This is a genomic window from Trinickia dinghuensis, assembly GCF_003367175.1.
Taxonomy (GTDB): Bacteria; Pseudomonadota; Gammaproteobacteria; order Burkholderiales; family Burkholderiaceae; genus Trinickia; species Trinickia dinghuensis.
This window is the reverse complement of record NZ_QRGA01000006.1, coordinates 406,783-464,453: the sequence shown is the minus strand read 5'-3', so window position 1 is coordinate 464,453 and position 57,671 is coordinate 406,783. Positions and strand designations below refer to the sequence as shown.

The 57,671-nt window shown below is 57.6% G+C and carries 49 protein-coding genes, 1 tRNA gene and 2 pseudogenes; 25 read left to right on the top strand and 27 right to left on the bottom strand.

What is annotated here, in order from left to right; all coding sequences use genetic code 11:
* Positions 1 to 29 precede the first annotated feature (29 nt).
* The 4 genes from DWV00_RS11980 to DWV00_RS11965 all read left to right on the top strand — a co-directional run bounded on the left by DWV00_RS11980 (position 30) and on the right by DWV00_RS11965 (position 5,360).
* Entirely contained in the window at positions 30 to 476 is a 447-nt protein-coding gene (locus DWV00_RS11980; RefSeq protein WP_115533771.1) for a GatB/YqeY domain-containing protein, read from the top strand.
* A gap of 81 nt (positions 477 to 557) precedes the next feature.
* Entirely contained in the window at positions 558 to 2,444 is a 1,887-nt protein-coding gene (dnaG, locus tag DWV00_RS11975) for a DNA primase (RefSeq protein ID WP_115533770.1), read from the top strand.
* A gap of 347 nt (positions 2,445 to 2,791) precedes the next feature.
* Entirely contained in the window at positions 2,792 to 5,026 is a 2,235-nt protein-coding gene (gene rpoD / locus DWV00_RS11970; protein ID WP_425452757.1) for an RNA polymerase sigma factor RpoD, read from the top strand.
* 246 nt (positions 5,027 to 5,272) lie between these two features.
* Positions 5,273 to 5,360 (top strand) — tRNA-Ile (locus tag DWV00_RS11965).
* Between the two features lie 209 nt (positions 5,361 to 5,569).
* Here the strand turns inward: DWV00_RS11965 and DWV00_RS11960 are convergent.
* The 3 genes from DWV00_RS11960 to DWV00_RS11950 are packed head-to-tail and all read right to left on the bottom strand — an operon-like array spanning position 5,570 to position 10,625.
* On the bottom strand, positions 5,570 to 6,868 hold the full coding sequence (locus DWV00_RS11960) for a TniQ family protein (protein ID WP_115533768.1): 1,299 nt from the start codon (positions 6,866 to 6,868) through the stop codon (positions 5,570 to 5,572).
* Positions 6,865 to 7,905, bottom strand: coding sequence for an ATP-binding protein (locus DWV00_RS11955; RefSeq protein WP_115533767.1), 1,041 nt, complete (start codon positions 7,903 to 7,905; stop codon positions 6,865 to 6,867). Before DWV00_RS11955 ends, DWV00_RS11960 begins: the two co-directional genes overlap by 4 nt.
* 8 nt (positions 7,906 to 7,913) lie before the next feature.
* Entirely contained in the window at positions 7,914 to 10,625 is a 2,712-nt protein-coding gene (locus DWV00_RS11950; RefSeq protein WP_115533766.1) for a Mu transposase C-terminal domain-containing protein, read from the bottom strand.
* A 110-nt stretch (positions 10,626 to 10,735) separates the two neighbouring features.
* Between DWV00_RS11950 and DWV00_RS11945 the strand changes: the two genes are divergently transcribed.
* From DWV00_RS11945 to DWV00_RS11930, 4 genes are all read left to right on the top strand, one after another.
* A complete protein-coding gene (locus DWV00_RS11945; RefSeq protein ID WP_245964834.1) occupies positions 10,736 to 11,023 on the top strand; it encodes a DUF6471 domain-containing protein in 288 nt (95 codons plus the stop codon).
* 590 nt (positions 11,024 to 11,613) lie between these two features.
* The gene (locus DWV00_RS11940; RefSeq protein WP_115533905.1) at positions 11,614 to 11,796 is read left to right on the top strand and encodes a hypothetical protein; all 183 of its coding nucleotides are present in this window, start codon (positions 11,614 to 11,616) and stop codon (positions 11,794 to 11,796) included.
* A 12-nt stretch (positions 11,797 to 11,808) separates the two neighbouring features.
* Positions 11,809 to 12,627, top strand: coding sequence for a HipA family kinase (locus tag DWV00_RS11935; RefSeq protein WP_115533764.1), 819 nt, complete (start codon positions 11,809 to 11,811; stop codon positions 12,625 to 12,627).
* A gap of 6 nt (positions 12,628 to 12,633) precedes the next feature.
* Positions 12,634 to 13,503: a hypothetical protein gene (locus DWV00_RS11930; protein WP_115533763.1), complete on the top strand. Its 870-nt coding sequence runs from the start codon at positions 12,634 to 12,636 to the stop codon at positions 13,501 to 13,503.
* A gap of 385 nt (positions 13,504 to 13,888) precedes the next feature.
* Here the strand turns inward: DWV00_RS11930 and DWV00_RS11925 are convergent, their stop codons facing one another.
* Positions 13,889 to 14,602, bottom strand: a complete 714-nt coding sequence (locus DWV00_RS11925) for a caspase family protein (RefSeq protein WP_115533762.1) — start codon at positions 14,600 to 14,602, stop codon at positions 13,889 to 13,891.
* 7 nt (positions 14,603 to 14,609) lie between these two features.
* Positions 14,610 to 15,476 (bottom strand): hypothetical protein, encoded by an 867-nt coding sequence (locus tag DWV00_RS11920; protein ID WP_115533761.1) that lies wholly within the window; start codon positions 15,474 to 15,476, stop codon positions 14,610 to 14,612.
* Between the two features lie 189 nt (positions 15,477 to 15,665).
* Here DWV00_RS11920 and DWV00_RS11915 point away from each other — a divergent pair, with 189 nt between their 5' ends.
* Complete coding sequence (locus DWV00_RS11915) at positions 15,666 to 18,698, top strand: DEAD/DEAH box helicase (RefSeq protein WP_115533760.1); 3,033 nt, start codon at positions 15,666 to 15,668, stop codon at positions 18,696 to 18,698.
* A gap of 35 nt (positions 18,699 to 18,733) precedes the next feature.
* A pseudogene (locus DWV00_RS11910) lies at positions 18,734 to 19,024 on the top strand (OB-fold nucleic acid binding domain-containing protein); the annotation flags it as partial.
* Positions 19,025 to 19,270: 246 nt separating this feature from the next.
* On the opposite strand, the gene DWV00_RS11905 reads toward DWV00_RS11910, so the two are convergent.
* From DWV00_RS11905 to DWV00_RS11880, 5 genes are all read right to left on the bottom strand, one after another.
* Complete coding sequence (locus tag DWV00_RS11905; protein ID WP_115533759.1) at positions 19,271 to 21,280, bottom strand: hypothetical protein; 2,010 nt, start codon at positions 21,278 to 21,280, stop codon at positions 19,271 to 19,273.
* Between the two features lie 22 nt (positions 21,281 to 21,302).
* Positions 21,303 to 23,270, bottom strand: a complete 1,968-nt coding sequence (locus DWV00_RS11900; RefSeq protein ID WP_115533758.1) for a hypothetical protein — start codon at positions 23,268 to 23,270, stop codon at positions 21,303 to 21,305.
* A gap of 4 nt (positions 23,271 to 23,274) precedes the next feature.
* Positions 23,275 to 23,907: a hypothetical protein gene (locus DWV00_RS11895; protein ID WP_115533757.1), complete on the bottom strand. Its 633-nt coding sequence runs from the start codon at positions 23,905 to 23,907 to the stop codon at positions 23,275 to 23,277.
* Between the two features lie 28 nt (positions 23,908 to 23,935).
* Positions 23,936 to 24,571, bottom strand: coding sequence for a hypothetical protein (locus DWV00_RS11890; RefSeq protein WP_115533756.1), 636 nt, complete (start codon positions 24,569 to 24,571; stop codon positions 23,936 to 23,938).
* A 382-nt stretch (positions 24,572 to 24,953) separates the two neighbouring features.
* A complete protein-coding gene (locus DWV00_RS11880) occupies positions 24,954 to 26,111 on the bottom strand; it encodes a hypothetical protein (protein WP_115533754.1) in 1,158 nt (385 codons plus the stop codon).
* Positions 26,112 to 26,933: 822 nt separating this feature from the next.
* On the opposite strand from DWV00_RS11880, the gene DWV00_RS11875 reads away from it, so the two are divergent.
* The 6 genes and pseudogenes from DWV00_RS11875 to DWV00_RS11850 all read left to right on the top strand — a co-directional run bounded on the left by DWV00_RS11875 (position 26,934) and on the right by DWV00_RS11850 (position 30,750).
* Positions 26,934 to 28,034 carry a replication initiation protein gene (locus DWV00_RS11875; RefSeq protein WP_115533904.1) on the top strand — a complete coding sequence of 367 codons (1,101 nt, stop codon included), beginning with the start codon at positions 26,934 to 26,936 and terminating at the stop codon, positions 28,032 to 28,034.
* 425 nt (positions 28,035 to 28,459) lie between these two features.
* Positions 28,460 to 28,678: pseudogene (locus DWV00_RS35070) on the top strand (PAAR domain-containing protein); the annotation flags it as partial.
* A gap of 48 nt (positions 28,679 to 28,726) precedes the next feature.
* Complete coding sequence (locus DWV00_RS34550) at positions 28,727 to 29,041, top strand: hypothetical protein (protein ID WP_245964833.1); 315 nt, start codon at positions 28,727 to 28,729, stop codon at positions 29,039 to 29,041.
* 2 nt (positions 29,042 to 29,043) lie between these two features.
* Positions 29,044 to 29,841 (top strand): hypothetical protein, encoded by a 798-nt coding sequence (locus DWV00_RS11860; RefSeq protein ID WP_115533751.1) that lies wholly within the window; start codon positions 29,044 to 29,046, stop codon positions 29,839 to 29,841.
* 15 nt (positions 29,842 to 29,856) lie between these two features.
* Positions 29,857 to 30,081, top strand: coding sequence for a hypothetical protein (locus tag DWV00_RS11855; RefSeq protein ID WP_181885435.1), 225 nt, complete (start codon positions 29,857 to 29,859; stop codon positions 30,079 to 30,081).
* The gene (locus DWV00_RS11850; protein WP_115533750.1) at positions 30,082 to 30,750 is read left to right on the top strand and encodes a hypothetical protein; all 669 of its coding nucleotides are present in this window, start codon (positions 30,082 to 30,084) and stop codon (positions 30,748 to 30,750) included.
* 51 nt (positions 30,751 to 30,801) lie between these two features.
* Here DWV00_RS11850 and DWV00_RS11845 read toward each other — a convergent pair whose 3' ends face one another.
* Positions 30,802 to 31,143, bottom strand: a complete 342-nt coding sequence (locus tag DWV00_RS11845; protein WP_115533749.1) for a helix-turn-helix domain-containing protein — start codon at positions 31,141 to 31,143, stop codon at positions 30,802 to 30,804.
* A gap of 187 nt (positions 31,144 to 31,330) precedes the next feature.
* On the opposite strand from DWV00_RS11845, the gene DWV00_RS11840 reads away from it, so the two are divergent.
* Complete coding sequence (locus DWV00_RS11840; protein WP_115533748.1) at positions 31,331 to 31,681, top strand: hypothetical protein; 351 nt, start codon at positions 31,331 to 31,333, stop codon at positions 31,679 to 31,681.
* A gap of 36 nt (positions 31,682 to 31,717) precedes the next feature.
* Positions 31,718 to 32,380 carry a hypothetical protein gene (locus DWV00_RS11835; protein ID WP_181885434.1) on the top strand — a complete coding sequence of 221 codons (663 nt, stop codon included), beginning with the start codon at positions 31,718 to 31,720 and terminating at the stop codon, positions 32,378 to 32,380.
* Positions 32,381 to 32,415: 35 nt separating this feature from the next.
* Here DWV00_RS11835 and DWV00_RS11830 read toward each other — a convergent pair whose 3' ends face one another.
* On the bottom strand, positions 32,416 to 32,616 hold the full coding sequence (locus tag DWV00_RS11830; protein ID WP_115533747.1) for a hypothetical protein: 201 nt from the start codon (positions 32,614 to 32,616) through the stop codon (positions 32,416 to 32,418).
* Positions 32,617 to 33,696: 1,080 nt separating this feature from the next.
* Here DWV00_RS11830 and DWV00_RS11825 point away from each other — a divergent pair.
* Entirely contained in the window at positions 33,697 to 34,587 is an 891-nt protein-coding gene (locus tag DWV00_RS11825; protein WP_115533746.1) for a PIN domain-containing protein, read from the top strand.
* Positions 34,588 to 35,333: 746 nt separating this feature from the next.
* Positions 35,334 to 35,633 carry a hypothetical protein gene (locus DWV00_RS11820; RefSeq protein ID WP_115533745.1) on the top strand — a complete coding sequence of 100 codons (300 nt, stop codon included), beginning with the start codon at positions 35,334 to 35,336 and terminating at the stop codon, positions 35,631 to 35,633.
* Between the two features lie 55 nt (positions 35,634 to 35,688).
* Here DWV00_RS11820 and DWV00_RS11815 read toward each other — a convergent pair whose 3' ends face one another.
* The 4 genes from DWV00_RS11815 to DWV00_RS11800 form a co-directional block, all read right to left on the bottom strand.
* The gene (locus DWV00_RS11815; RefSeq protein ID WP_115533744.1) at positions 35,689 to 36,657 is read right to left on the bottom strand and encodes a DUF2726 domain-containing protein; all 969 of its coding nucleotides are present in this window, start codon (positions 36,655 to 36,657) and stop codon (positions 35,689 to 35,691) included.
* A complete protein-coding gene (locus DWV00_RS11810) occupies positions 36,654 to 38,345 on the bottom strand; it encodes a hypothetical protein (protein WP_147297882.1) in 1,692 nt (563 codons plus the stop codon). The genes DWV00_RS11815 and DWV00_RS11810 overlap by 4 nt, the downstream gene beginning before the upstream one ends.
* Positions 38,346 to 38,974: 629 nt before the next feature.
* The gene (locus tag DWV00_RS11805) at positions 38,975 to 41,695 is read right to left on the bottom strand and encodes a P-loop NTPase fold protein (protein WP_115533742.1); all 2,721 of its coding nucleotides are present in this window, start codon (positions 41,693 to 41,695) and stop codon (positions 38,975 to 38,977) included.
* A gap of 375 nt (positions 41,696 to 42,070) precedes the next feature.
* Positions 42,071 to 42,421, bottom strand: coding sequence for a hypothetical protein (locus tag DWV00_RS11800; protein ID WP_115533902.1), 351 nt, complete (start codon positions 42,419 to 42,421; stop codon positions 42,071 to 42,073).
* A gap of 209 nt (positions 42,422 to 42,630) precedes the next feature.
* Between DWV00_RS11800 and DWV00_RS11795 the strand changes: the two genes are divergently transcribed.
* From DWV00_RS11795 to DWV00_RS11785, 3 genes are all read left to right on the top strand, one after another.
* Positions 42,631 to 42,963 carry an excisionase family DNA-binding protein gene (locus DWV00_RS11795; protein ID WP_220274682.1) on the top strand — a complete coding sequence of 111 codons (333 nt, stop codon included), beginning with the start codon at positions 42,631 to 42,633 and terminating at the stop codon, positions 42,961 to 42,963.
* A 311-nt stretch (positions 42,964 to 43,274) separates the two neighbouring features.
* The gene (locus tag DWV00_RS11790; RefSeq protein WP_115533740.1) at positions 43,275 to 44,453 is read left to right on the top strand and encodes a hypothetical protein; all 1,179 of its coding nucleotides are present in this window, start codon (positions 43,275 to 43,277) and stop codon (positions 44,451 to 44,453) included.
* Positions 44,450 to 46,687 carry a hypothetical protein gene (locus tag DWV00_RS11785; protein WP_115533739.1) on the top strand — a complete coding sequence of 746 codons (2,238 nt, stop codon included), beginning with the start codon at positions 44,450 to 44,452 and terminating at the stop codon, positions 46,685 to 46,687. Before DWV00_RS11790 ends, DWV00_RS11785 begins: the two co-directional genes overlap by 4 nt.
* 1,210 nt (positions 46,688 to 47,897) lie before the next feature.
* On the opposite strand, the gene DWV00_RS35065 is transcribed toward DWV00_RS11785, so the two are convergent.
* The 9 genes from DWV00_RS35065 to DWV00_RS34960 form a co-directional block, all read right to left on the bottom strand.
* Positions 47,898 to 48,131, bottom strand: a complete 234-nt coding sequence (locus DWV00_RS35065; protein ID WP_425452756.1) for an ImmA/IrrE family metallo-endopeptidase — start codon at positions 48,129 to 48,131, stop codon at positions 47,898 to 47,900.
* A gap of 143 nt (positions 48,132 to 48,274) precedes the next feature.
* Positions 48,275 to 48,616 carry an H-NS family nucleoid-associated regulatory protein gene (locus DWV00_RS11775; RefSeq protein ID WP_115533901.1) on the bottom strand — a complete coding sequence of 114 codons (342 nt, stop codon included), beginning with the start codon at positions 48,614 to 48,616 and terminating at the stop codon, positions 48,275 to 48,277.
* A 207-nt stretch (positions 48,617 to 48,823) separates the two neighbouring features.
* Positions 48,824 to 49,168, bottom strand: coding sequence for a hypothetical protein (locus tag DWV00_RS11770; RefSeq protein WP_115533737.1), 345 nt, complete (start codon positions 49,166 to 49,168; stop codon positions 48,824 to 48,826).
* Positions 49,169 to 49,172: 4 nt separating this feature from the next.
* Positions 49,173 to 49,526 (bottom strand): hypothetical protein, encoded by a 354-nt coding sequence (locus DWV00_RS11765; protein WP_115533736.1) that lies wholly within the window; start codon positions 49,524 to 49,526, stop codon positions 49,173 to 49,175.
* Entirely contained in the window at positions 49,523 to 50,338 is an 816-nt protein-coding gene (locus tag DWV00_RS11760) for a hypothetical protein (protein WP_115533735.1), read from the bottom strand. Before DWV00_RS11760 ends, DWV00_RS11765 begins: the two co-directional genes overlap by 4 nt.
* Positions 50,338 to 50,877, bottom strand: coding sequence for a PAAR domain-containing protein (locus tag DWV00_RS11755; protein ID WP_115533734.1), 540 nt, complete (start codon positions 50,875 to 50,877; stop codon positions 50,338 to 50,340). Before DWV00_RS11755 ends, DWV00_RS11760 begins: the two co-directional genes overlap by 1 nt.
* A gap of 504 nt (positions 50,878 to 51,381) precedes the next feature.
* The gene (locus DWV00_RS34895; protein WP_484419727.1) at positions 51,382 to 51,855 is read right to left on the bottom strand and encodes a DUF1173 family protein; all 474 of its coding nucleotides are present in this window, start codon (positions 51,853 to 51,855) and stop codon (positions 51,382 to 51,384) included.
* 35 nt (positions 51,856 to 51,890) lie between these two features.
* Positions 51,891 to 52,631 (bottom strand): DUF1173 family protein, encoded by a 741-nt coding sequence (locus DWV00_RS34890; RefSeq protein WP_115533731.1) that lies wholly within the window; start codon positions 52,629 to 52,631, stop codon positions 51,891 to 51,893.
* Positions 52,632 to 53,165: 534 nt separating this feature from the next.
* Positions 53,166 to 54,401 (bottom strand): HAD domain-containing protein, encoded by a 1,236-nt coding sequence (locus DWV00_RS34960; RefSeq protein ID WP_342766973.1) that lies wholly within the window; start codon positions 54,399 to 54,401, stop codon positions 53,166 to 53,168.
* 427 nt (positions 54,402 to 54,828) lie between these two features.
* Here DWV00_RS34960 and DWV00_RS11725 point away from each other — a divergent pair, with 427 nt between their 5' ends.
* On the top strand, positions 54,829 to 55,782 hold the full coding sequence (locus DWV00_RS11725) for a site-specific integrase (protein ID WP_115533899.1): 954 nt from the start codon (positions 54,829 to 54,831) through the stop codon (positions 55,780 to 55,782).
* A 269-nt stretch (positions 55,783 to 56,051) separates the two neighbouring features.
* Here the strand turns inward: DWV00_RS11725 and DWV00_RS11720 are convergent, their stop codons facing one another.
* Entirely contained in the window at positions 56,052 to 56,351 is a 300-nt protein-coding gene (locus DWV00_RS11720) for an addiction module antidote protein (RefSeq protein ID WP_115533730.1), read from the bottom strand.
* Positions 56,348 to 56,893, bottom strand: coding sequence for a type II toxin-antitoxin system RelE/ParE family toxin (locus DWV00_RS34955; protein ID WP_342766972.1), 546 nt, complete (start codon positions 56,891 to 56,893; stop codon positions 56,348 to 56,350). The genes DWV00_RS11720 and DWV00_RS34955 overlap by 4 nt, the downstream gene beginning before the upstream one ends.
* A gap of 277 nt (positions 56,894 to 57,170) precedes the next feature.
* Here DWV00_RS34955 and DWV00_RS33995 point away from each other — a divergent pair.
* On the top strand, positions 57,171 to 57,671 hold a 501-nt coding region (locus DWV00_RS33995; RefSeq protein ID WP_425452750.1), incomplete at its 3' end, for a phage integrase central domain-containing protein.

Here is a 57,671-nt window from a genome sequence, read left to right as displayed (position 1 = left end):
TTCTTGTTTTTCTTGTATTCGGGTGAAAGATGAGTCTCAAAGATCGCATCAACGACGACATGAAAGCTGCAATGCGTGCGCGCGAAACGGGCCGTCTTGCCACGGTTCGTTTGCTGCTGGCCGCCATCAAGCAACGTGAAGTCGACGAACGCATCACGCTCGACGATGCCGCCATCACGGCCGTCATCGACAAAATGATCAAGCAGCGCAAGGACTCGATCAGCCAATTCGAAGCGGCCGGCCGTACCGATCTCGTCGATCAGGAACGTGCCGAACTTGAAGTGCTGACCGGTTATATGCCGGCGCAACTATCGGAAGCGGAGATCGCCGAGCAGGTGCAGGCCACCGTGGCCGAGATGGGCGCGACGGGCCCGCAGGACATGGGCAAGGTCATGGCGGCGCTCAAAAGCAAGCTGGCGGGCCGTGCCGACATGACGGCGGTGTCCGCGCTCGTGAAAGCAGCGTTGGCCAAGTAATCGCGTGCGTCACGCGGGGGTGTCGCCGGTGCATATGCCTGGCGCACGGGCTCGCGTGAGCGCGGTTTCCTCAAATCGCTCGTGATTCCAGCCGCTTTCCTTCAGGATCTGCTGAACCGCATCGACATCGTCGACGTGGTGGGCAAGTACGTCCAGCTCAAAAAGGGCGGTGCGAATTTCATGGGCTTGTGCCCGTTCCATAACGAGAAAAGCCCTTCGTTTACCGTTAGTCCTACTAAGCAGTTTTATCACTGCTTCGGTTGCGGCGCGCACGGTACCGCGATCGGTTTCTTGATGGAGCATGCAGGGCTCTCGTTCCCCGAAGCCGTGGGCGATCTGGCCCAATCGGCCGGCTTGACGGTGCCGCAGGAGCCGTCGCCCACGCGCGGCGGCTACGGCGGCGAGAAGGGGGGCTCGGGTTCGGAACGGTTTGCGCAGACCGATGGCCGGGCCGTCGCCGCGTTGTCCGATCTGATGCAGACGGCCTGCGATTACTACCGCAAAGCTTTGCGCGGGGCGCCGCAAGCGATCCAGTACCTGAAGAAGCGCGGGCTGACCGGCGAAATCGCCGCGCGTTTCGGGCTCGGCTACGCACCGGACGGCTGGCAGAACCTCGAAGCCGTTTTCCCCGATTACCGCAACGACGGGCTGGCCGAAGCGGGGCTCGTCATCGTCAGCGAGAAACTCGACGCGCAAGGCCAGCCGCGCCGCTACGACCGCTTCCGCGAGCGGATCATGTTCCCGATCCGCAACGTCAAGGGGCAGGTGATCGGCTTCGGCGGCCGTGTGCTCGACGGCGGCGAGCCGAAGTATTTGAATTCGCCGGAAACGCCTCTATTTAGCAAGGGTAGCGAACTGTACGGGCTGTTCGAGGCGCGCTTGGCGATCCGCGAGGCGCACTCGGTGCTCGTGGTGGAAGGGTATATGGACGTCGTCGCGCTGGCGCAGCTCGGCTTTCCGAATGCCGTTGCGACCCTTGGCACGGCGTGCACGCCGATTCACGTGCAAAAGCTGCTGCGGCAGACGGATACGGTCATTTTCAGCTTCGACGGCGATGCGGCCGGGCGGCGCGCCGCGCGCCGGGCGCTGGATGCCTGCTTGCCGCACGCGGCCGACAACCGCACCATCCGGTTCCTGTTCCTGCCGACGGAGCACGATCCCGACAGCTACGTCCGGGAATTCGGCAAGGACGCGTTTTCGGAGCAGATCGAGCATGCGCTGCCGCTTTCGCAATTCATGCTGAACGAAGTGTTGGCCGGCAAGGAACTCGATACGCCGGAAGGGCGGGCGCGGGCGCTGTTCGATGCGAAGCCGCTGCTGCAGGCATTGCCCGCCAATGCGCTGCGCGCGCAGATCATGCACATGTTCGCCGATCGGCTGGATGTGCCGTTCGAGGAAGTGGCCGCATTATGCGACGTCGATACGCGCATCGCGGCTCCGGTCCGGCAGGCGCCCGCGCGCAAGGATCGGCGCCGCGTCACGGGTATCGAGGAGCGGGCGTTGCGCAATTTGGTGATGTATCCGCGGATCGTGTCGGTGCTCGACGACGAGAGCGAGGAGAGCCTGTTCAATCAGAGCCACCATGGCGAACTGTTCGCCGAGGCGGCGACGCACGCCCGTGCGTTGGGCGATACGGCCGAGTTTCGTCTCTTGTCGGACCTGCTTCGAAACGGGGCGAACGCCGCGACGTTCGAAGAAATTTTCCACGAAATTCTGGACTATGATGAAAACGTACGCGATTTGTTGATGCACGACGCGGAAGACGCCGCGACGGCCGAGCAGCAGCAAGAGCGCGAGCGTATCGCCGCCGAGGAATTCCAGGCGGCCATTCTGAAAATCCGCTATGACACGTGCTGCGAGCGACTGGAGCGTCTGTCGCGACAGTCGAAGCTCACACCGGACGAGATCGAGCAATTCACGGAACTGAACCGACAGCGAGCCGACATGAAACGGAGGCTGGGACTTTGACTGTGGCTGAGACTTCGACTTCGAAAGGGGGATTAGGCCGTGTGTGCTATAATAAAAGGTTTTCAGCGGTTTAATTTGTCTTTTCTGAGCAGTAGCGCTGCGGCAGAGGCGATATAGCGATGGCAAGGACTGCGAGCAAACGATCGGCTACGAGAAGCGCGACGGGGACCAGCAAGGGCGATGCCCGGAACCCCGGCCGGCGCGCGATGGAGCCGAAACGTAACGTGGTTGTTGCGCAATCCGCTGACGCTTCTGGCGGCGAGGCATCGGCTGCAAGTACAGCCGGGCGGGCCGGCAAGAGATCGGCAAGCTCGGGGGCTGTGCGAACTTCGGCGGCAGCCGCCGATATGACCAAGGCGGCAAAGACGTCCGCCAAGCCGGAGACGAGGGCCGACGCCGCGAGGCGGATTGACCCGAAAAGCGCAGAGGGCGCGGCTGCCACGCCGGACGATTCGGCAGTGCGCGAGACCCAAGTATCCACGGTGCAACCGGCTGAAGTCCAGCAGCCGCGAGTCGAGACTATAGCCGGTATGGCGAACTCCATGACGAAAAAGCTGAACGAAGTATCCGTCGAAGACGAAGCAACCCAAGCCGAAGAGCAGCAAGCTGCTCCTGGCAAGGGCGAGAAAGCCAAGGCGCGCGATCGTCGCGCCAAGGAGAAGGCGCTGCTGAAGGACGCGTTCGCGTCGAGTCAGCCCGGCACGGCGGAGGAGCTCGAAGAGCGCCGCTCGAAGCTGCGCGCGCTGATCAAGCTCGGCAAAGAGCGTGGCTTTCTGACGTACGCCGAAATCAACGACCACTTGCCCGATAACTTCGCCGAAACCGAAGCGATCGAAGGCATCATCAGCACGTTCAACGACATGGGCGTGGCCGTCTACGAGCAGGCGCCCGATGCGGAAACGCTGCTGCTCAACGACAACGCGCCTGCCGCGTCGTCGGACGACGAAGTCGAAGAGGAAGCCGAAGTTGCGTTGTCCACGGTCGATTCGGAGTTTGGCCGTACGACTGACCCGGTCCGTATGTACATGCGGGAAATGGGTACGGTCGAGCTGCTCACGCGCGAAGGCGAAATCGAGATCGCGAAGCGGATCGAAGACGGCCTGAAGCACATGGTGATGGCGATTTCGGCATGCCCGACGACGATCGCCGACATTCTTGCGATGGCCGAGCGCGTCGCGAACGAGGAAATTCGTATCGACGAACTCGTCGACGGCCTGATCGATCCGAACGCGGAAGACACCGACGGCTTCTCGGCGCAAGAGGCCGAGGCGATCGAGAACGAGACCGAAGAGGAAGAGGAAGAAGAGAGCGACGAGGAAGAAGAGGACGACGGCAGCGCGCAGGCTACGGCCAATGCGGCGCAGCTCGAGGCACTCAAGCGTACGTCGCTCGAGAAGTTCGCGATGATCAGCGAGTGGTTCGACAAGATGCGTCGCGCTTTCGAAAAGGAAGGCTACAAATCGAAGTCGTACCTGAAGGCGCAAGAGACGATCCAGAACGAACTGATGTCGATCCGCTTCACGGCGCGTACGGTCGAGCGTCTGTGCGACACGTTGCGTGCGCAAGTAGATGAAGTGCGTCAGGTCGAGCGTCAGATTCTGCACATCGTCGTCGACAAGTGCGGCATGCCGCGTTCGGAATTCATCGCCCGCTTCCCGAGCAACGAGACCGATCTCGAGTGGTCGGAGAAGGTCGTGGCGGAAGGCCATGGGTTCAGCGCGATCCTGTCGCGCAACATCCCGGCCATTCGCGAGCAGCAGCAGCGTCTGCTCGATTTGCAGGCACGTGTGGTTCTGCCGCTGAAGGATTTGAAGGAAACGAACCGTCAGATGGCGGCCGGCGAATTGAAGGCGCGTCAGGCCAAGCGCGAAATGACCGAGGCGAACTTGCGTCTCGTGATTTCGATCGCGAAGAAGTACACGAACCGCGGTTTGCAGTTCCTCGATTTGATCCAGGAAGGCAACATCGGTTTGATGAAGGCGGTGGACAAGTTCGAATATCGCCGCGGCTACAAGTTCTCGACGTACGCAACGTGGTGGATTCGCCAGGCCATTACGCGTTCGATCGCCGACCAGGCGCGCACGATCCGTATTCCGGTTCACATGATCGAGACGATCAACAAGATGAACCGTATTTCGCGGCAGATTCTGCAGGAGACGGGTCTCGAGCCCGATCCGGCTACGCTCGCGGAAAAGATGGAGATGCCCGAGGACAAGATCCGCAAGATCATGAAGATCGCGAAGGAGCCGATCTCCATGGAAACGCCGATCGGCGACGACGACGATTCGCACCTTGGCGATTTCATCGAGGATTCGAACACGGTGGCGCCGTCGGATGCCGCGTTGCATGCGAGCATGCGCGACGTCGTGAAGGACGTGCTCGATTCGTTGACGCCGCGCGAGGCGAAGGTGCTGCGCATGCGTTTCGGTATCGAAATGAGCACGGATCACACGTTGGAAGAAGTGGGTAAGCAGTTCGACGTGACGCGCGAGCGGATCCGCCAGATCGAAGCCAAGGCGCTGCGCAAGCTGCGTCACCCGAGCCGCTCGGACAAGCTGAAGTCGTTCCTCGAAGGGAACTGATTCGGCTGGATCGGTTAGGTGGTAGAGAGGCCCGGGTTCATATACCGGGCCTTTTTTGTAGGAACGCTACTGATTTTTCGTTTGTTGGGCTTTTGCGGTTTGCATGCCGCCGCATTAGCCGATAGACTCGCAGTCTTTCCGCGATGCTGTGCCGTTGAGTGTTGAATGCAACGCCGTATCATCGCATCGCGGATATCAACATCCGCCACGGCCACGTAAGCAGTATTCAAAACCGTGGCGCGAGACGGGCCGGACGCCGTGCTGGTTGCAGGCAGCGGACTCATAATCCGCCTCCGAAAGGACACCGTGGGTTCGACTCCCACCCGGCCCACCATTCAAAGAGTTCCAGTAGAGTCCAGAGTGTTGTGCCGTTAAGCATAAGTTGGCCACTTGGACAGGTTATGCTTCATTTCCCGATGGGACACGTTTTGTTTTATCGGGTAGCGGTGCTACGGTGATAGGTTTCGCCTCGCGTAGCGTGGCGTAGATGTGAAAAAGCCGGCGCGCAGGCCGGCTTTTTCGTTGGTGGATGGACGGGGGCGTCTAGCTCACGCCGAGAGTCTCCTTAACCTCCTGCAGGACGTCGATTACGCCTCGGATGCTGCCCAGGACCTCCTTTGGTACGCGGGCATTTAGTTCCCGTAGGTTGATGGCCTTGCCGTCGGTGACGATGTCCCTGCACGCGGCCTCGATGACGGTGCGAGCATTGTCCATGCTTCGTTCCTTCCGGCGCTGCATGTATTGTGTCCAGCGCTCGGCCAAGATACGCGCGTCCTTGTTCGCGTGCTGATATAGCAGTCTAGCGTCGACATCGAGCCTGCGTGCGGCTTCCGATACGCTGATGATTGACGGTAGTTTGCTGAATGCGCGCAGTTCATCCCGAACCTTCTCCCAGTCGATTGCTCGGGCGGCCGCACGTTTCGTTTCGTCAGGGAATAGCATCGCGAGCTGATGGATTTCGGCAGTACAGGGAGTCCAGCCGATTAAATCGCCCCTGAGCAACTGCGGTAGCGCCAATCCCGTCTGTGAGGCGATGCGCAGATGCGCCGGCAATGCAGGGGCACCCGCCTGCTTCAGCCAATAGTGAACCGTTGTCTTGCTCAGGCCCACACGCCGAGCAAAGAGCGCCCCTTTCCCGTTGTCGAGCCGGGTGACGAGCGTTTGTATCGCGTCAAGCATTGCCTGCCGGCTCGGTGGCGTCTCAAGGGACGCTTGGACCTTCAGCATCGCCCCGACTTGGGTTGCCTTCCAAAGCTCTTCTAGCGTGGCGGCAGGAGGCGATTCTCCGTCTCCGAGGAAGGCGCCACAGTGTGCGCACCAGCCGGGTACAACATAAGCAGACTTGTGGCGCCCATCCGGGCGACCGCAATCCGGGCAGATATGAACCAACTCGGTTTTGTGCCTTGGGCATACGGTCACTGCGCCCACGTCCCATGCCAGGCGGAAATATGGTGTCTTGCCGCTCTCCTTGTCTTCGGCGAAGCACTCCGGACACCAGCGTGAGTGGGTTGACGCGAGGCTTGTCTGGGCAATAACGTCACGCCACGGCAAGAGCGTGAGTCGGTCGAGCCGTTCGACACTCGTCAGGGCAGAGAGTGCGGCCGACCAGTTGCTCGCTGCGTCTCCGATACCGCCGATGTTTCCCACATGCCACTCGTGTTTTTCGGAGAGCTCCCAGCCTACCGAACCCGCGACTTGCCTGCAGAGCGCTGCGACGGACACGCTATGCGATACGGCCAGCCGGCAGAAATAGCTGAGCAGGCTCTCAATCTCGGGCGTGCCGAGGCCGATGGGCGCGAGGGCGTGCAGCGTCGAGCGCGGATTCGAAATCGAATAGCTCATGCTGCGCTCCTTCCGCCAGCCGATGCCTGACGTCGCTGTACGTGCATGATGCGGGTGAGGCCGGGGTTGATGGCCTCCTCGCCGTCAAGGATTTCGGTGAGAATCCGGTCGCGCTGCGCCTCGGTGAGCAACGCTCGCCGGAGTGCCTCCGTGGACCAGCGACCGTCGGCCTCGGCCAGCCGGGCTGCCCGGACAAGCACGCTGCTCAACGTGCCGATACAACCCAGCGTATTTTCTTGGAGTGCCTCGGCGTAGCGCGTCAGCTCCCCGCCCCAAAGCGTGGGCAGCATCTTTTCGAACGCCTGGATGCAGGCGATGAAGGCGCGAACGTCTTCGGGCCGGTCCTGCCGATAGCGTTCAAAGTGCAACACATGGTGGCGCCGCGCGAGCTGTCCGGACAACGACATGAGCGGGTACAGGTCGTAGGACCCGACCAGTACCATCTGTGTGCCGCACTTGTTCACGAGCGACTTCAGGGTGTCGAGATGAATCTCCAGCTTGGAACTGTTCCGCGTCTGGTGAATGATGTGTGCAGCTTCGTCGATGACGAGAAATTGGACTTTCCGCTCTCGCAGTGCGCGTTCGACGGCCGTCCTCAACGCCCCGAGGCTGTTGCCTCCGGCGCCGCGCGGTCGGACCATGCGACCCGACTGCGAGTCGATGCCATAGGCCGCCTTCGGTGCGTCAAGGTCGTCGCCGAGCTCAGCGAGAATCTGCCGATAGAATAGTCGCCACGAGAACTCGTTTTCGCCGGAGGATGGGGCTTCGACGAAGATGGCCGGAATCGTTCCGGCATTCTCTTCCATTTCAACGGCGGCGCGCTCGACCGCCGCCTCGACCATGTACCTGGCCAGCGTGGTCTTGCCGGCTCCCGTTGGACCGCAAACGAGAAGCGTGCTGTCCTGGCTGCCGGGGTAAATCAGTGTCTCCAGTTCGGACATGACATGTGCAATGCGTGGATGTTTGATGCGCTTGCCGAGCAGAGTGCTCGCCGAATTCGGAATCGGCGACAGCGGGGCGGAATGTTTTTGTTGCATGAATCACCTCAAAATGTGTCAAGGTCAGGGATGTCGTCCCACGCCGCTGCCTCGGGCGGCGATTGGACCGGATTGGTTGTTGATGTCGTTGATGACCTTGTCTCTGCCGGCGATTCGACAGCGCTGGATGTTTCCTCGATGAGGCTAAATCGATGTAGAGGAGCAACGGGAGCGATGCTCGAGAACTGCAAACTGTTATAGAGCGACTTGTTTTCCGCTTGACGTTCGAGCGCAACGGCCATCGCGCCCTCCGGCGTGAAGGTGCGCATGAACTCCTTGAGACGCTGCGCATCCTGCTGTTCGTCGACAGGTGTGCGGAAGCGTTGGTTGTATTCTTGCGTCAGCGCTTTGCGCTCGTTGTCGGTTAGCTGACCGAGACCACTCAAGCTCGGGCATACGGCCTGAACCCATTGGTCCTTTATGCGCACATAAACGGACGATGCATCCCATGGGTCATACCTGACGGGAAGGCGTTGACCGGCGACTTGATAAGACCGGAATGCGGGATGGCGGTAGAGCCGCTCGTTCACCTTTACGCCGCGCTGCGGATGAATTTGTCGCAGGCCTTCCCGGTCAACCGGGGGGCATGTCGCAATCAGGAAATCCCGGTTGAACTGGATATGCAGGTGCTCACGCGAGCCGCTTTCACGAAGGCCACGCTGAAATGCCTCACGCGGCGATTCGCCGAGGACCGGATGCTGCTGCTGGTCATAGAATTCCGTAGCCCAGTGCTCAATGCCGTAATACAGTGGCCCGAGCGTCCACTCGGCCAGGTTCTTGGGCAGATGCGAACCGGAAACCATTCGGACTTGCTTTGTGGCCTTCGTGTTGCCCGCGAGACCGTGTATGTAATCGACGTTCAGCCGGCCGAACATGCGCTCAAGCACTGCCCCGTGACGTGGGTTGCCGGACGGCCGGAAGCGCAGATGGCAACCCATTGCCTTGAGAAACGATTTGAATGCGGAGGACCGAAAGTCGCTGCCGTTATCGACGACCATCATTTCGGGGAGCCGATGAAAGCGACGGACCATATCGCGAACCGCCATCATCACCGAGTGGTACGAGGGCGGGTCGTACGTCAGGAACAAACCGACGATGCGTCGAGGCCATGCATCAGTGGCGAGGGTTAGCCATGGTCTGCCGAGGTTCTTGCCCGTGCGGCTGGAGATGAGTTCAATGTCCAGTTCGGTGTGGTCGATATGAACACACTGGAATGGTCGGCTGCCATGTATCGGCGTGTGGTAGTGCAGGACATCCACGAACGGGGCCTTCTGGTATGCGAGGCGTTTGCCTTCGCGAATCCGGATGTCGTGATTGGTCGTCTGTGATTTGATGTGCTTAATCAAGGTCGGGTACGACGGCGCCGGCACATTTTCTTGTGCGCACATCACCACAAGATGCCGATGACAAGTCTTGTAGTTAATCGCCTTGCTGTTCCGCCATTCTTCATCGATGACGCGGTCCATCAGGTCGAGTTGCTCTTCGCTCAGACGGGCCGTGTGGTTTCCTCGTGCGCTGATGTGCGGTACCAATGCCAGAATCTCATGGTCCCCATTGGCTCGTGCGACGGTCTGACGGGCCGCCCAACGACGCAAAGTGCGCGACGAAACGGTAGCCGTCGCCGATTCCGATTGGAGCAGCATCTGACGTCGAAGCGCTTCCGCGTACTCATTCTCGGTATATCGGCTCAGCCCGAGGTCGGGCGGGGGAGCAGCTTCGATGACCCGGATTCGATTGCCTTCGTGAGCGGCCAGTAGCCAGTCACGTTGAAGTTCCATGGTCGTATGGTCCAGCCTGTTGCACACAACACTCTTTTCGCCGACCAGCGTGATGGTCAGTTCCTGACCTTCGAATTCGAAACGAGTGCCGACAGCGACGTGAAGCGCAAAGCCCTCGAAACCTGGCGGCGTTGCTCGATGAGACTCGGCATACAGAAACTCGCGCAGCGTCTCGTCTCTATAGAGTCGGAATCGTCGCGGACTGTGCAAGGACTCGCGGTCGAGGTCTGTGACAACGAGTTGGTCTGCAATGGCCTTGTTCACATGGTCGGCCCTAAACGCGTACGGCGGCTCGAGCAACTCATAAAAGAAGAGCGCGCCATGTTCTTTCAGACCGGCATCGAGACGTGCGAGAACATCTTCGGGGCACGGCTCTGCTGCTGGAAGATAGTAGTCGGCGAGATGCTGCAGGTTTTCGATGCGGCGTCGGGGGATGACGGCATCGCTGCGAATGCGATAGCTAACGCCGACCTGAGCGAGCTGTTCCTCGATTTGCGGCGAATGCCAATTCCCGTCGCTGTCTCGCTGGTAACGATAAGGGTACTTCTCGGCGAGTCGGTTTAGCTTCGCTTCGGACTTCCATTCCTCGAGCCTGATGCCGTCGTGGCAGAGCACGAGAAAGTCGGGTGTGTGATGAATTTCGCGGATTTCGCCGGTGGAGTCGTCGACCAGGCTGAGTTTCAACCTGCAGGGCTGGGGATAGAACTCCAAGACATCTGAGTCGTATTCGAAGCCGACAGCGGCAGCGAACTCGATGCCATAGCTCTCCGTGGCGATTTCGCGCGTCATCTTCCGGCTCGCCATGTGGGTGATGACGTTGCCTCCCCGGGAGGTCACATCGCGCACGGGTGCTTGAATGCGAGCGTCCTGGACCAGCTTGCGGCCTGCGGGTGGCGTACCGAGTCGGTCGAACAGGTCGGTTAGTTGCGCCTTGCTAAGCATTACGTCCTCACAAAAATTGCCTACAAAGGACGTGTAGGAGTGCGGGTACGGAACCGGTCGTATGCGACCGATAGTTCTATGCAAGAATTCGTGCTTTCGTCGAAAATCACATGCCAATTCAAGGCAAAGGTGCAACGATGGGCGACATGCCGCTCAACAGAACAGCGTCGCAAGCGGAGGCCTACGGCTCGTGGGAGGAGAGCGCGAAGGAACTGATAGTGGAGCAGATGTACCGGAAGCGCGTGAGCTACAAGGAACTCGCCAGGCGCCTCGAGCAGTTCGGGATTGAGGAATCTGCTGACCAGATAAATCGCAAGGTCAACCGGAAGAAATTCTCGGGGGCGTTTCTGCTCGCCTGTTTGGCGGCGATGGGCGTCAAGTCCGTTCGGATTGTGTAGCGGCCCAGTGCTCGGGGCATGAGCGTCCGCGCAGAAGTTGCGCGGGTTCACCCATCGAAATTGCTCCGCCTGTCGCATGGCCGTCTCACTTCGTACCCTCTCATAAAATAGGGAACGATGCTATTGACGAAAGGGCCATAGCACATGGGCTGCGATTTTCAGGCCGGCGTTGCGCCGAGCTTTCAAATTAGTAAATTTGATGGCCGGGTTCAAGATTTGTTGGCCGGCGATGATTGTCGGGCGCTCCGTCCGATAGCAATAGGTTCAGCAGCGGACCGTAAGTCTTCGCTCGGAGCGAATGCCGCGCGTGGCGTGCAGTGAGGTTTGCAGATGGCTTATCCATCGGTCGTGTCGAGGCTGCGTTGTTTGTACGATTTGATGCGCTGGGGAGGACGCACTCGATGCCTGGCGTGGACGTCTGCCCCATGTCTTTCGGGGCGAGGGCGGCCGTTCTTGCCCCCGCTGCGCTCGCGGCAATGGCGATGGGCCCGAGCACTGTTTCATTTCGTTATGTAAAAAATCCAAAATCACACTATACTTGGTGCCAGTGAATTGATTTTTTACCACATATTGTGGTGATGGAGATTCCGATGGCAAGGAACACGGGCAAGGATTTCCGTATCGGGTCGGTGGACGCTCGCTCGCAGGTCCGCAACCCAAAAACCGGTCAGTGGGTTAAACGCAACGACGACACAGGTCGCTTCATGGGCCAAAAGACCGATGGTGAGCCGTACAAGGGGGTCGCGAAAGAAAAGGATAGGCGCAAGAGCTAGGGCGCTGGCGATATGTCGATTCTCGTTCCTCCGTTTGAGCTGGGCCGGCTGAACCGGGAGCCCATTACGCCCGTAGGGGGCAGCGCGCATCCCGTGGTCCGCGGGCGTATTCACTTGCCTGTGCGCGCGGGCAGCGTCGACGGGTACATTAAACTTCTGCCACGCCAGGCGTTTTGCGTTGAGTCCGTCTGCGCATGGCTTGCGCGGGAAGTGAACTTGCCCATGCCCGAGGTGTTTTGGGTCACGGTTCACCGGAATCGCATGCGCGGTCTCTGGCCTTTCGGTGATGACGACGCGCAATGGTGTTTTGGCACGGCCGCCCTCCCATTCGCGCAGGCGGTCCGGCTCGACAGTCAAAGCCCGGCAGCACTCAGTTCAATGTATGGTCTGGATTCGCTAATGCTCGCTAAGATTGCCCTGTTCGATGAACTGATTGGCAACGACGACCGGCACGACGGCAACCTACTGCTCACGACACACAAAACTATCGCACTGATTGACCACGAGCGGGCTCTCGGTGGCGCCGGACTGGAGCTGTTTTCCTCTTTCCCGCCGCCTGGGCCGAACCGCCTACTGGAAAGGGTGCGCGTCCTCCCCCTGACAGACCGGGCGGTTTTAAAGGTGCCGCTACGCAGTTTCTGCATCGCTTGCAGTGCTGCCGTATTGCGTCTACCGTACGGCCAGTTGGTGAGCGACGATGCCCTGCATGAACCGATGCGCCGATACCTCGAACAACGCGCGAACCGGCTTATCAATACGCTGGACCACGTGCTCGGCATCCCTGACCTGCCTGGCGTGAACCCGCCCGGCCTTCAACCTCCTGCCCTGTAACCCGGTATGCAGCCCGATTTCTTCCTGTCCGAGCCTCCTGCATGCACCGCTACTGCACGCCTCGTCAGGCTCAAACTTGACGCGACGGGCGAGTCGATTGCCATTGCGGTGGTCGGTCGGTTTGATTCCGGCAAGCCATTTGCGCGCGCCGTCACATCGCGAATCCTGAAATGCCTGCCTCAAGAACTGGGCTATGCCTGCCACTCGTTCGGTACGCTGCTGGTCGCCGACTATCTGTCCGCGTATGGAGGACCAAGCTGGCACCCTCCGTTGTCCGGGGTTGAAGTCGGCCCGGCGTTTGTCGTAGAGGCGGACGATGAGGAGGGGGTCATCATGACTGCGTTGGAACGCTGCGCACTATTTCATCCAACCACGGCGCCTGATTTGGCTGCCGCAGTCGAGGAATCGATTCCCCGTCCTGCCGAGGAAAACCGTTTCGTGCATGCGGTGAGAGTCGAAGTGGTCCATCGCAAGCCATCGCTCGAGTCAGGTTTCAACCGGCCCTTCAGTCTGACCGGTGCCAGTAGCGGATTCGCCGTCGACTATATTGGTCATTCCTACGCCACGTGTTATGCCGCCATCAACCCGAAGGGACGCAGTCAGATTCGCCTGCGCACCGCCTCAGCGGCGTTGTGGCGCCTTGCGAGAGCCAGGGACGCATTCGGTTTTGCGACACCAGAGTGTATCGAGCTCACCGCGTGGGTGCCCGCTCGCGGCCTGCCAATCTATCGGGAAAGCGAGTACGCTGCGCTGGATGATGCTATCGGAGAGCTGCGCGAACAGGCCCAGCGGGAAAAACTCAACGTTTTCACTGCGTATGATATCCAGTCGGCCAGCAATCGCCTAATCACCGAAGAGGTCGCAGCTCTTAATTAGGCGCGACGTCGAGACGCAGAATGCGGACGACAAGCCGCGTTCGCGAAGGTCTTCGCACACGCGGTTGAATTCGGCAAGGGAGACGCATTTTGCGATGTCTATCTTCGTCATTCACTGTGCGGCGTAGCATGAAGTGGTACGGGTACTCTGCCTTAAGCAAAAGACTCTGCGCCTACTGCCCTACAAGCAGAGATATCTTATGAAACATGGCGGCGTTACTCTTTAACTTGAGAGTAGTGCCGACATTTATATCACTCCTCCGACGAGGCGCCTCTCGTTGGGGGAAGTCAGCTTTCGAGCCGAAGGGACGGCTGCGTGCAAAGCTATACCCGTAGGCGCGCAACGTGTAGCTTGGTGCGCTGGCGTGTTCGGTCGCCTATGGCATTTAGGCGTCGACTGCAAAGGGGAATCGTGGAAGCGTGCGAGGGAACATTCCTCTTGGAATTTGCCTGTCCCGCGTCTCTCGACGAACAAGGGCAGTTGCATCTGCATGCGCCTCACTGATGGTCAAAACTTGACCCGTCCCGGCTCGTCGATTCTCGCCAACGCGAATCAGAATCGACGAGTACAGGCCACCGGAATCGGTAGTCTCTTGGGCACCTTCCCCAATTGAGCAGCTATGCATGACCGCGAGCCCCGGTGCACACGCCCGGATATGGTTGTCGAAAAGCATCCGGCTGCGTGCGGGGTTGTCGGCGCTATCAAACGCCATGGCTTTCGCGCGATATTCCTCCATGACGGGCTTATCAAGATGAACTCGGCATGCGTCTATGATGACGGTATGTCGGGGTGCGCCGTCCTTTAGCTCATGCTCTTCGATGCTAACGCCGGGTGATAGTTGCAGCAGGGTGGTTTGCTTCGCGTTCGAATATCCGCCATGTCCGGCGAATACCACTATCGAATAGTCTGCATTCTGAAGTCGACGCACCGCCGATTGAAGCGACGCAGTCGATGGTGATTTGAGCACCTCAATTTCGTTCGAATACCACGCACCACCTGATGAGCTCTGGAAAAAGCGGCGATAATTTTCCATATCGACTAGCACGCCCGGAATGTCTTTGTCGGGGCATCCAATAATCAGTGCTTTTCTAGCTACCATACCGTCTTCATCCTCCTGTTTGGCCTTCGGATTTCATTGACTCCGTTTTCTCGTCGAACTTCGAGATAATCGACGTTGCTAGGCGCTCACCTCTGCCAGCTGCTATGGCAGCGAGCATCGTTACCAACGATAAGTGGTCGCGGGCGAAAGCACCGAACACCAGGTCCGACCGAACTGCCAGCGCGGCGACCAGCCCGGATATTGCACCCGCGACAATTCGCGATGAGCCCTCGAGGTAGTGCAGCCGTTGCCCGGCACCGACATCGAACTTGAGCTTTCCGCTTCGGGCGATAACAGAAAGCAGTGCGCCGATAGCTCCCCCGCAGCCTGAAAGCAGCAGCCAAAATGCGTTGACGCCGAGAAAAGCGCTAGTCGATTGGCGGGAGCACCAAATTGCAGCAAAGACTGCGAGGAACGGGATGGTGGCTGTGGCGCTGGCCTCGACATACCATTGACGCGAACGCTCTTCGCTCCGCGAAGCCATGTATTTCTTTGCGCTTTCAAGCGTTCTTTGAGCCCCTTCGAACTCTCCCTCAAAGCAGAGAACGCAAGCCTCGCCCAGAAGCGTTTTGTATCGAATAACTACGTCTTTGTCGAGGTCGTCACGGGGACTCGCTTCCTCGACAGCGATATCTGCGAGAATTGCCGAGCGCTGCTTTCGTACCGCTTCATCGTTGGCAAGCTCAACCCGGTCGTACTCCGCAGTGGTGCCCCAGTCAATCTTCAGCTTTTCGTCGAGGCCGACGCAATAGTCGTTCGTCCGCCGGATTTCGATGTGCTGTCGGATGTGGGTCCACTTTTCTTTGTAGTCGCCGTTGCCGCTGGTTAGCAAGGGCTCACCAGCGCTATCGACAGTCTTGTGCTCTGCGTTCATCTCAAAAAACACCTTCCCCGTCTATATTTATGCTGAGGCAATCCTTCGCACCGCAATTATAATACAACGGTCTGGAGTTTCGGGTTGCTAGGTGGCTGGTTTGATACCCTCTTGCCGAGACCGAGTATGCTGATTCCAGTGGCAAACATTCGAGTAATCGTGGAAATCGCGCTTTAGCGTGGAGATGCCATGGCTTACAAAGCCGTATTTGTCGGAGTCAACAAGCAGCTCGACCAGACCGTCAACGAGCTACCAGGCGCAAAGCGCGATGCCTTGGCACTATGGTCACTGTTTTCTGACACGTTTCCCGACCTCAGCTCTACGCTGCTCGTCGATGAAGTCGCTACAAAGGAGGTCACGTCTCGAGCCATCCTGGAGGCGTTAGATATAGCGTCCGACGAAGACGTCGTCATTCTCAGTTTTGCCGGGCATGGCACGCCGGATGGCTGTCTCGTATTCTACGACACGGTTAGCACGGACCTTTCCGGCACGACCTTGCCGATGACAACCCTTGCCGACGCGTTCAGGATGACCAAGGCTAGGGCCGTTCTGTTTGTTCTCGATTCGTGTTTTAGCGGGCATGCCCCGGCGCGAGTGCTTGAGGTCAATGCCACACCACGTAGTGCTTTCTCGCTGGAAAATGTAGCGGGCGACGGGCGAGTGCTTCTAGCAGCATGCACGGCGACCCAATCGGCTTGGGAACAGCCTGGGACTGGTCACGGTTTGCTGACGGCCGCGTTGATTCAAGCGATGGCCGATGGAATGGCGGAGACAGTTAGTTTTCCCGCAATCGCGGACGACATTATCCAACTTACCCGCGTGGCCGGCGAGAGGCTTGGCTATACACAAACGCCCGTGTTCCTGGGGCATGTAGAGGGAGGGTTGGTCTTCCCGAGGCTTAAGCGCGGAGCCAATTTCAATGCCAACTTCCCTTCGACGAACGTCGTTCATGTCAATGGGCCGTTCTCGGACCTGCTCCCGCACGGCTTCCCAGACGAAATCGTTGAGCAGTGGGTGGCACGCTTTCCACATGGTTTGAACACGCTGCAGATGCGAGCCGTCAATGAGTACGCCGTCCTCGCTGCCCGCTCACTTATGGTCGTCGCGCCGACCAGTTCGGGAAAGACCATGGTTGGTGAGCTCGCCGCCATCCAATCGGTCGTCGCGGGCCAGAAGGCAGTATTCCTGCTGCCTTACCGCGCCATCGTCAATGAAAAATTCGAGGAATTCACTGCCAGATATGGGGAGGCCGGCCTGCGCGTGGTCCGTTGTTCTGGCGATGCGTCTGACTCGGTCGGCTCCATCCTCACGAGTAGATACGACCTCGCCTTTTTTACCTACGAGATGTTCCTCAGTGTTGCACTTGGCTCGCCGCATCTATTAAGTCGTCTGGGCGTCGTCGTAGTCGATGAGGGGCAGTTCATTACAGACCCACGGCGCGGCATCACGGTCGAGCTGATACTGGCTATGCTTGTTCGCGCTAAAGAACGTGGCGTATCTCCGCAGCTTGTCTTGCTGTCGGCTGTCCTGGGCGAACTAAACGGCTTCAACCAATGGCTGGACGTTCCCGTCCTTCTCTCCAGGGAGCGTCCAGTACCGCTGATTGAGGGGGTTCTCGACCGCAACGGGACGCTTCAATACCGGGACGCCGACGGGGCCGTCAAGACCGAAGAAATGTTGCCACGACACGCCATAGTCCAACGAACGAAGGAGCAATCTTCGCAGGACGTGGTTGTCCCATTAGCACAAAAGCTCGTATCTCGCGGGGAGAAGCTAATTGTCTTCAGGAACTCGCGAGGAAAAGCACAAGGTTGTGCCAAGTATCTCGCGAGGGAACTCGGTCTTGGTCGGGCAACTGCAGCGCTTGGAGCCTTGCCAGAACACGGGTTGAGTTCTGCATCCCACGATTTGCGCTTTTGCTTGGAGGGCGGCACTGCTTTCCACAGCGCAAATCTGACGAGAACCGAGAGGGAAGCCGTCGAGCGGGGGTTCCGTAGCGCAGATGGTGGGATTCACGCGCTCGCATCGACGACGACACTGGCTGCTGGCATTAACACGCCGGCCTCGACAGTCATCCTTGCCGAGAAGGAATTCCTCGGCGAAGACGGCCGGCCGTTCACCATCGCTGAATATAAGAACATGGCTGGTCGAGCCGGTCGCCTGGGATTCAACGAGACAGGAAAGGCCATAATGCTTGCTGACAATCCTATCGAGCGAGCCCAACTCTTTGCCCGCTATGTCCAGGGCCGACCAGAAGATGTGGCTTCGTCGTTCAAGAATGAGAAGCTAGCGACCTGGCTTCTGCGCATTCTCAGTCAGGTTCGTGGGGTGACGACGGCTGAGATTCCGGGCCTGCTCGTCAATACGTTCGGCGGATATGCTGCGTCGCGAGCGAATCCGGCATGGGTGCCCTGGGTTGAGGAGCAGATTTCGGAGCTCATCTCCCGGCTACTGCAAGCCAATCTGGCGGAGGACGAAAGCGGAGTGATTCATCTCACCCTCCTTGGCCAGGCAGTGGGGGCATCATCGCTGTCATTTGAGTCTGGGCTGCGCCTCGTTGAGCTTGTGAGGGGAGTGGACTGGGCGACTACGTCATCAGTCTACGTCCTGTGCCTGCTTCAAGTCTTGGAGGAAATGGACGACGTAAATGCTCCCACCTTGAAACGCGGCACCACTGAGGCAGTTCGAGTGAGCCAAACTACGCAACGGTTCGGCTTGCGTGCCGCACAACTTCTGCAAAGGTTTGGTGCCGACCAACATCAGATGTGGAAGCGATGCAAAAGAGCGTGCATTATCTCCGATTGGATTGAGGGCGTCGCAGTTGATGAAATTGAGCGCCGTTACACGACGAACCAATTCTGGGCGGCCGTCAACTATGGTGACATCATGAACATCGCAGACACGACTCGCTATCATCTGCGTTCCGCCCGCGGCGTGCTTACAGCACTGCTTCTCGACAATCCTGAACTGCTGGCGTCAGTTGAAGAGCTGATTCCTCGCCTAGAGTTTGGTCTCCCAACACGGAGCCTTCCTTTGCTCAACCTACCGATAGAGCTGAATCGCGGCCAGCGTCTCGCATTGATTGAGTGTGACGCGCTTGATTCGGAGGCGGTATTTGCCATGCCTGACGACGCATTGACTCAATGTATTGGCGCTGAAAGTTCGGCGAAACTGCGGGAGGCACATCGCGAACTTGCCAGTTCGGCGCCCGGCGCTGTGTGAGCAGATTCCGTGGCCGAGGCTTACGGCTATGAAATCGGAGCGGCGGACTCGCGCGTGGTTGTGGGTTAGTCACGGTACGTCAGCGACCGGGGACCGCAAAGAGCGTGATTTTCGTTACCATCGAGGATGAGACGGGCAACGCCAATGTCATCATCTGGCCTTCGCTGCAGGAGAAGTTTCGGCAGGAAGCGCTGGGCGCATCACTGCGTGCGGTGTACGGAACGTGGCAATGCGAGGGCGAGGTCCGACACCTGGTCGCCCAACGGCTTGTCGATATGTCGCACATGCTTGGTGAGCTTACGGCAGTCAGTCGAAATTTCTGTTGAGCAGCTTGTAGCAGTACGCAAAAGTTGAGATTTTACACCCGGCCGGACAAGCCTCTGCGGGCGGTGGGAAGTATCCGGTGAGAATTTGGGAAGCAAAAGATGAGATTGTTTGTCTTGCGAGGCGGTCATCTGGTCACCGAACACCTTCTCAATGAATCGCCACCCATCGCCATCGCTCATCTCTAGGCGCTCGCAACGGGCGGCGTTCCGATTTGGGAAAATATGCAGCATCCAGCCCTCCGCGGCCTACGCTCGCGGAGTTGTCCCCTTCCGCCATGAGGCGACCTTCCCAAGATTCGCTTCGGGCTTCGTTTTTTTGGGCTTCGAGTCACCACGCTTTGCACGGGTATTGCTCGGGGGGGTGACAACGTCGGACGGTACTGGTCGTCCCCCTGGAATGCGAAAAACCACGACCATTCGCGGACTCGAATCTTCCGCTGTCTGTACGGACTCCACCCAGCAGTTGTCTAGAAGCGTTAATGTCCAATCCCTCTGCGAGCAGAGGTCCAGTACGACCAGAAAGCCAATGCGTGGTCCAGTTAGTTGGTAGGTCGACGCTTGCCCAAGGTACTTCGTGAGGCCCGCCCGCGACGCGTCAGTCATCTCTCGCTTAAGTTCCGCATACATCGTCCACGCTTCGGTCGTGATGGCCAAATCAGCTCGCCCCGAAGCGACATCCGGCACCTCCCGTCTGACTTGGTGATTTTTGAAGCCCCAGGCTAGGAGATGCAGCCAAGTGAACATTGCCTCCTGCAGTTGCTGTTCTAGTGGCTTGGCGCCAGCCTGTTGAAACAGGAATGAAAAGGACGTCTTTCCCATTTCATAGCCAACGTCAAGGCAATGCGAGAGAAAGCGGACAAGGAAAATGACGAAGACGTCGACATCTCGACGAACGCTCCCTGTGTAGTCGTCGTGCGAGCGAAGTGCCGAGGTGATTTGCGCGAAGCACTTTTCCTGCTGTTCAGAGAGCGGCGCTGCCGTCTGCGCGGTGAGCAAGACGCCGGCGTGCCCGAGAATTTCATCGTCTGGTCTAGCGCCGCTGACGAGACCATCTTCGCTCGCCAGCGGCGCGGCTTTTCCCTGGTCGGACCTCGCAGCCTCGACCGCAGCTAACATGGCAAGCGCGTGCTGCCGAGAGTAGTCATCGGTATCCACATCTGCAGCCCAATCCTGCAGATGAGCCCGCAGACCTTCTCGAGCCACGAATCCAGATGCCAATCGCCTCGTAACTGCTTCCCGTAAGGTATCACCTGAATCTGTCGCGAGGCTGACCAGAGTGCTGCGCAGGTCGGCAATTTGCTGTAGCACCGGTAATGCACGCAGCCAACTCCTCTCCGACATGTGGTCGGTGAGTCCCTGCAATGCACACGACAGCTTGTACCATGTCATCTGCGCATCAAGTCGCCGCCTAAGCCACTTGCGCACCGAAAAGGTGTCGAGGTCATGGTATCGCTCGCCTGCAGCCTCACACGCCTGCGTCAGTTGCGCTTCAACTTCCGACGTCGACGCCCCGTCGCAAAACAACATCAACGCTCGCAGCGTGCCGCGAAATGCGGTCGCTTCAAGCATGCCGGGGTCAATATTTTCGGCGGTCTCGAACCACCGCAATGCGCCTCCCAGGCGCACGAAGAGCGACTCCTTATCGAGGCTACTCAGAGCGCAGTCGACCTGAATCATACCTAGCTCGAACGCCGCCTGCTCTCCCGCGTCCTCATCCTCTGCCAGTCTCGCAAGAGCTCCTTCGATGTCCCGCGAGTTCTCCCAAAACCATGCGAGTCCCGCAAGCAGCGCAGCTCTGCGAACTAGTAAAGAATTGTCGCCGGGCTCTATGCGCTCGAGCGCCGCAATCACGGCAGACTTCGACGCCTTCAACTCGCATGCGAGCAAGAATGCACCCGACAGACACTCGGAGGCCATTTCGTTGTCGAGATGCGTATTGGTTGTGCGCGCTCGCAGTAGAAGCACGTCTTGCGCCAACATCGCCTCACTCTTGGAGATGTTCGAACCCGCCAGATGCTCACCGACGGCGGCGACGACAAGTGGATAAGGGTTGCTACGCAGCACTCCCACGGCGAAGCGAAGATAGTCGCTCTGCGCGTCAGAACCCATTTGCGACAGCACGTCGGCCATCCTGTCCGCATACACGCTGTCCACGAATTCCGATGCCAACGCAAGTATGGCTTGGGGCCCGCCGAGTTCATGCGAACTGGGCGATTCCTCGCGGGACAATACGGCGGTGAACTCGTCGATATTCATGGTTAGTTGCGTGGATGCTCAATCAGAACATAGCTCCGCTCGGCGTCGGCCAGACCTGTCTATCGGTGTCCACTACACCGGCGAGACTGCGGCCACGTGCAGACGACACAAAAATTTGCAGATTGTTGGTCTCGGCGCACAGTGCGCGAATTTCGCCCATCATCGCACCCAAATCACTTTCGCTGAGTTCTTCAGAGCCTGGCGAGTCAATGAACAAAAGCCCTGGATGATGCCCACGCCCACTCCTTCCCGCCAACTTCATCATTGCAATGACTAACGAGATGCGCAAGCGCAATCTCTGGCCGGCGGTCTGCTTGCCGAAACTGCTCTCGGTACCGGACACCTTGAGCGTTATACCGTTTCCACGTATAGCCACGCTCTCCAGTCCACGGAAGCCGACTCGTGTCGCAACAGATACCAGCTCGGTTTCCAATTGCTCAAGCAGGTCTGCGCCGCTCGCTTTGAGTCGTTCCTCTGCCACACTTTCTGCTATTTGCAAAATCCGCAGTTGTTCTGCAAGCTCCTCCGCTGGCTCCGACACACGCTGCTCGCTCTCCAGTTCCTTGAGTTGTTCATGCGCGCCATGCGCACGCTCAAGCTCGAGACGCATCTCCATCTGCGCCTGGTATGCGCTGAGATTCTGCTCTACGTCACGGATGCCTGTTGCCAGCAAATCGACTGTAGACTGTGCTGAATCGCGATTCGTCCTGCATTGCCTCAGTTGCTCGGTGGCCTCATCCTTTTCAGCAGCAGCGTCGTCAATGCGCGCCTGCGTTTCCGCAAGTGCTGCCTCCATCGCCTCGTGGTCGTCCGTAAGCGTATCTCTATCACACACAGCACAGTTCCCACCCGAGCTTTCGACCTCCATGCGCTCACTCGGGAACGGCTTGGCGCAGCGTGGACAGCAAACGGGATTCAGGCCAGCGAATACCCGCTTGGCTGCTGCGCCATCCTGCAAGCGCCGCAACTCCGAGCGTGCTTCATTCGCATGCCGGGTGGCAACAGACAGCCGATGTTCAGCATCTGCTACGGAGTGCTCCAATTTTGAGAGCGCGACGGCCTCGCGCGTGTAGGCTCGCAGTAGCTCCTGAACATCAGCTCCGTGAGGAGTAACAACCGTTGATGCGTTCAGCCTATCCGTCAACTCGCTGATGCGAGCATCGAGCTTTGAAAGCTCGTCCCGAAGAGAGGTAACGCCAGCAGGACGTCCCTGTAGCTTTTCGAGCCGCAGAGCAGTCAGTGTCACCGCACTCCGGAGTGACATGTGAGCGCCCGAATACGGCATCCCCACAAAAAGATGCAGCATCCGCCACCACAATGCCCCGACCACGACATCGCCCAGAATCGCCTTGTTGGCGCCTTCAATGAACATGGAAGCCGCGTAGAGTGTCCAGGTGTGATGAATCTGCTCAGCGACGTCAGCTTGCCGGTTCACGATGGGAATTGCTTGAAGCGCGAATCGCTTCATCATCAATTCGCCCATCGCATGCTCGAACGGTTCATTCCCCTCGAACGTGGAGAGAATCTGCGCCGGGCCAGGCGACACACGCAGCAACTCGCCGACTGGACCGCTTTCCCTTTCATCGAACTGAACAAGATAGCGGTCTAGGCCAATAGAGAATTCCAACTCAACGCGCTCAATCCATGCTCGGACTTCCGGGCGTAGGCCCCGCGCGCGACCACGCAACGCCCACAGCATTACTTCTAGGATAGTTGACTTGCCGACCTGATTCAGGTCATCGCTAAGAACCAGCCAAAGGCCCGAGTCAAGGCCTACCCACTCGAATCTGAATGGCCCGTCGCCTGCGTTGGTTGCTCGCTTGACACCGCTGAATGTGAGACGACGAAACGTGAGATGTTCCGCTTGCCGTGTGCCTACCTCTTCCGTGATGTTCGCTGTCGCGAAGATGCTATCGACAGTAGCTAACGAAATCTTCGCTTTTTCAGCGACGGCCTGCTTCAGAGGAGAAAACGCTCTATTAATGTTCATATGTTCACGCACCCTGTGCCGCTAGTTCGTCGATACGTCTGCGCACTTCCTCCGCGATAGAACCAATGGGTTCGAGGTGCTTCGCGCCAGAGTAGCTAGGATTTCGGTATTGCCACCGCGCGAGCTCGTCACCAGACTTACCCTTGCAGAATGCACCAATCAGCGTTGTGCGGTCTTCATACCAACGGGCTTCTGGGAGTTCCTTGGCAATCTTATCCGCAACTGCGAGCCCCGCAGGCAAAAGGAAGTACATCCGTTGCCGGGATTCTTTATCGCGAACCATGCGGGCCAGGCCAAAGCTCACGAGAGGGGCGAGTGCTGTGTCAAGCGGCTCGTAGGCACCGTAGAGGTATTTAAGCATCGCGTCTCTCCGAATCTCGGGTTCTTCCGAGTCCCCAATCGACGCGGCAATCGAAAAATAGCCGTAAGTGCCATCTTCGCTATGTGCCTCAAGCAACGCATAAGCGAAGTGGTCCGGGTTTCGTACCCAGAAATCCATCTTTTGAAGCTTCTTCTCCGACCACACGACGCGCACGGCCTCTGTCACCGGTAGATTCCCCGTCGGCTCGTCCCCTGCCCTGGCAAGAATGAAAAGCAGCCTAAGCGCGTCCCTATACTGTCTTGTTATTTCATCCATTGGTCTGGTCTCGTACTGCGCCCCGGAATTAGAAGAGATTCAAGTACACCTTGACGATTTGCGCGCATACGGACGCGTAGACAAAGGCGAGCCCTTGGACGGTCAGTTCAAAATGCGCGAAGGCGTGGAACGCATCCGCAACGTACTTCCGTTGAAGCAACAGCCGCTTCAGCAAGAGCTTGGGCAAAGCGAAGATGATTTCACTCAATTTAAGGTCGCGCCAAACTTTCACTCCGGCGATGGGGCCAGCGATAAGAAATGCGCCCAGCATGAAAATGCCCCCGAATGAGTCAGGGTGATGTTTGAGCGGAGCGATTTCCGTCGCGTAGGTTTGGAATACGGCGCTCAGGAACGCTATGCCGAAGTAGAGCAGTCCGAGAACTGCCGCCCCGGTGCTGCCAAGAAAGACCACGGCCCCAGCAAGACGCCTCCGGCCAGCCTTGCTGTACTTCCGGAAAGAGCGCTGGCTCCGGATAACGAGGAGAGGTGTATAGGCGGTGAGCACACCGATAATGCAATCGACGACCATTACGCCCGTCTTTGCGACGAACCAGGCGGCCGCGATTGCCAATGCTCGCGTGAAGAGCTCCCAGCAAAGCTTTCGGTCCTCACTCATGATGCCCCAGTATTCTTCAGTGATACCCGGTTTTACGCCTGCTGCCATGGTCTCCCACCTTACGGCCCGTAATTTTTCGAATCCGCGTGTACGACATGTTTGAGATTATGCCGCACCTTGCCCGCCAGCTATCGCTAAATGTCACCACTATCGGCTTTTATTGAGTGTACCCGCTCCGGAGTCCAATTCCGACCCTTCGACAATGCTGAAGCACATCGTTGCCCTGTCCAGTGCGAAGTACCATAATGCCATTGCCTTAGAAATATCGGCGTTTTTGCTGGCAAAACGTTGCGCCTCGACGTCGAAGGCGATATTAGCCTCTGGTGTCGAAACTCAATTGACGGGTGCGGGGAGCGAGCGGATACAGAGTCTGCCGGCGTAACGCCGGCGAAGCATCGCTTCAAGCGCTGCACATCGGCCGATTCGCGACCTATTCGAAGCCGCCGTACCGGGCGGGAGCATCGTCCACGTCGCCCCAACGGCATTCGACAGTGGGGTCTAACCAATCTGCAGCTCGTCGTATCCATGCGGCATCGACGACGCCGTCCGACGCCGTGAGTTGTTTCGATTCGAACTCCGTAGCCAGTGCCCGCAGGCGGTTCGCTCGCTCAAGTTTCGACGCCCACTCCTCGACGCGCTTCAAGTGGTCGAGTGCGACTCGTTGAATCTCTCGAAGCCTCTCTCGCTCAGCCTGCTCTGCCGCCGCTACCGCCCGACGTTCGGCCGCCATCTCCGCATCTACCGCATTCCGAATAACCAAGTGCCGAAGGCGACCTACGAACGCCTGAATCTTCTTCTCGACTGAAAGGCTCCGCGTATCCGATGTGCTCGCTGTGGCGTAACTGCTCCCGACAGTGAATGCCGACATTTCGAGTTCGCCCGTCGGATGAAATGCAGACCCAGGGCGGTGCTTGTTGAATCCAGCTCGCTGGTTTTCGGCCTGTTGCTCCCGCGTCAACGGCACACTCTGTTGGCGGCTGCGTTCCTTGATGCGAAAGGTCAGCTTGGCGTCGAGTATGGACACGTACGCGGGGCCGTCCTCCTTGGAAGAAATCGAGTAACCTGTCGCCGTCAGCGTCTCGAGTAGTTGATTCAGTACCAGCAGGGCTCGCAACGAGTTCTCCTGCGATACATAGATGCGCATCACCCCGGCCCCATCGCAATACGGCCAAGCGCGCGAATCGCGATGCTTACCATCAAGCTTTTTCGCCATTCGTTTTACGAGCGGCAGGCATTCGTCGATGGCGGTGCGCAACGCGACCGCAGGCACTTCTGGTGCGTGACCGGCGTCCTCGTCGATTTTGACTTGAGTGCGCATCGAAAGCTCTTCGTCTTGCGGGTCTTTGTAGACCGAGCGCCGATAGCTTGTCGGCCCCTTGGTCGGCGCCAAGGCTGGCCTTTTAACAGCCTTCCCCGCCGACACTTTTGCCCAGTAGCCCGCGGGCGGAAGGGGTATGTTCAGGTTGATGCATATCTTTCGAAGCCCAACGTCAGAGATTTGATATTTCTTCGCCACTTTGCTGACGGCCTCTGACCACACTTCCTCGTACAGACGCTCGCGCGCGAAATCTTGGTATTCGTATGGCATGTCAGTGACTCATGTCGTTCGGGAGTGAGAGATTGCCTCCCCGCGGTGAGAAAGAATGCAACCCGCCCTGGTTAGCAGGTTGTCGGCGATAAAGTCGATGTTCGTCTCAACAGGTCGCTAGCTAAAACAGCTCCGCCGCTAACGGCCTGCTGACCAGGTTCGGCGGCTGCAGGCGACATTTCTCGAAAGAACAAAATCGCGGCGCGTTTTCCCTCGTCGATTCGCTGGCACCTCTCGTGCGCGAACAAGACCGACGGCGTGGTGTCGTCTGCGCGCGCACGTGGAGCTGAAGTTAGCCCGCATAGGTGTTCGCCAGCGTAGGGCCGCCTGGCCCCGGCTATCCGGGTTACCAAGTCTAAAAATACTATGGGACGCTGCCCGCCCCCAATAATTCCCGCTGCCGCTGTCCGTTTTTTGCGTCCTGGCCCCAAGGGCGATGTGGAGTACAAGCCGACGCGATGCAGGGTACAAGTCTGCGCGATGCACAGTACAAGCGGAGCCGATGCAGAGTACAAGCTGCGCCAATCCACGACCAGCGCTGAAATTTGCACTTACCGCCGACCGAAATTTTCCGATATGCCGCCGCCGTCCGTTCCGCATGCCTTCGCGACCATCGTTTCGGCATATACACATGCATCTTCAACGCGCATGTGTTCCTCATGAGCAAGCCAGCAACACCGACTCGCACTGCCGTCAAAATCCGGGCCGCTGCGGAGGCCACCCACACCTGTCACGCTCCAGATTGTTCGAATATCCGCCTCGTTGGCGCTGCAGTATCGCGGACAACGCCGGAATTTCCCCGCCGGCGCGAGGAGCGACACAATGGGTAAACAGCAAGCGCCTGCTAGGCTTGAGCGTAAAGCCACAGAGCTTCGCGACCTCGCGAGCCGCACGGCAAAGGCGGCTCTCACCACCGCTCCAGACCGACAAACGGCTGTGCTCGACGCCGCCGAGCAAATCGGCCGCTTTGCCGACAATCTCGAACGTCGCGCGAAGAGTGCGCACGCGGAGCCGGCAATCGCAGAGCTTCCCTCGAATGCCACCGCTGGCGAGGTTCAAAATTCAAGGCGTCGGCAAGCCATCCGAAGGGGCTCGGATGTGTACCTGCCGAGTTGGTCGGTGATGGCACAGGCTCTGCCGAATGCGTTCCTCCGTTCCGCCTTGTTTTCCGCAGGCCGAAGCGTCCAAGCAGACAACGCGAGCGTACTGTCGGGCGACTCGACCTTGCTCGTGGCCGGGAAGGAAATTGCATCGCTCCGGAACATGACGCTGACCTTCAGCGGATACGAGCTTTGCCAATTCGACAGACTCGCCTATGCGACCTGCCTCGACTATTACCGCGAAGCGCCACTCTGCCCCGAAGAGAGTCTCCGTCATGTACGAACCACGTTTTACGAGTTCGTGCGTCGCATGGGAAATGAATATAGCGTGAAAGCGCATAGGGCCGTTCGAGCAAGTCTTCTGCGCCTGAGCTTTGCCCAGATGCGTCTGCGTTATAACCGCATGAACATCGAGGTACCCAAGCTGCTGTCCGTGACGTTCGAGGACGGCGGACTGGGTGAGGATTTTAAAGGCAGCGATGCGCTAGTTCTGCGGGTAACGACATCTGTTGCGGAACTCTTCGGGCCAGGCACTTGGACGGCCGTGGACAACGCAGCTGTTCGCTTCGACGGACTGAAGGGCTGGCTCGCAAGCTTCTATGCGGGCCATGCTGGCGCCATGTGGCTGCCCGTCGAGCGGCTATATCTCCTCTCCGGTTACACGTCCCACATGCGAAATTTCAGAGCCAGTCTCGTTCGCGCTCTGGAAAAGCTTATGGACCCACGAACGCCCGCATGCAGCCGAGTGGCGCGCTACGAATTCGCCGAAGACGGCACAAAGATTCGCGTCGTTCGTTCAGAATGGGACGCTCGCTGCGATTGAGCGCGCCGACGAAGGGCTTCGTCGCATTGTGCGAATGTCGAACTCCCGCCGCATATCCATGGCAACCGGACTGGTGATGCCTTGAAAGCACGGCGCCGGTTGATGCATCGGATGCCGCCAGCGCAACCCCGGTGGTATGGAGACCCGAGCCAGCACAAGGTCGCGCGCGCCTTTGTTTTTGAGACGGATACCGTTGGGCCGGGAGGCGCGGCCGGCGCACTCTTTTATGAGATGCTCGGTATTACTAAGCGGCGCTGGCCGCTACTGGCCCGCAGGTTGTACTACAGGGTTCGCATCACCGTTGCGACCAGACCTTCCTGTCTGCTCTTCGTTCAACCGATTTGGGTCACTTTCTTGCAAGTCGCGTGACGCCTGTGCTATCTATTCGCCCCTCAATACAAGAAACTACCGAGGGCGTTAGAAAAATGAGGCGTAGCTATCTAAAAATCGGCGATAAATCGTCCGCTGGCGGGACTGTAACCGAGGGCATACCGCACACCACCCACTACGGCACCGAACTCACTTTCATCGGTGCGCAGGTTGCTTGTCCAGCCTGCAAATCGGCGGGCCACATTGTCGCAAAGGGCCCTCGCTGGCCCGGGACGATGATGGGCAAAGAGCCCGCTCTCGACGGAGACATCTGCGTATGCAAGTGTAGTCCGCCGCCGGTAATGCTTCCCTCTCAGTCCGATATGTACGAGAGCTTCGAAAGCCACCAACTGGCGAGCATGGGCTACGGGCCGACAGGCAACTATCTGGCCGACGAAGCCTCAAGCGAGCACTGGATTCGATTCGCGCTCAAAGATGCTGGCAGTTGCGAGGGCCTGCGCTGCCGCGCGCACTTCGCCGATGGCTCCGTTGAACACGGGGTCTTCGACGCCGACAGTCGAGTACATTTCGACCGACCGAACGCATCGGCATGCCAGAGGGTCGATGTCGTGCTCGACGGCGGTCAGACGAGCAGTCAGTCGGTGATGGGCAACATTCTGATGGCGATGGTGGGGTGAGCATGGCGGATACGACAGCAAACAAGAACACGGTCGCCAGCGGCTCGTTCAATACCCAGCAGGTCCATGACATCAAGAGTGGGCTCCTGGAAGCGGCCATCGCGGACTACGAAGCAATCGCGACGACGTTCGCCGTCAATGCAATCAGCGATGACAACGTTCGCCAGCAATATAGCAAGCACATCAGGGAAATCTCCGACCAAGTGAGGCAGGAGGTTGGCAACGGCGACATCACCGTCAAAGAAGGTGCCGAATATTGCAGCCAACTGCGCGACAAGCTTTTCGTCGAGTATCGAAAGTACACGTCCGCCGTCGGAGTCGCGCAGGCAGAAGCACTGAAGCTCAAATCTCGCGGATTCGACTACTACCTGAACAAGTACGCTCAGGCCCAATTCGGCAAGAACTTCGACGCCCTCACGACCGAAGAGCGTAACGCTGTCTACTACACCGTGCTGAAGAAAGCCGGTGGCGCGAATGTCGATGTCTCAACCAAGGTCCGCCGGCTGCAAGTCAGCGCCCGAGTCGCCATCATAGTCACGGCTATCATCGCGACCGGCGAGGTCGTTGGCGCCAAGGACAAAGTGAAAGAGGCTGCCCGGCAGGGAAGCATCATCGCAGGCGGCATGATTGGTGGAAGCCTCGCGGGGCTCGCTGTTTCGTTCGTCTGCGGCCCCGCGGAGCCCGCGTGCGCTATCGCGCTGGTGTTCATCGGGAGTAATCTCGGAGGAATGGCAGCCGAAGTCGGAAACGACATGTACCAGGAAGAGCTGCCTGTTTTCATGCACTGGATGAACGACTAAGCGGAACGCCTCAAAATGTCGACGCCAATATTCATCATTCTTTTCGTGCTCTTCGTCAGCGCCGCCGTCCTGATTATCATCAATCTCACGGGCGACCCGGGCATCGACTACTGGGACCTCGACGGCGAGAACAAGCCTCCCGTATCCAAGCTCGACGCTCTGAGAAATCTGCCGGTGTTTTATGGTGCTGGGGTCGTGCTCATCGGTACTTTCATCACTTACCTACTGGTACGCCGCTAGATGACGGTCACCGACGTGAAAACGCAATATATCGCGCCGATGTCGCTCTGGCTCGTGGTACGGAAACGGGTTCTAGCCACAGGGCTCTTCATTGAGCCGGCGTGGGTTGGTTCGGGTGACAAGTGCGGGCCGGTGGTCTTTGTTTCCCGCGTCCTTGCGGAATCCTATGCCCATTTACGAAACGAGTATCACGGGCCGGATGACAGCGACACTTGGAAAGTCATCGCATTGCAAGACTTCGACTTGCTGGACCACGCTCGGGGCGTCGACGGAACGCTCTACTGCATGATGGCCTTTGGGTTCTCCATGCAAGACGCTGACAGCGTAATCTGCATCAACGCTCCTCGTCTCCGCTATGTGCCTGTCCCATTCGACGTGCCGGACGATGCGCAGGGCATCACGTTCTCGTTCAGTCAGTGGGTCTTCGACTTCATGCGCGGAGAGTGGACAACGCTCGGCTTGCCAGAGTTCGACAAGGAACTGGAGGTCACCGACGAACTCGACGCTTCGGGCATCAGCCGGCAGGTGCAAACAGCGATAGCCCGGTTGAGGGTTTGTCGCGAGCCATCGGGCAAACCTGGCCTATGGGCGGTGTTCAGTACGCGGCAAGAGATGTGGGTGACGACAGGCGAAGCTCGCGGCGCTGCCGTCAGTCGAGCACTTCATTGACCTAACGCACGCGTCGACGACTTTGAGTAGCCATCTAGGCAAGCGCTCAGGTTACCGTTCGCCGGCATCTTTCGCGGCAAGCTGCGTCATAACCAGTGGTTTGACACGCTTGCGCTCGGACTTGGGCAGTCGTCCCCAAGCGAGTACCACGTCGGCAAGGTCGTCGTCATCGCAATAGAAGTACGCGGTGGGCACCCGTAACACCTGCGCAAGCTTAGCCACGATGAGGAACGGGGGCTCGTGAACCCCTGTCTCGTAGCGGCTCATCCGCACACTTGCCGTCGCTTCGTCGAGGCCAATCTTAACGCCGAGCCTGTCTTGCGGAATGTCGGCGTGCAGCCGCGCCGCTCGCAAGCGGCGTCCGAAGACGGAAGTTGGCTCCTTTTTGACCATCCTACGAAAATCGCAGGATTCCGCAGTTGTTTCTCTACGAAAAACGTAGATACGATAAACGTAGGTTAGAATGCCGGTGACTGGGCGACGGACTGCACTACCGTTGTGTCGGCCCTACTGCACCTGCGGGTACGTCCCGCAGGTGATTAGAAAATTCGAATAGAAGCGTTCCGGGGAACCACCAACAATGCTAATCAAGCAAATCGCGCTGTCCGCCGCTGCCTGCGTGCTGACATCGGTCGCCTGCGCTGCGCAGCCTCCCTCCATCCTTGTGTGCAAGATTGAACAAGTCACTCTTGGCCATGCGAAACCGGGTCAAGAGGAAGCGATGCGAAATATCTTCGGCGTAAGGGAAGGTGATGTCCTCCGCTTCCCAGTAAGCAAGTTGGAGGCAAGCGGCGACACGTATGTGATGCACGGCCTGAAGGTCACTTGGGACACCGTGACGATTTCTCGCACGGCCGGCACTGTGACCTATTCGGAGGGGCTTTTCGGGACGGCTACTGGAACGTGCGAAGCCGAGCAGACGAAGTTCTGAAGACACTGCGTATTCCCGCTCGAGATTATTCGCCCTATGTTCGACATCATTTTCGGCGCTGCGCACGCCATCTATATCGCGGGCGCGCTCGTCGGCAGCGTCATCCTGTGGCCCGACCAGACCTACCCGCTCCACAAAACACCCGAGGAGCGGGAAATCGTGGAGGTCGTTGGCTTTCATCCGCAGTGGTACAAGGCCGATTCGAAGTGCCACTACACCGGTCTCATCGTTCCGTACGTGCGCGATTGGCCAGAAACTGTGCACCGTGGCCAGGAGGACGAAATCCTTCCGCCGGACCTCGAGCACACGGCGGGGCACGCTGTCATCCTGGACAAGAAGACGTGTCCGGGGAAAGACGACGAAAAGGTGTTCCTCGTCGATGCGGTGGAGCGCAATTTCGGCTACCTGGGCGGCGGAACTGACTTCCACTTCGACGACCCGGACACCATCAAGCCAGAGTACAAGCCGAAGTGGCTTCCGCAAGTCATGCAGCGCATCGAGCGCGTTGCTGAGCACGACGCGAATGCGAAGAAGGTTTTCGAGACCCTCGCTGCACTTGAGAATGACCGTGCGGTCAAAGCGCAGTCCGCAGGCGCGGCGGCATCCGACGTCAACGCCGCAACGGTCGGCGCGGCAGTACCAGCAAGCGGGTCAGTGTCCGCGAGCGAACCGGCCATCCCGGCCGCTGCGAACAACTGACGTCAATCAGCAGTCGCATTTCGAAGTCTACTGTCTCAATCGTGGCTGTCTACCCAAGCGCGGCACCAGTTGAGGCCAACCGCTTGCGCCTCGTCGTCGCTTTCGAAGTGGCCCAGCACACCCGACGTTTCGACTAGCTTGCTGTTTCGGGTGACGGTGCCACTAGCGGCATATTCGTGGCCTTGCCGGATGGCATGCCCCCAAATCGAATAGCCTTTGTAGACTTCCGCGTCCATCACCGAACGACCTCTGGCCTGCCGCCATTCGAGTCGACGCGCAGCACCGTCGCCTCGGGTGCTAGTAACGGCGGTAGGCTCCCCACGCGTGGCCGAGCGTTTATGCGTACAGAGTGGCCAGCGTGCCCTCGCTTGGTCGGCGTCGGGACGCAGGCAGCTACGCGGGATGGCCTCATCTTCGTCGACCGCTTTGCCGCCAATCGTCGTGCCGCTGGCGTATGGTGTGCGTAGTGGCTGGCGTGCGGCGCGTGCCTAGCCTCCGGTGGATTCCACACCTCGCGATAGTGTTCGCTCGCATGGGCACCGGAAGCAACTGCCAGCAACACTACACCTAGAACACGCAACATCTAATCTCCTACATCCAAGGCGAACTGGGTCATTTCGCTGTGGCGGATTTCCTGGCCGATACATCGACCGTCGCAGAAAGCTCCTGTCCACAGGCAACAAGCTGAACGTAGAATACTGTATAAATTTACAGATGTCTTGTCATGTGCGGTGCTCCGGCGAAGTGGTTGCCGCGCGCTTGTCTCAACCTGTAGAAAAGGCTGCCGGCTCGCTCCGAGCGAGGCCGCTTCAGCGAGGAAATCGGTGGCAAAGCGGGTCACAACGAACGGAGGGTCCCACTCTCGGATTCCCTGAAGGCCGCCACACATAGTCCGCATTGGCTCACGGGCATCGTGGCAGCTACAGAGGCGGACGCGCTAACAACTTGTCCGGAAAGCTGCGTAGTCCCGACAGTGCTTCGACATCCGGCTTCGTGCTGGGCATAACGTCCTCCAGACTGCGTGCGACGCCTGACGAGTCGGAGTCATCGGGCAGCGGAATCGTAATGTGCAGTGGAGCCCCCACAGTGCGCGTTCGCATATGGTGGGCGCGTTATCCCTCTCGTCACGGCGTCCTCACCAGTAGCACCATCCCGTCAAAAATCCGCGTGAAGTTCCAACTCTTGCTTGTGTCCCGCGTGGACGCCGGAAATGGTGTTCCAATCCGCTAATATGTCGAGTATTCAGCATCGACCTCGACAAGCCGAGTGAGCGAGGTCGATATATCAACATCGACGGGAAGACCACGGGGGGCTCCATGCGCGATAGCCACATTCAGTCCGACGCGCTAAAGGAGTTCCGAGAGCTCTATAGCGACGGTGCTCCACTCGCTTTCCTGGCATCTCTTTTCCAGGTCGACTTGATACTCGATGCGAACGTGGTTATTAGAGAACTTACTTGGGCGACGACCAAGCGAAGGAATCCAGATGTTCGTTCCGACCTCCTGGAAGTTCTCGAGGTCGAGACTGTGATTGCCTGGGCTCCAACTTTCCTCGAAAGAGAAATCGAAAAGCACATCCCACTCATTATTGAGAAGGGCGCCAAACCCGAAGAACTGATTAAGCACTGGGCATGTTTGCGAGCGCGAATCAATTTGGTGGATGTTGGTGGAGTTCCCGACGACGAACTCGAATACCGAGACCCAAAGGATGTTCCATATATACGGTTACAGCAAATAATCAATGCAACCATCGTCACGGCTGACAAAGACATCGCCGGCATGGGTGGTACCAGTGTGCCGCCCATCGCCGTGATGGCAACTTTGCGCGCTTATTCGCGCGCAGCTGCCGTTCAGGTGACGTTTCAAGTCAGCGGTTACATGCTCGGTGGTGTTAGCTTGAACGCATTGTCCGCCGCAGCTAAGTTCCTCTACTCCAAAGCAAGAGTCGCGATGGCGAAAGTTCCTCGCGAGGTCTGGCTTGGCGCGCTGGCCGCGTTGTGCGTGGTAATGGTTGTCCCTGCCTCTCGCGCTTGGCTACGCAAGCGGCTGGAGGCCCTTGCTGGGCCGCTAGGAATTGCCGTCGAGGGCCTTGCAAAGGTCACAACGACGCTGGCCACAGAATACCGCGCGCGAAAGCTGGAAGCTGCTGAAGCGTTGGCAGAAGCTCACGCCCTTCTTGGCAGAGACGCCACACAGGAGGGCTCGTGACCGCCAACGGGACTCAGCTACAACAAGCGCCTCATAGTGGACTGGCCGACCGAGCTTGTGTTTTGTGCTCCGGACTGGCGCTTCTAGCTTCGCCGAGGGCCGTTACGGGCGGCGACGATGATTGCGCATAGCTTGATGTCTGTTTTCCTTCTTCAAATTTGGAAGGACAGCTCAGCGCCGAGTGATTACCTTGCTGTTTCGCCGGCCCCGCGCGAACGGCACCCCAAGAAATAAGCCAACTAGAACATCAAAGCAGAATGAGCATCCGCTACGACAATCCACACCTCAGTCATGTTGTGACAGAACCGCACTCACGTTTGACGCCTTGGTCGCAACAGCTTGTGCGGCGAAAGTACGCGTTAGATGCGTGGTTTTCCAAATCGGGTAAGCCGGATGACGTCAGGGAGTTCGTGGCACGGCCTCCCAGCGGATGGGTCCAGACATGGCGGACCATCTCCCCATGGACCTTCGTTCGCGCGGTTCTCCCTTTTTTTGACGTCGCCGAAAAGGAGTACAGCGGCAAAGGGACAGAGAGAGGTGTCTTATGGTTGGAACCCTCAGTAGTAGTTGGGGAAAGCGGGCGGTGGCGAGCCTCAGCCCTCAACGACGAGGAGCGCCAACAGGCACTCGAGTGCTGCGAGAGACAAATCGCCCAATTCCTCGAAATAGGAGAATGGTCGTCCAAGGTCGGTGGAACGCGAGGTCTGGACCCGCATCCTCGATGCTTGCATATCGAACCTCTTGGTTTGTATCTCGCGAATGAAGGAAAGAATCGCGTCGCTTTGTATCAAGAGCTCAAGTTGCCGATGCCGGCCGACGTATGGTCAAGCGAGTACATTGCGCCACAGAGGATGGCGCTAATCGAGCGCGACGACGAGTGGGCGGTGCAACTCGACGACCGCGAGATTCGTACGATTCGCTACTGCGCGGACATCATCGTTCCGATGTTGGCAGCGTACGGGGTTGCTACGCTGCAGCCTCAACAATTGAAAGCGCCGGAGACAAATGTGCTCCGCCGAGTGCTGCGCTCGCTTGCCAAGCGTTAGCGCGGCGCGTGCAAACGAAGCGCAGAAACAGCCTGAATCGCGTATGCGAGAGCCACTATCGCATGCTTGCCGCCGACGCGTGAACCTCATCCGGAACCAAAAAATCGTGTGTTCGACGGGGGCGGAGCCTGCGTGGTCGAATGGTATCGAGCATCTTCGATTCACTCATCAGCAGGTCATAGAAATCCTCGGCGCGCACGGACTTTTCGTCTCCAGCGCGGATTCGCACCAAGGGCAGCCCGGAAAGCGTGAATAGTAGGTTTTTCAGTTCGTCGCGTTCAGCAGCTTCATCGGTGTCATGATGTATTGAATCCAGCTCGATGCCGACCACCGGGTCTTCATCCGCGGTGCAAAGCAAGACATCAACCTGGGCGGACCATGCATAGCTTCGCGCTCGTGTTGGGACTGTACCTTCCAGCCTTTCAATGTCAATGAAGCTGCGCAGTGGCAGATTCGGATACGCCTGGAGGGATGGGAAATACTGCCTAACCGCTCGAAGGAACTCTCGTTCTTGTTGGCTGGCACAAACATTCTTTCGGAAGTCGAAGGCATCGACGGCAGACCAGACGCCGACATTGAAGGTGCTGACAATCGCGACACGCTTGATCACCGTTGCCTGTACGATATGCGGGGCCGCACGTAACTCCTCTGGTCGACTGCGGCGCTGGTGCTGCGATTCGCCTAGCTGTTCGGAAGTGATTAAGCGAGCGGCGGGGAGCTTTGCATCCGGGTCTGCTTCTCGCATGGCGTTGTCGATACGCAAGTTGATAGCAATCAGCAGGTCGTCGTCGACAAGAATCAATCGACCATCGCGAACCACACGCCAAAGCTTAATGATGGTCTTGGGGGCGAGGAGGTCCCCGGCAAATGCTTGACGCAGCAACGACGGCAGCGTGCGCTGTGTTAGGGCGGTCACTTCGGGCTCGATGACATGGCCTTGGCGGTATTCAAGGTAGGCGGTAAGGAAGCCATCAACGTCTCGCGCTTCGAGCAACTCGCGCATCTTCTCGACGCTGGGGCTCATTGCACACCTCCACGACGCTCGAAACGCAGGAACAGGGCGTTGCCTAGGGCCCACGGCCACGAATCCGGCAGGTCAGGCAGGATTCCCTTTGTTGAAATCAGGTTAGGGACCGCTGCCGCGTACATGGTCAAGCCCAATTCCTCAATTGATGCCCTTAGCTGTTCTGCTTCGTAGGCATACACGAGGTGAGGCGGTTCCTGCTCTGCTGCGATGCCCCCCCCAATGGCAATCTTTTGCACTCGGAGACCATCGCTGAATTCTCGGATGGCCTCGCGAATTCCGTCTTCAATTTCCCCATCGAGGTCACGAGGCATTACGTATCGCACGGACTCCACCCGGGGCATAAGCGCTCGGAGCAGACCATCGTCGTCGATGCGCGCCATCTCAGATAGATTCGGTTTCGCAAAGACGTGGTTCGGCTTTTCGACCTTCAGGTTTTGCAGCATTTGGAAGACGAAGCCAACCGGCAGGATGTCCTGCATCGGCAACGGTTCGGCGCCGAACTTGTCGCAGTAGGCCTCCCACGAAAGCTCAGCGGCTTTCAGTTGGTGCAAGACGAAATGTAAGTCCACGCGGTAGTTATCTGGTGGCCCGCTAAGATAATCAACTTGCTTTGTTGACCCGTGAGGCCTGAACGTTCCACCGTGAATCTGCTTCGCGAGTCGGTATCGCCGCAGCAAACGTTCACAGTCAGCGATGCTGAGACCAGCGTGTATGCGTCCGGGCACGTACTCGTGCGGGCGTAACGTTTCAAGCGCCCACACATACCGGATGCCGTTGACGAACCACGCACCAACTCCCTCGTCCGGGACTGTGACGCGAATTTCGGGCAGTTCGTTCGTGTGGTCGTCCCGTAGCGATAACTCCATCTGATGCCAGCATGTGAGCTCATCGCCGCGTGCAATCTCGTATGCACCTCGAGGGTCGTCCTCGTTGTCCTCTCGCATGAGCACAAGTTCGGAGTTGAACACGTCGGTTACCGTAGCCGTATCCGCAGCAAACACCCCAGTTGCGTCGTTGGATGCGGCGCAAAGTTTCAACACTGCGTACCCGTCTAAGACCGCCTTGCCTCCCTCTTCGATATGACGTCGCAGCTTTTCGAACGCCGCTGACGCACCGTCGAGCCAGTCGGGGTCGTCTCCGGTCGGACGAACGGTACCGAGCGGCCAGGACTGCGGTTTCTGCTGCGAGTCGTCAGGCGTGGCGGGAACCGGCGTCGAGACGCTCAATGTGTTATTGGTGAAGATGAGCCTTAACACACCCAATGGCAACTGCCCCCGCGCAGCTAGGCGGTCGGCCCAGTCCTTCAGCTCGCTGGCCAAAGCGTCCCACGATGCAAAGTCCTTCTCGTCGAAGACATCCGTATCGAGCGTGAAAAGCCGCAATCGCGGTCTTCCAGTATCGCTGTTGGTGTGCCAACTGACATGATTGTTCAGTCGGGAGGCCGCATGTAAAGCATGGGTATGCTTGAGCGAAATGCCATGAGCCCGCAGTGCCTCGCGCAAACGCTTAGCAAGAGGCTTCGGGTCTTCGCCTGGCGCTGGCTCGACTCGAGAGATTACATCGTGTGCAGCACCGAGCGTGAATCGCGGTGCCTGCGGTTGAATATAGGTCCACAGTGCGGCAGCTTGAGCTTCGCGAGAAAGAGGCACGTGCTTCGGCGCGGACGCCGACAAATTGGCAGCCATATGTTGAGCTCCGTCGAGGAAAGCGCAGTGATGAACGGCACGCGTTGTTCGGCTTTCCCGGAGTTCAATCTAGCCGGTAGGACATGAGGGACTACATGCTGGTTTTGCCAGGGCGGAAAGGTATCCGCTGCGTGCGCTGACGGGAGCAACTCACCCACGATTCGGCTGAACCGCTATGAAACTTTACGCAGAAATGCTATCTCTTGTCAAGAGGATTGGCGGGGGATTTTCCGTTGGATACAGCCCATCTGGTCCAGTGTTGTGAGTACGTGGCGGAGAAGCGCCCTATAAGAGCAAACGAGACTATGCTAATTGCGTGCAAACATCGTCCGCGGCGGCTGATAGCCTGGACCGCATCCAGAGACAGCCCCCGACGTACAATTGTGAAGAAAGCACAGGAGACGCCGCGGAACGAATTACGCGTCGTCCGAGCGTGTTCGAAGAGGTACGAAATAGCTAACACAGAACCGAAGCACGCTTGCGTCGATGAATTCCACCCAGTTGCGGTCGATTGCACCCTTGCTGGTGTTTACTGCCCGCCCAATATTGCGGGCAGAGAGGCGCTTTCGCTGTTTCGGTAGATTTGAGATGAGCCAGAAGACCGCGCATCGTGGAACGCATCTGCACAACTAGGCCGTCTGTTCCATAGATGGTGATGGGCGATTCTTTAAGTGTCTCGTGATTTGGAAAAGCAGTTTTCGAACAATTTCCGCACCTTTCCCGACCAGTAATTGTGGCCGAGACGCGTCGCCCTCTCCGCTCAACTCGGTTCTAGCAACGTCGAGAAACTTAGCGTCAGTACATAGTTCAAACAATATCTGACTTAGTATGTCGTCCGTCCCCGCAGCAATCGTTGCGATGCTTGACAGCACCTCATAGATTCTCGTGCGCAGAATAAGTTCACCGCTAACCTTTACGACAAGTTTGGCATTCGGAGCTCCAGTTTTAAACAAATTACGAATAGTGTTTGCAACGGTTATCGCAAAGTTGTCACGCTGAGTCGGTGCAAGTTCGTCTTGAGCCCAAATAAGAAGTATCGAAAAACGAATGAAGTACTCGTCCACGGTGAACGACATCATTGTCGGGTTTTCCCTCGCCCACACCATGAACATACCTTCGTTCGCAAGTTCCTTCAGAAATGGTCTTGTACATTCATGCGACACTTCCACAAGAGAAATCAAGCACGTTAGCACCTCAGAGCGTGGTAAGTCGGTACGCGCTCTAAACACCTGGCCAATCTTCTTGGTTACAAGTTGGAAAAAATCTGAGCCTCTCGCGCGTAATTCCTGCCGGAGAACCCTTCCTGCGCGATTGTCTATATTCATTGGCAACGACTCCGCCACAATCCAATCGGAAAGATTATCATTGTTCGCAGAAACGTCAATCATATCTAGGACGACGGCCTCGAAGGGGTTTGCCCCCATGCTTTCGCAAATAGTTGCCCACCGTTCGATTGGAATGGGCAAGGAAATGCGTCGACCATCCGAAAGGTTTGCAGCTGTACGAATTCTTTCGTTGGAAAGTAGTTCAATCAGAGACCTTGTCCATAAATCCCACGCTCCCGGAGCAATAGGACTGTTCGTATCGGGAATAGCAGAGATTGCATGTATAAGCCCATTCACTTTGGCACCAGCGAATACAACGTCACCGGTTAGTTTGAGGTAGGCGTCTACTCCGTCCGCTATGTTGGGGTTAGATAAATCGAGCGAAATTGTAAACGCCATGACCCGGTCAATTCTCGGGCGAATATGCGTCAAGAAGCCCGTCGAGAAATGACCGGAAAGCGCCGGGTCGGTGAACATCACCAAAGCACGCAGAAAAGCAAGGAAAATCGCCTGCTCCTTTTGTGCCTCCTCGGGTGACTGAGACATCCTGGAGAAGTAATCAATTAGATATTGGTCCAGGACATCATGCGCCGCCGGGCTACTAAGGAGTACTTTGTGAAGTTCATCAGGCTCCCCCATCTCCAGCGCCCGTTGGAGATTCGGCAAAATCAACAGATATAAAGAGTCAGGCGACTTCTCCGCATGTAGGTATAAAGTTGCAAAGTCTTGCTCCATGGTCGGAGAGTAGAGGACCTTGGCCAACTCTGCCGGTACTTGCCACGGTCGTGCTCTCACCATGTCTCGAGAGAGGATATACGCGGCCAGCGTCGATAGTGGCATGTCGCCCTGCCGTTCGGTACAAAGAGCGACGAGCTCGTTTATGAAGACCACTAGCCGCCTAGGTGTCGGCGCGCCGCCAACTGTGGTCGCGTGCAGCAGTCGTGCAATGACCTCGTGGCTTCCGTCTTCGTCTGCACCAAAGCAATCTGCAAGCTTCTTGGCGAGGAAGCCTTTCCATGGGCGCAGCATCGGCAGTGGCAACGCCACGCGTACCTGAAAGACCTTTTCTAGGGTATTCCCCTTGCCTGAATCCGCATCGCTTGTGCCTGCGAGCTTCGAGAGGTAGCTCTCGCTCGCAATGGGAACGAGTAACCAAAGGTGCTTAAACCACCCGCTTTCGCGAAACGTCGGGTTATCGAGAAATGACCGAAGGAGAATCCAGACTTGCTTGGCTTCATCAAATTCAATGCGGTCGAGGTTGTCAACAACGATAACAAGCTTGCGTAACGGATACAGGCGTGGATTCAGAACGTCGCACATCAGACGTTCAAACTCGTCTTGAAACTCTATAGACGTCGGCTCAGGGTCCGTCAACGTCTCCGTCGTCTCGTCCAGCGTGGATTTTGTCAAGAGAATGTGAACATGTGGTGCGCTAATTCCTAATATGATAGAGAACAGAGCAACCGCACCACAACTTGTTAGTCCCCACAGGAGCCACGCTGGTGAGCCTTGAAGAGCCTTCGTAAGCAGACTATAGATAGCCGGGGAAAAGAGCGCACCAGTGACACTCAGAGCTAGTACTACTCGCGCGCTCCGCGTCATTTCAGGTTGTGTAGACTTCGTGACGCGCTTGCTCTTGCCGGCCATAGCCGCGAGCTTTTGTTTCCAGAACTTCGCAGAGTCGGACTCCGATTGAATCCAGTCGCAGGCGCGCAGGTCCTTTATGAGACTTTCGAAGAATGCGCGGCGCAAGCCATCACCGGAATGAATCCACGCGTCGTAGACGAACAACCGAGTCCGCGGATTTTTCTCGTCACGTGGCGTATTGTTGCCGGAAAGACGCTTTCTGAGGATTCGAACTACTGTCGATTTTCCAGCTCCCCATTCGCCGTCTAAGCGGACGCTTTTCCCTCCTTCGGACGTCTCAATCAGTGTGGCGAGCGCGTTCGCAATTCTTTCATGCGCACCGAACGAATCCTCAATCGCGGGTTCGTCAGGAAGTAGTTTGGGTTGACGGAATGTCATCGGAGGGAAATCACTTAGAGCCAGGTTGCAAGCGCTAGGTCAGCATATATTTTGCGAGCGCAATCCTGAGATTGCGTCGCTAGTCGTCGTCTAGCTGGGCTGACGAGCATACCAAAATGGCTCAACGTTTCCATGTGCGGATGAATGTGCTCAGAGAGAGTTCGTTTTGGCCGTATTGCCAATTTGGGTCAACTTTGCGAGGGACACTTTGCCGCGAAAGCGAACCGGGCGCAACACTTCCCACCCACCGGCTACGATTCCATGATTCGGACTTCGGAGAGCGGCGCTCTGTCCGTGCGAGTCGACCCACGCGGCGAGCTTCGCGCGGCTCGTGTATGGGTAGGGCAGTAGCAGTTGTCGGGGCGCGGCGTGGCGCTATTCGTCGGTCGCGGGCAGAAGTTGTCGCGTGCGCTTCATAACCCAAGCCACCTCGAGTTGCGAAAACTCCCACTCGCCGGCGTCGACCTTCAATCTCACGCCCTTCTCGGCGCGGCTCAGCGCCACGTCAGGCGTCAGACCGGATGTCTCAATGTTTCGTGAGGCGTACTCGGCAAGCTGGGCAGCCAGGTCTTCGCAGGCGTCGTGGCGTACCCAAAGTTCCTCGTCGGTGAGTGCGCTTTGATAGCGACCGTCAACCTCGCGAACCAGGAGCTTGGGTTGCCCACCGGATACCGCGCCAGGGTCTGGCTCTCTCGGAAAATCGTCAGGCACACGTCGGTCTGTCAACCCGCCCTCCATAGTCGTGGCAGCGTCACCTCTACTTGCTCATGGTACACGCCTCCCATCTGGGCTCAGGGCGTGTTCGTTCGCCGGATGTTGCGGCGCGCGCAGACGGTCTACACTGAATCTTGACCCGCCGCCTAGGAGCCAACATGTCGACAGACGGGAAATCGCCCCCATCTATAGCCGGAGCCGTTGAGCTCGCACGCGTGCGTATGAGTGAGCTGCTCGCGCGGGTCGGAGCCAGCCTACCTTTCGATGTTCAGCGTGAGCTTTTGGCCGGGGTGGAGGCGATACTCGTGGAGGCGTTGAGCCGTCATCCAGCCTGGCGGCCAGATGTTGCCGACTCCCTATCCGTCAGCGAAGCGGCGACGCTTCTTTTCGTTTCTCGCCCACACATACTGAAGCTGCTCCAGCAGGGAAAACTGACGCTTCACCACGAAACTGGGAGCGACAGGTTCATCACCAAGGCCTCGGTAATGGAGCAGTTGGCAACCCGCAACGCGGCAGTCGAGACGTACAACTCATCGACATCCGACGAGGATTGAGCTTGCCGTCTGGCACTTCAACGCGGACATGGCCCTACAGCTGCGCGCATGCCCGGGTCCGCAAAGCATCCGTTCCAACACGTCAGCCATCGGTAGGCAACCAGTTAAGCGAAGGCTAAAATGGCGTTTCGCTGACCGACCCGAGGGAGCCGAAAGACACGCTCTCGACGGCCATGTCCGTTCTACCGCGCTTCCCATGTTAGCTATCTCGTGTCATCGAACTGACGGCAAAGGCTGCGTTCGACGACCTGCACGTGGAAATCGCGGACGGCTGTCGGTGCCCTGAACCCTGAGCGCTCCACCTTCTCTCTATGATTTCGTTCCAGCAGGCCGTCAGCCTTCGCGAGATTGAAGCCGAATACGATGCGGCTGGCCACGACCCCATTTTGCGGATTCCACTCGCCCTTCGGTACGGTGGTGCAGTTGGCGTCCCATCGGCGCTGATGCAGTACGTCGCGACGTGGTCACGCCTTCAAGCGAATTCCGCGCTTCGACTGTACGGACACGTTGACAGCAATCCGATGGAAGCCCTGGCGCAAGAGCCTCACGGGCTGGTATCCACATATTTCGCCGGCTCGGTCGAAGTGCCGGGACGTGAAGACCCGTTATCGACACGGGAGGCACTTTCATTTGGAGTCGGCAGAATCCAGGCCATGCAGGAGAGCCAGTTCCGCGACACGATGCGCGGCAGAGGGGTCTTCCTCTGTTGCTTTGCACGGGCGAAGAACGAATATCTCCTTCCGCTCTATAACCGGCCGCAGCCCGGCGCGCTGCGCTCGCGAGCGGATTTCGTCTTGCTCACCTCGAAGATAATCACTGCATGCGCGCCCGCGGCGGAAGGGAAGGTTTCCGAGGAAGCCAATACCTCGATTGGGACATTGATATACGAGCTCTTCAAGAACACCGATGAGCACGCCGCCGTCGACGAGGATGGGAAACCGTATGTCAGAAACATACGGGCGCTCATGGCAAAGTTCATTTCCTACGACCGCGATGCTCAACACGAGCAAGTGGTCTCCGACGACGCGGTGTTTAACGAATACCTTGCTGAGCACTCTGCAGCTCACGCGGCGGCGGGGCCTGGCGGAGATTCGCCGCTTCAGCGTACGTCGTTTTTGGAGTTGACGGTGCTCGACACTGGCCCGGGCCTCGTGCGTCGCTGGATGTCACGATACGGTGCGCCATCGGCAGGCGCTCTCTCCATTGACGAAGAGGTCGACATCGTTAAGCGGTGCTTCGCTCTGCACCAGACAACGAAAGATACGAATGCTAGCGGCGGCGGACTTACCTACGTACTCAAAACACTGAGCGAGTTGAACGCATATCTTCGACTCCGCACGGGACGGATTTGCCTCGTCCAAGATTTTTCGAACACGCCCGCCGGCGTATTTGAGCCAACGCATTGGCTCGAAGACCATATAGAACTGAGCCACACCGTAGGCGCATCGTATTCCATTGTGATTCCCATGACGACAGCGGTGTCGCGATGAAGGGTTTTTTTTCGTTTGATTGCGTACTCGAAAGCAGTTCGCCGGTCCGAAACTTCCATTTCCTCTTCAAGCCACCAGGCACGTTCAACGTAGCGAACCTGGCCGATGCGATTGAGGTCGGCTTGCAAGGCATCAATCCGCCAGATGTGGTCGCCATCATCTGCGAGACAGAGGAGGCCGCTGAGGTCAAGAAGGCGTTCGAGCAACCGCTGCTCATCCAAGCGTTAAACCGTACGTCGAACAAAGTTTGCCTTTGTATCTGCTCATTTAGCCACGACGGGACCATTAAGCAGGTGGATGCGCTCACAAACGCTGTCGCTGACCTTGAGCGGTTGTTCCGCGGTCAGACCGCGGCCATCCGGAACGCGGGGCTCAAAAAACTGTTTTCGGCTAAGCACGTCTCCGTCGTTGCGCCGCCGGGCTTCACCTTCGTCAAACCGTCTCAGAAGCGCTCGACGCACTTCTTGCGCGCCGAAGAAGCATTGACCGAAGTCGAAGGTGTCCAGTTCCTCGCATTTGCGCTGCTCGAAAAGCTCTGCAATCGCGCCCGGAAAGTTGGAGCGAACCTCGACGTGATTTTCGTCGACACGATGGGGATTGCTGCGGTCGCCTACGCGCTGCGTGACATGTACTGCACGTTGTTTGAGGTTGCAAAACCTCGCGTGGTCACATTCCATTCTCATGAGGGCATAGACAAAATCGATGCGCCGCTTCATGGCACGTCGTTCACGCTCATCTCGGCATCATCGTCGATGAATCTGGAGCGAGACTGGAAACAGAAGGTGAAATGCGACGCTACCGAGGTCGTCACGCTTCTGACGCTGCTCGACGCGAAGGACTCCCAGGACGCTCTCTTCGCACTTCCAGCGCCGGCAGGCCTCGATGGCAGGCCGCACCATAAACACCTGAAGGACCTGCCAATCGTCGGCGAGCGCTTCGCTCCAGAAGACTTGTTGCCGAAGTCGGTCCTGCTTCGAAAGAAGCAACATCGACTGCAAGAAGTCTCTGATTTTTGCGAGGCCTACGGTCTGAACGGCGCGCTCGCTGTTCAAGCTCGTGGCCCGATTCCAACTGCCAAAGTCCGCCCCATTTATCTCGATGGACGGAAGCTGATGGACAACGAAAACTTCAGGGAATTCGCCGACAAGCTGGTGGGTCAGCAGACCCCCGCATCGGTGAGCGCCATCATTTATCAAGATGATGAAGCGTCGCGTGAGATTGCGGAATACTGCGCTGAGAAGCTGCGGGAAGTCATGCATCGAGCGACTCCGCTCACTCTGGTAAGCGACGCCGAAATCGAGTCTGGTGATACTGACCTGGATAGTACCGCTGGGATTCTGGTTGTTGCAGCGGTGGTCGGACGTGGCACGCGCCTGCTCTCGATAAGCCGTGACTTACGGGACGTCCACTCGGGCGCGCGCACCTACTTCATTGGAGCCCAGATTGCGGAGACCGCAGCTCAGCTCTCCGCACTTCCGTTGAATCTCAAGCATTCGGCTTCAAATGCGGAAATTAGAATCGAGAGATTCGCGGGCATCGCTGTTGGGCAAGGTATCGATGAATCGTTCGAGGAAGAGTTGCAGGCGTTCCGAAATATTCAACGGCAGTTGGGCGACCCTTTCGCCGCGCGCTTCGAGCGCCTCGCCGGCTCCGCGAACGGCTTGGGGAACGCGGTCTTTATGCCGCGCGACGACAACCTCGTTGAGGATATGCGACTCCGTCCTGATTTCGCGTACTGGGACCCTTTTTACGGGGAAGTAAACGACACAAACGCTGCCGTACTGGCGACGGCCGGTGCGCTTCTCCAGAATGCCAGAGAGGGCCAGAAATTCGCGAGTGAAATCGACCGGCTCGCCACCGACGCATTCCAGCAGGTCATCCTCAATCCAGAGAACTTTACGCGGTACAACGATGGCGCAATCCAGGCAGCACTTTTGCGCTGCGCGCGGCCCAGCGAGCTGGACTACTCGCGAGAAGAGAGCGCCAGCCAGTTCATGCTGGACCTGCTGGCCAACATCTTCGAGCAGCACAATCGGCGACAAGGCGAGGCAGCGTGCGAGTTTGCGTTCGCGCTGTACACACAAAAATTGCGCCTCCAGCAGCGGCACCTTGATGACCTGAAGGCTCGTATTCAGCCGAAGCTGGAAGGCGCCACCCACAAGCTTCGCCTGCTCCGCATACTGTTTGGATTCGACGCGATGCCGGCAAGCGAGACCCTTCCCGACGACTTTTGAACGGGGTGTTGTCGGTCGCATCGTGGTGTACCGATAAGCGTTTACGAATTCAAACCACCACGGACAAGTGGTGCGAAGTGCTACCGGGGGTAACGTGGCGATGAAAGCACTCGAGAGAGAATGGAAGGGCCCACCAGGTCAAATGGACGGCCCCGTTCAGAACTGGGAGCCCATCAAAGGACTGCTTCCGTACGAAAGCAGTTGGGTTGCGGCCGTCGACGGTCCAGACAAGGCGCAAGGAAAAAGAGGCCATAGACTGTCTGCGGCGACCATCGAAACCATCCGCGGTTTGTGGCTTGGTCCATGCGGCACGTCAGAACCGGATTTGAAGCCGGTAGAAAGTTGTCACGCTGGTCACTTTCACTGTTATCGAACTAGCCTTCGTGGAAAAGGTGAAGTGGTGTTCAGGGCTTGGCGCGAGCAAAGCGGTGGTTCGCCTGTTTGGTCATGCTCGAGTTTGAGGGAAGCCGGCCATCGATACTCCTGGACCCGGCACCCCGCAGGAAGCTTTGAGCAGTTAGGCGCCGCGCTTCAATGCGCCATGAGCAGCCGAGATGAACTTCTGACGAACGTAGTTTGCCGAAAGATTCTCGATTGGGGCGGTGTGCGCGACCGAGAAGACGCGGCGCGCATCGACTGGCTCGACGAGCAAACTCGGCGCGGAAGTTTGATTTCAAGCATCCAATCTGCGACGCGCGCTCTACGCGCCTCATCGACGACACCTCTCGACGGTCTGTTCGCACGAGACGCCATCCCAATGACGTCCGGAACCACAAAAATCTTCGCCGCCGCAGCATTAGATTTTTCTGCGGGCTGGAGCGCGCCAACCCAAGATGTGCTGATTTTCGACGGGCGAGTTACCGCGGCTCTCGGACTTATCGCGCGCCGCGTTTCTCATGCCGTTCCGAAAGCATTTCGATTCCCTGCCAGTCGAGAGTCAAAACGACGACGCGACCCGTCTTGCGCCCATCTCACTTTCCCCAACTTGCACTTAATAAGCAATCTCGAGCGCGCGCAATTCGCGAGGTTGGGGGCGCGGTGCATCGAACAGGTTGTCGGGAAATCTGATTTCCTTCTAGCTGAGAAGGCCCTGTTCATGGTTGGCTATGACGTCAGGAACCTCTGCGACGGCGAGCCGAGGTCGTGCTCATAGCTTCACCGGAACTGCCGGTTCACACCGGTCATCGACACGCGATAGGTGTACATCCTCTTATTCGCACCGTATTGCGCGACGACCTCTTCGTCGGGCAACCCTTGGCGTCGAATATGGACAAGCGCATCTCGCGGCGGTAGCACGCCAGCCAGCCCGTCCTCCGTAGGCCTTCAGCAGCATCACGCCTTCGGAGGACATGCTCACCTTTTCCGGCTCGTGATTACGGATGCGATGCGCCAGCTCGTGCATGAGGTCGCTCGGCTGTCGCGTTGGTGAATGCGACGAGTTCAGGATGAGCGGTGTTTTTTCGCCAACGACGAGACTCTGACGGTTGCTATCGCCGCCACCTCATGTTTACGTCCGCTACGGCAATTGCGAGTGCGGACTTCGCAGCTAAGAGAAAGCTGCGGCTTGCGTTCCTGCCGAGTGCATCTTCAGGAAGCTCCAAGGCCATCGGAATTGACTTTGGCCAAACGGGTGCCGGCGAACGGGTCGTAACGCCAGTCGATGCTTTGCCGCCGCTGGACATTCTGTTCTCGAGCTTCATCAACCGCGAAATGCTCGAGCGATTGTCCGGCACTGGTCGCCTGGACGACCCACTGCGGGGCTGCGCCTTCACCATCCCAACCGTTGCCAAAAGCGTCGCGATACCGCACTGCACGCTGGCGACGTTGGTCCTCGGCAATCGAGGCGGCAACATCTTCGGGTTCGATACTGATTTCGGCCATTCTGCGTCGCAAATAAGCGACCATGCTTTCGCGCTTTCTCTCGTCCATCCGATTCTTCTTTGCTAAACACACGGTAGCTGGGCTGACCTGTGCGAAGGTGTACAGCCACAATAGCACAAAGCGCATCCTGCTCTTGCGAGCGGGTGTTCGCTTTCGTTGGTCAATCCGAGCGCAAGCGTATGGCCAAGCTTGCCGCGAAGGATACCGACTAGCGAGAATGCCCGCTCGCGCGTCGCTGGTTTCGACGGACGCACGTCAATACGGCCGGATACCGATGCGAGGGTTTAGGCAGGCGTAGACGAGTGTGGACGCAATAAACAGCAGCACGAGCCCAGCTACTATTTGGCCGACACGACTCATCCTCTCTATTTTCGTGAATAGTACGCTTCCCAGGAGCAGCAGCGCCGCGCCCGTGAAGAAATCGCTTGCCATCCCACCTGCTGCTTGGCTATCAACGAAGCTGAGGTAGTCGTAGCTTAGAAGGCGGTGGAGTTGGTCCAGGCTTCTGAGGGAAGCCAGCGTTCCGATGCTTAGAACCAATCCAACCAGCGAGACGATGGATGCGGTCGTTGTCAGCGCGATTTCGGCGGTCTTTTTCATGAGATTAGCCGACCGTGTAGAAGGCTTGCGACTGGGCGTAGACGAGGATGGCAAGCAACGCGATAGCCCAGCCAAGTACAAAAACAAAGCGCTTTCGGTCGCCATTGCCGCGGAACATGAAAAGGCTTGCCACCGCACTGACGACTGCAACAGCCAGGACGTAGAAACGGCTCGCCAGAAGCTCCGCTGCGGGCGCAGCCCGGTCCAAACGATTGGCCCAATGATAAGTGATGGGCTTCAGCGCCAGGCCGTCCGCGATAACCGAGGGCTTAAACAGCAGCCCGATGGATGGAGAGCCGGCTGCGATGTAGCACAGGATAAGCGCCGCGAGAACGGTGACCGTAAGTTTCAGCTTCATAGGTTGTTAAACTCGGCAAAATTCCAGCGCACATGCTTGTTCATCGTCCCCCAGACATCCGAGTCCCAATCCCTGTAGCTACCGTAAAGGCGCTGATACATCCACTTGCCATTGCGTTGTTCGTAGACGGCATCTTGGACCGGTGAGCCCAAGTAGTTTGGGCTTTCTCGGTTCCCATCGTTCGTCGAGCGCAGCCATGGCCCAAGCTCAAGGTAGCTTGTCCACTTCCGGCGTGGGGTTTCGCCAGGCCCTGGGAAGTTGCCTTGCATGATTTCGACCTTGCCTGGCCCAACTCCTGTTACGAGCTGGATATGGCCGCCATTGAACTCAACGAAGAGGTCACCAGGCAACAGGTCGCCGTCGGCCACAGGAGCGGAATTCTTCAGCACGTCGGGGGCGCCGCTCGCGTAGGCAACGTCGAGGGCGAACCCGGCGGGAGTCGGAGGAGCCGTCTTGTTTCCGGACTTGTAGTCCTTGTCGATGTTCTTGAAGACGGCCGAAGCGGTCTTGATTTTCAAGGGGAGTTTGTTCCGCGAAGCAAATTCGATGAGGACCTCGAAGGCGAAGTCTTCACATGTGAAGCGGTTCGCATCGTCCCCGCCGGTCGGTGACCCGTCAATGGGCTCGCTATCCAGCTTCGACATATCAACCTTACGAGCCTGGATGTCCTTGGCCAGAGCGGGTACTGACGCATGGTATTTCGCAATCCACTGGTCGTTCCATACGTTGCTGTGAACCCAATAGACCTTGCACTGAACTGTGACGGGCTTCCGGTCGTCCTTCGGCGTCATCAGAGCGTTGGCTAGCTGCATTATTCGCTCCCCTGCGCCAGGTGAAGCAAGAACTGCACGTCATGCGCATTGTTCGCCGAAAGCAGGTCTGTCTTGCCGTTGGCTGATGTGACTCCCTGCACAGTGGTCCCGTCTTGGGTTTTGAGCAGGTAAGGCAAGCCTTCCACGGGCTCTCCGTCGCTATTGATAATCCGGAAGTGCTGGTCATAGGACTGGGCGGCATGCTCCATCGACTCGCCGGTGGAGGTATATCCCATTCTCGCTAAGTCGTGGCCTTCATAGCTCTCGAACATGTCCGATTGAGACGCACGCATGACGGGAGGGGGCTCACACTTGCAAGCGCAAATGTCACCTTCCAGCGCACGTTGCTTGCCCATCATCAATCCCGGCCAACGTGGACCTTGTGCAACGATGCGCCCGACCGACTTGCACGCTGGGCAGGATACCTGTGCTCCGACGAAGGTGAGCTCAGTGTCTTTGTGAGTGGCCAGCGGAATCCCTTCGACCACAGTTCCGCCGGCGGACGACTTATCGCCGACCATCAGGTGACTACGTTTCATGCCGATTTTGCCCTCGGTATTTTATGTATTGTGGCGTGAATAAATAACATAAATGCCACGTGCATTGCAAGGCCGTCGCCAAAATCGATGAAAATGATTCTGTAATCAAAATTGCATAGCGGTGTAGCGCAATCTGCCGTCGTGATGTAGTGCGTCTAATTCAATCATTCCGGGTAGCCCTTGTGCACCTTGGACGCAGTCGAGGCAAAGGCGATACCTCCAAGCGCAACCTGGAGGTATTACACGAAGAGGGCCTTGGCCACGCGCGACCGCGTCGTCAAACTTGTGCAGAAGAGCGGAGTCACTGTGGCTGACATCAAGCCTCACCCTTGTTGCATGAAACGAGGCGCAAGGCTCGGTAAGAAGGCCGCCATCGGTGTTGTGGCCGTTCCGCTGAAATACATGGCCCCGAAAACTGGCGCGATATGGTCGGGATACACCCGAGTCCGGTCGTGGGTGGCAAGCGCGAAGAACCGCAGCTGCGCACTAGTTGATTCCGTTGAGTCAAGCACCTACGGGCAGGGGGGTGGTCGCTAGCCATTGCCCCAGGTCCCTGCAATCGACGGCATTCCATTCCCACAAATCAAATGGATATTCTCCTTTGCTGTAAATTTCTTGCTTCTCTTTTTTGCGAGCGAGATACTCTTTGGTGTTCATGCCGTAGACTTCTACTACTACGGGCTCCGTTGTGTCAAGCAACACAAAATCTGGGTGAACCTGCATATATTCTTTTGCGTCGTAGCGCAGAGGTTTTCTAAATGCGCGCTCTTCGCTTATGAGATGTAATGCGAGGTCTCGCTCGTAACCCGAGTCGTAAGGTATTTGACTGTGAACTACCGGCATTGCCACCACGGAGCTTATCGTCGCGTATGGTTTGATTTTTCCGGGCTCTGCAATCCCGAGGATAATTAAATCATCTTTAAATTTTTGAGAGTACGTCTTTAGCTGGGTTTCGAAACTGTCAATCATCGGGTCGATGACTGAATGTGCTGAATTTGAATAAAGTGTAACGTTTAGACCGAGTTTTTGGTGAGGGAAAAATCTTTATTATTTGCGTTAATTAGTGCATTTGCTTCGTCGTGATTGAGGGTTGCGATGAAAAGTAGAAATCTGTTCTTTCTTTGTGCTTCTTTGAATTTCGCTTGATTTCTATCTTTCTGATTCGGTGTTTCAGAGTGCAGTGGAAGAAGCAAGATATCGGATAGGCCGAACTGCAATCCATTGATTCCGCGTGGGCGAATGCCATTCGCAGCATGTCGAATTTTCCCCCAAATGTTATCCGAGCGAGTGCCGAGGAATTCATGTAGCCCAGCTCGCTCCCATAAAAGGTGGAGTAATCCCAATTCGGTGATGCGATTTGTTATCTCGCGGGTAATCATATTGCGAAAATGGTATTCAGTTTTATTTGCGGGTTGTGCCTCGACTTTCTTTTTAAGTGACTTTGAGAGTGAGATGAGTAATTCTTCCTCGTCTGTGCTGGATAGCGCCTCCATGTCATATCCCATCGTCGCAATCTCTTCCTGCTTTAGCTTGTGATGCCTGCAAAGCTTGTAATGCATGTCCCCGGTATTTGAATCTCTCACGGGAAAATAATTTCCGTCACGATGCGATACATGCATCGGAGGCTTTCCTTTGTTGCATAAGCAGTAAATTGAATCTTTCTTGCCGATTATTGATTTCAGTAGGGAATTAATTTCATCTTGATGTAATGCTGAGAAGTCTGTTATTTCATTGAGAATTTTGTATTTTGCCATCTCTAATTTCTCGTTGGGTGATGCTGGTGACGACAAATCTCTGTCGAATTAACGAAGTATGCCATAGAGGGATAAAAAGCACATCTGTTGCAGTTTTTTAGTCGCCGACCATGCATGCTGCATGCTTTTATATGCTGCTTGTTATGCAACGCACGACGACGGAGGAAAAACGTTAACCATCGAATGCGAGTTGCCACATGTGATTATCAGTCCGCACGAACCATGACCACGTTGGTAAGCTGGGTTCAGGTCGCGCTGGCGCTCCGACACCGGCCGAGATAACCGGGCGCAGACCTGCGATTCCAAGCTGCGCCATCTGCGAACTGTCCTCGCTGTTAGCCGAGGTGCGATTGCTCCGGCAGAGACTGCTTACCGGAGTATCAACATGACCAAAATCACAATGGCGAGCACCACCCCGACTATCGACACGGTCCCGCCGAGCCACATCGCGAGCCGGTCAACGTTCTTCTGCGATGAAGCGAAGCGGAACAACCATTCAGCAAGAGCGCAGGGTCGTTTCATGTGGCGCTCCAGCTAAAAGCTGCGGTCGTGATGGACATCGGCTAGCCACCGTCGAATATGCTGACGAGGTATAGCGTCTCCGATGCCGCGGGCCGAATCGAGGAGGAGAAAATGCGCTAGCAGCGCGCCCGGTTCTCTGCCAAATTGGCTCGCACCAAACACCGCGTCATCTATCGCGAGCCAGTTCTTCAACCGATGTCCGTATGCGTAGCTGACGATGACATAGGTTCGGTCGGCGCCGCTCAACACATAGCTCATCCGGGGTTTGATGTCTCGTGTTGTGCCGACGACTCGGCCCGCCAGTTCCAATGGCAGGTGAGAAACGACTTCGGCGACGGACAATTTCTGCAGCCACGACGTGGTAAGAACGATTTCGACGTCTGGGTATGGCTCCAGCAATTCAACGAGCAGTGGGGCAAACTCCATTGGACGCCGCCCAGAGTCGAGCGTTATCTGGTTGCACTCGTCGATAAATGCGCGGCCAACATGGAGCGTTCCATCAAAATCGACAAACAACGTCGGCGTTGTCTCGTCTAGTACGAAGGACGTTCCAGCATCGGATAGGCCGGCGTTTGGCGGTGCCGCTGGTTGATAGCTGATGGTATGGCCGAGCATGCGCAGGGTGACTTCGGCGTCACCGGTTGGCATAACGAGCAATCGCAAGCCAAGTCCTCTCAGGACGGTGAGCAGCGAGTCGGTGTCGACAGTTTGCCCGTCTTCGATGTGGCCCAGCAGGACCGCATCGACGTTCATCGCATCGGCGGCATCGAGAAGGCTAAGCTCGCACGCAATCCGTTGCTTCCTGACCAGTTGCCCAAGCGACTGCAGGTCGAGTGCCAGTGGGCTCGGGCCGGGGTCTGTCTGCGGAGATGTAAGAGACATGGCTTCAGTGCAATCGAAATTCGAACACGCTGGAACGCTGCGGTCACTTTCCGCGGTGACAAGCAGTTGCCCGGTGACATCGGTATGCGATGTCACGCTGTTCGCCTGACACCAGCGCTGCCAGACGTAGTCTGCGTTACTCGACCAGCCTGGCGCCCCAATCAGTTGATAAATACGGCCAGACGCCGTTTCGCCTCGCAAGGAGCGGCAATCGAACACGACGATTGCGGTACTGACACGTCCTGTATGGTCTCGCTCGTTTGCGCCGACAAAATGTCGAGTGCCGTCATCGGTCTCAAGAATTCTCCACCGGGATAACACGACCTCGGGCTCCGTGGTCACAGAAGCGGACGTCCAGATTGGCACGGGAATCTCCTTGCTTCCGAAGAGCTATCAGCGTGGGTTCGGGCTTCCCTTCCAGCGCTGCTCCCTCGGGCGGTTCTTCCATGCTAGTCGCAATTTTGTTGCGCGAAAGCGGAAAACGTAGACTGTTTTATCGGTGATTTTCGCGGACGTCTTATGCTTTATTTCTTACCGATGGGTCGGCTTATGGTTTATTGCAGCAAGCCTGACAGATGATAGAGCCATCGTTCGCGGACACCTTGTGCTTGATTCCGTGGGCAGGTTACGGCTAACGGCACAAGTGTTCCGTTTGGGCATCCTTGTGCCTGTACGGCGTGTATTGACGGGCTTCTCGGGGATTCCGAGGAGGGCTGTCTCATTCCGTTGACTTCCGCCGATTCGTGGGGGTAGTTTCTGGGGTAGGTCGCAGGCGGCGATGGGAGATACCCCCATGACACTCTCCGATACTTCGATCCGCAAAGCTAAGCCAGGCGCAAAGTCGTTCAAGCTGTTCGATGGCGGCGGTCTCTATCTCCTTTTGACTCCGACCGGCTCACGCTTCTTGCATCGGCTAGAACGCGACATGTTTCCGTCTCTAGGCAGGCGTCCGATTGCGGAAACCGCGCCGCTGGAGTTACTGACTGCCTTGCGGAGGATCGAGCGACGAGGAGCGATCGACACGGCCCATCGCTCCCTGCAGAAATGCGGACAGATCTTCAGATACGCGGTGGTGACGGGGCGGGTGAGCCACGACCCCACGACCGATCTTCACGAGGCGCTCAAGCCTGCCCCAACGCAGCATTACGCGTCGATCACGGATCCAAAGGAGGTTGGCGCGCTGATGCGTGCGATCCGGGGCTACGCCGGTGGCTTTGAAACGAAATGTGCACTCCTTATCGGTATCCTGACCTTTGTTCGTCCCGGGGAGCTTCGCAAGGCTGAATGGTCCGAATTCGACTTCGATCATGCAGAGTGGCGTATCTCCGCCAGCAGGATGAAGATGAAAGAGCAGCATATCGTGCCTCTGTCGAAGCAGTCACTTGCCGTTTTGAAGGAGCTTTATTCGGTAACGGGGCATGGACGGTACGTCTTTCCCAGTGTCAGGACCAGTGTGCGACCGATGAGCGAAAACACCGTGAATGCGGCACTGCGGAGACTCGGCTACACGAGTGAGCAAATGACCGGTCATGGGTTCCGCAGTACCGCGTCGACGTTGTTCAATGAACAGGGGTGGCCATCCGATGCGATCGAACGGCAGCTATCTCACGGCGAGCGGGATGAGGTGAGGGGGGCTTACAACTTTGCAGAGTATCTGCCGCTGCGCAGGAAAATGATGCAGGCATGGGCTGATTACCTTGATACTCTTGAATGCGATACGGTGGCGATTCGCCCAGAGTTTCTGTAGGACATGCGCAACGCGTTGGCATATTTCGATGTCGGGGACCGCGTGATGCCTGGAGCAAGTTCCTGCGGATCTTTGCGTGACCATAACCACCGGCGATGTTGTTGCCGATGGCGCATCGAACATGCAGCGTAAAGATGTACGGTGCCGTCATCGAGTGGGAGTGCCCATGTCCCCCGGTGGGTCAGAATTCGACCGACGTTGACGGTTTGGGGCGTCGGCCCGCGGGAAATCCGGCGCGAACAGAAGGCAACCGCGCGCCAACCCTCAAGCTAAGCGTGAGCCGTCTCCGGCGTAGCGGTCAACTTGACGCCAAGCGCATGCATCAACTTGAACACGGTTTCGAGCTTTGGCTTGGAACCCGGGGCTAGTGTCTTGTACAGGCTTTCCCGTCCAACCCCTGCGTCGGCTGCAACCTTGGCGATGCCGCGCGCTTTGGCGACATCTGCGATTGCCGCCATGAGCAGATCTGAGTCACCTTCTTCAAGGGCTGCATTGAGGTAAGCGGCGATGACTTCCTCGCTGTCCAGGTGCTCCGATACGTCGAAGCGGGAGATCTTGACTTTGCTCATGCTTGCTCCTTGATTGTCTTCCACATGGCCTTGGCGCGCTTGATGTCGGCCTTCTGGGTCGACTTGTCGCCGCCACACAGAAGTAGGTAGGTCACACGGCCTTCGCGCGCAAAATAGACCCGATAGCCGGGGCCAACGTCGACCTTCATTTCGGAAACGCCTTCATCGAGAACCTTGTACTCGCCGAAGTTGCCCAGCTCGGCGCGCTTGATCCGCAAGTAGATCGCAGCGCGTGCTTTGACGTCTGTCAGTGCGCTGACCCAATCGGTGAATTCTTCGGTGGCATTAACTATGTTCACGGCCGAGGGTGGAGTAGAACGAACATCTATTGTATCTATTTGGATACAATAAAGCAAGTGCTGTAACGCATGCACCAGCGCCGCCAACTGAAAAGTGAGCGGTCCCAAGGCGATCCCGGAAGCCTCGCCCCCGCCTTGTAGTCGTAACCCATTTCCGAAGGGCCGGGGCACAACGAGTCCACCTATGCCTGCGGCGGCAATGTTTTCGCCTCGCGTCTCGTTCCATTTTGTTCCGCCCATCATTGGGGGTAGGTTTGGGGGTAACCCGTACATCCCCACATCGTGGGCGCCCTTGCGAGGCGCGCTTGACCGACGTCAATGCGACTCCCACCTGGCCCACCATCCAAAGAGTTCCAGTAGAGTCCAGAGTGTTCCGTTTGGGGCATCCTAGTGCCCGTACGGCGTGTATTGACGGGCTTCTCGGGGATTCCGAGGCGGGCTGTCTCATTCCGTTGACTTCCACCGATTCGTGGGGGTAGTTTCTGGGGTACGTCGCAGGCGGCGATGGGAGATACCCCCCGTGACACTCTCCGATACATTGATTCGCAAAGCTAAGCCAGGCGCAAAGCCGGTCAAGCTGTTCGATGGCGGCGGTCTCTATGTCCTTTTGACTCCGACCGGCTCGCGCTTCTTGCATCGGCTTGAACGCGATATGTTTTCGTCTCTAGGCAGGCGTCCGATTGCGGAAATCACGCCGCTGGAGTTACTGACTGCCTTGCGGAGGATTGAGCGACGAGGCGCGATCGATACAGCTCATCGCTCCCTGCAGAAATGCGGGCAGATCTTCAGATACGCAGTGGTGACTGGGCGGGTAAGCCACGATCCCACGACTGATCTTCACGAGGCGCTCAAGCCTGCCCCAAAGCAGCATTACGCGTCGATCACGGATCCAAAGGAGGTTGGCGCGCTGATGCGTGCGATTCGGGGCTACGCTGGCGGCTTTGAAACGAAATGTGCGCTCTTTATCGGCATCCTGACCTTTGTTCGCCCCGGGGAGCTTCGTAAGGCCGAATGGTCCGAG

Coding starts and splice junctions, on each gene's coding strand:
- DWV00_RS11980 (WP_115533771.1), top strand. CDS start 30: ATGAGTCTCAAAGATCGCATCAACGACGACATGAAAGCTGCAATGCGT.
- rpoD (WP_425452757.1), top strand. CDS start 2,792: ATGACCAAGGCGGCAAAGACGTCCGCCAAGCCGGAGACGAGGGCCGAC.
- DWV00_RS11960 (WP_115533768.1), bottom strand. CDS start 6,868: ATGAGCTATTCGATTTCGAATCCGCGCTCGACGCTGCACGCCCTCGCG.
- DWV00_RS11955 (WP_115533767.1), bottom strand. CDS start 7,905: ATGCAACAAAAACATTCCGCCCCGCTGTCGCCGATTCCGAATTCGGCG.
- DWV00_RS11950 (WP_115533766.1), bottom strand. CDS start 10,625: ATGCTTAGCAAGGCGCAACTAACCGACCTGTTCGACCGACTCGGTACG.
- DWV00_RS11945 (WP_245964834.1), top strand. CDS start 10,736: ATGCCAATTCAAGGCAAAGGTGCAACGATGGGCGACATGCCGCTCAAC.
- DWV00_RS11940 (WP_115533905.1), top strand. CDS start 11,614: ATGGCAAGGAACACGGGCAAGGATTTCCGTATCGGGTCGGTGGACGCT.
- DWV00_RS11935 (WP_115533764.1), top strand. CDS start 11,809: ATGTCGATTCTCGTTCCTCCGTTTGAGCTGGGCCGGCTGAACCGGGAG.
- DWV00_RS11930 (WP_115533763.1), top strand. CDS start 12,634: ATGCAGCCCGATTTCTTCCTGTCCGAGCCTCCTGCATGCACCGCTACT.
- DWV00_RS11925 (WP_115533762.1), bottom strand. CDS start 14,602: ATGGTAGCTAGAAAAGCACTGATTATTGGATGCCCCGACAAAGACATT.
- DWV00_RS11920 (WP_115533761.1), bottom strand. CDS start 15,476: ATGAACGCAGAGCACAAGACTGTCGATAGCGCTGGTGAGCCCTTGCTA.
- DWV00_RS11915 (WP_115533760.1), top strand. CDS start 15,666: ATGGCTTACAAAGCCGTATTTGTCGGAGTCAACAAGCAGCTCGACCAG.
- DWV00_RS11905 (WP_115533759.1), bottom strand. CDS start 21,280: ATGAATATCGACGAGTTCACCGCCGTATTGTCCCGCGAGGAATCGCCC.
- DWV00_RS11900 (WP_115533758.1), bottom strand. CDS start 23,270: ATGAACATTAATAGAGCGTTTTCTCCTCTGAAGCAGGCCGTCGCTGAA.
- DWV00_RS11895 (WP_115533757.1), bottom strand. CDS start 23,907: ATGGATGAAATAACAAGACAGTATAGGGACGCGCTTAGGCTGCTTTTC.
- DWV00_RS11890 (WP_115533756.1), bottom strand. CDS start 24,571: ATGGCAGCAGGCGTAAAACCGGGTATCACTGAAGAATACTGGGGCATC.
- DWV00_RS11880 (WP_115533754.1), bottom strand. CDS start 26,111: ATGCCATACGAATACCAAGATTTCGCGCGCGAGCGTCTGTACGAGGAA.
- DWV00_RS11875 (WP_115533904.1), top strand. CDS start 26,934: ATGGGTAAACAGCAAGCGCCTGCTAGGCTTGAGCGTAAAGCCACAGAG.
- DWV00_RS34550 (WP_245964833.1), top strand. CDS start 28,727: ATGTACGAGAGCTTCGAAAGCCACCAACTGGCGAGCATGGGCTACGGG.
- DWV00_RS11860 (WP_115533751.1), top strand. CDS start 29,044: ATGGCGGATACGACAGCAAACAAGAACACGGTCGCCAGCGGCTCGTTC.
- DWV00_RS11855 (WP_181885435.1), top strand. CDS start 29,857: ATGTCGACGCCAATATTCATCATTCTTTTCGTGCTCTTCGTCAGCGCC.
- DWV00_RS11850 (WP_115533750.1), top strand. CDS start 30,082: ATGACGGTCACCGACGTGAAAACGCAATATATCGCGCCGATGTCGCTC.
- DWV00_RS11845 (WP_115533749.1), bottom strand. CDS start 31,143: ATGGTCAAAAAGGAGCCAACTTCCGTCTTCGGACGCCGCTTGCGAGCG.
- DWV00_RS11840 (WP_115533748.1), top strand. CDS start 31,331: ATGCTAATCAAGCAAATCGCGCTGTCCGCCGCTGCCTGCGTGCTGACA.
- DWV00_RS11835 (WP_181885434.1), top strand. CDS start 31,718: ATGTTCGACATCATTTTCGGCGCTGCGCACGCCATCTATATCGCGGGC.
- DWV00_RS11830 (WP_115533747.1), bottom strand. CDS start 32,616: ATGGACGCGGAAGTCTACAAAGGCTATTCGATTTGGGGGCATGCCATC.
- DWV00_RS11825 (WP_115533746.1), top strand. CDS start 33,697: ATGCGCGATAGCCACATTCAGTCCGACGCGCTAAAGGAGTTCCGAGAG.
- DWV00_RS11815 (WP_115533744.1), bottom strand. CDS start 36,657: ATGAGCCCCAGCGTCGAGAAGATGCGCGAGTTGCTCGAAGCGCGAGAC.
- DWV00_RS11810 (WP_147297882.1), bottom strand. CDS start 38,345: ATGGCTGCCAATTTGTCGGCGTCCGCGCCGAAGCACGTGCCTCTTTCT.
- DWV00_RS11805 (WP_115533742.1), bottom strand. CDS start 41,695: ATGACATTCCGTCAACCCAAACTACTTCCTGACGAACCCGCGATTGAG.
- DWV00_RS11795 (WP_220274682.1), top strand. CDS start 42,631: ATGAGTGAGCTGCTCGCGCGGGTCGGAGCCAGCCTACCTTTCGATGTT.
- DWV00_RS11790 (WP_115533740.1), top strand. CDS start 43,275: ATGATTTCGTTCCAGCAGGCCGTCAGCCTTCGCGAGATTGAAGCCGAA.
- DWV00_RS11785 (WP_115533739.1), top strand. CDS start 44,450: ATGAAGGGTTTTTTTTCGTTTGATTGCGTACTCGAAAGCAGTTCGCCG.
- DWV00_RS11775 (WP_115533901.1), bottom strand. CDS start 48,616: ATGGACGAGAGAAAGCGCGAAAGCATGGTCGCTTATTTGCGACGCAGA.
- DWV00_RS11770 (WP_115533737.1), bottom strand. CDS start 49,168: ATGAAAAAGACCGCCGAAATCGCGCTGACAACGACCGCATCCATCGTC.
- DWV00_RS11765 (WP_115533736.1), bottom strand. CDS start 49,526: ATGAAGCTGAAACTTACGGTCACCGTTCTCGCGGCGCTTATCCTGTGC.
- DWV00_RS11760 (WP_115533735.1), bottom strand. CDS start 50,338: ATGCAGCTAGCCAACGCTCTGATGACGCCGAAGGACGACCGGAAGCCC.
- DWV00_RS11755 (WP_115533734.1), bottom strand. CDS start 50,877: ATGAAACGTAGTCACCTGATGGTCGGCGATAAGTCGTCCGCCGGCGGA.
- DWV00_RS34890 (WP_115533731.1), bottom strand. CDS start 52,631: ATGGCAAAATACAAAATTCTCAATGAAATAACAGACTTCTCAGCATTA.
- DWV00_RS11725 (WP_115533899.1), top strand. CDS start 54,829: ATGACACTCTCCGATACTTCGATCCGCAAAGCTAAGCCAGGCGCAAAG.
- DWV00_RS11720 (WP_115533730.1), bottom strand. CDS start 56,351: ATGAGCAAAGTCAAGATCTCCCGCTTCGACGTATCGGAGCACCTGGAC.
- DWV00_RS34955 (WP_342766972.1), bottom strand. CDS start 56,893: ATGATGGGCGGAACAAAATGGAACGAGACGCGAGGCGAAAACATTGCC.